The organism is Cyclobacterium sp. L-R, from assembly GCF_056859355.1.
On the sequence record NZ_JBSXOH010000097.1, the window covers coordinates 230,686 to 288,356 of the forward strand.

Consider the following 57,671-nt stretch of genomic DNA (forward strand, 5'->3'; position numbering starts at 1 on the left):
AGGGCATTCAGCACCTACCAGCTATCAGAACCTTATCACTTCTCCAAGGGACATGAGGAACAACCTGATAGAGTTTATTGATATAGAATCAGAAAATGCACGTAAAGGATTGCCTTCCGGTATATTTATAAAAATTAATTCTCTGGAAGATTCTGAATTTATTCATGCCCTTTATAGCGCCTCTCAAGCAGGAGTTCCTGTCAAATTGATCGTAAGAGGGATTTGTTGCTTGAGGCCTGGAAGAAAGGGGTTGAGTGAAAATATTGAAGTGATCTCTATTGTGGGTGACTTTTTGGAGCATTCTAGAATTTACCATTTTCACAACAATGGAGACCCAAGAATCTATGTAGGAAGTGCAGATGCTATGGTTCGAAGTTTTGATAAGCGCCTTGAGTCTTTGTTTAAAGTGGAGAATCAATTCCTTCAAAAACAACTAATGAATATCCTGAAGTACAACCTCATGGATAATGAAAATGCTTATGTAATGCAGGAAGATGGGAAGTACATTAGCAAAAAGCCAAATGAAGGTGAAGAGATATTTAATATACACCAAAGGTTTTTCGAACTAGAACCTACAATGATCGAAAATGTAAAGTTAATCGACTGAGCCTTTTAAATGATTAATGGTCCTTAAATGTCCCCACAACCTAATGGTTGTGGGGATTCTTACTTTTAGGCTGAAAAGATCATAGGCCTTCTTGTATTTAAACCCGAAATATGCAATAGACAATCTATTGCGTGCTGAAATCGCTTTAAAATCAGCCACTTCGTTGCTGTTTTTAATTTCACCATAGCGGTGCTATGCTAAAATCTCCAAACAGCCTGATTTTCTTGTGATTGCAACACTCATCACGAATTCTATTACATAATCCGGGTTAAATAGTAAAATCAGTAGTAATATGCTTTAAAGGGGTTAGGTTGGTAAATGCAAGCCTTACCTTTAATGCAATTACATTGTTCGAGTCAGTGTCATTATTTCTTTTTACCTGCCACCAGCAAAACAAATCCTGCAATAACTGCTATTCCTCCTGCATAGGGTGGCCAAGCAATGCTTTGTTCTTTATCGGCGCTTAGTTGAAGGGGACCAGCATCTATCAAAGTCTCTTCAGTTGTATAAGAGATGCCAGTTATTAAAAACATTATGATTCCTGCAATTATCAGAACGATACCTAAGGTTTTCATTATATCAAAGTTTGGTTTCAGAATCAGTCTACAAATAGCCTACCAATTTTAGAATTCTATTATTTCTGGGCTGAAGGTTTTTACATTTTCTCGTAATTTCCCTTAGATAGTTTTTTTTTAAGCTTAAAAAAATTAAAAAAACCTACTATCAATAAAACCACACTGATCAAAAATGAGAAGTAACCCAATTCTTTTACATTTTCTAGGTCATTGACCTTTATAAGAGCTGTTCCGCTTACGACGAAGTACAAACTGGTTCTTATATAGGCTAATAATGTTCTGTCATTGGCAAGTTTTGTTCGCTGTCTAGCTAAAAAATCTCTAACAATCAGTGTTTCTTCTGTTTGATTTTCCATAGATTTGCGCTTCGTTTTGATTTTCGAATTAATTTAAATTTATTTTGCCTTCAATTAGGAAAGGATCTACTTAAAATTAATAGTTAAATCTGGAAAAATTTTAGAAAAAATCACACAAAAATTAATTTAATAAAACACATCTCATGAAAAATTTTCTATTGACCTTATTGGTATTTGTGGTGGCATTGAATGTTGTCACGGCCCAAGTGGTTTCAGATTCTCAGGAGCAAGCACAAACACCTGTTGATACCTCCTATTGGCAATCTGAATTTAGTGCTGGTTTAAATTTTAATCAGGCTGGATTTAGTGGCAATTGGAAATCAGGAGGGGTAAACTCTGTAGCTTTCGGTAGCATCATTGCCGGGAAAGCACTTTACCAAAAGGATAAAATCTCTTGGGACAATGAATTGGAGCTTCTCTTTGGTATTGTTCGCAATGAAGGTGAAGGTACAAGGAAATCCAATGATAGAATATTCCTGGATTCAAAATTAGGTTACCAATTGAGTGAAAAATGGTCCAGTTACTTTTCTGTAAATTACCTTTCCCAATTTGCCGAAGGTTACAAATACAATGAGGATGGTACACAATCCTTGATTTCCAAATTTATGGCTCCTGGCTATTTGACATCTTCTCTTGGCTTTGAATTTAAACCAAGTAAGGAGTTCTTCTTAAGGATTGGCCCTTTCTCTCCAAGGTTTACCTTTGTAAGTGATAATCAGATTATAAACAATGTTCCTTCCAATTATGGCGTATTGCCAGGTGAGACTGTAAGAATAGAATGGTTGGCAATGCAGGTTTTTGCTAGTTTGGATAAAGATCTTTCCGAAAACTTAAACCTTAAATCTAGGTATACAATGTTTTCAAACTATGAGACCCTTTCAATGAAAAATATTGATCATAGACTGGACCTAACACTTACTGCCAAAATTTCAAACATTATCAACGTGACCCTTACAGGAATTTCCCTTTATGATATCGATCAGGATCCGGGAATACAATATAGCCAGGGATTGGCATTAGGCATATTGTATAAAGTAGGTAACAAAAAATAGATAATTGATTAGATTTTACCTTGTAAATTTGGTTTTTAATCAGTTATTGTTAATTTTGTTTGTATTATGGTAGTTAAATAATAGTTGGTTTAGTTTTCAAAATAAAAAGCAGGAGATCTTCTCCTGCTTTTTTATTTTATAAGTATATTTTTTTATGAAAAGCCCAAATGAGCTATTGAATTCTGAGGCTTAAATTGGTTGGAAGGCCTATTTAAACAAAAAAAGCTATGAAACAAAATTTCATAGCTTTAGTCAATTAACAATAAACCCAAAATAACCTGCTGTAGGAGAAGGAGTCGAACCTCCACGGAGCAGTTAGGAAAAATACGAGCTCGCTATTTTCTTTATTCTGTGATCTCCACCCTCGAGACAGGAGGGCATGTCTGCCAGTTTCATCATCCTACAGTATATATCATCAATAAAATACTTGACTTTTATTGACCAAAGACCTTTTGTCTTTATTTGATATTTCAAAGGTAGTATTTATCCTTTAATTTTAAAAATATGGTAATAAATATTTCTTAAATTTACATTAAAATTAATTTTATTAGTATAAAATTATTAAAAAGGTAATTTGGATTATTGTTTTTAAGGTTATATTGTCGATTTTGAAAGGTTGATTTTATTATTTTGATTAACTTGGATGTTTAATAGAAGGATTGACATGCAAGAACCCATCAAAACGTATGAAATGCCCGAAATAACCAATAAGAGGGCATTCCAGATATATGAGGTACAAGGGAAAACCATCCAAAACAGAACTTATCCTCATGAAACGGATAGGCCGCATAGGCATAAATATTACGAAATTTGTGTGTTTGTAAATGGGGCTGGAAAGCATGAGATTGATTTTAATGCCCATCCTATTCATTCTCAAAGTGTACATTTCCTTTCTCCGGGTCAGGTGCATAAAATTAGTAGGGAAAATGATTACCATGGTTATCTAATGGTCTTTTCCAGAGAATTTTATGCCTTAGATACCAAGAATGAAGAGTTTCTATTTCAACTTCCTTATTTTAATAATCCAACATTAGTACCCATTCTCAATTTAAATTCAGTGGACTTCAAAGACCTGATTGATTTAATTGAAGTCATTAGTAAGGAGTACAGAAAATGGAATAGTTTTACTACTGCCATTCTGAACAATTACCTCCAGATATTTCTGATAAAATGCAAACAGTATTACCTTAGGTACTTTGCTGATAAAAACAATACTTTAGATCCGGATTTTTCCCTTGTTCAACAATTTAATGCATTGGTTGAGCACAAGTTTAGACAAGTGCATCAGGTTCAGGACTATGCAGAAATGATGAAACTTGCACCGAGCATTTTAAATAAACATGTGAAGAAAATAACGGGTATGACCGCAGGAGAGGTGATTTTGGAGCGTTTGATGCTTCAGGCCAAGAGATATCTTATCTATACAGACCTGTCAAATAAGGAAATTGCCTACCAATTGAATTACCAAGACCCTTCCTATTTTAGCAGAATTTTCAAAAAGAAAACAGGCGTTTCCCCATCAACGTTTAGATGCTTAGAAAACGAAAAGTACCAGCAATAGATAGAATAATACCTTTATATTTGGTAAAATTTGAGATATCTTTATCATCTTAAACAAAAAGTGCATGGTTTGACCATCTGAGATTCAGTTAATACTTCTGAATATTAAGGGTGGAAATCTCAATTCCAAAATAAACTTAAACCCATAAAATTTATGATTGCAATTGATTCTGAAATTCAAGCTAAAGATCTAAAATCGGCTTTGGATAAATTTTGGCAACTTTCTGCTGAGAAAATCTCCGCAATTGAAAAGGAATATCCCCAAAATCAAGGTTCACCAGTTTTTACTGTTGATGGAAAGTATGCAACCCGCGGATGGACCGAATGGACACAGGGCTTTCAATTTGGGTCTTCCATTTTACAATTTGATGCTACTGATGAGAAAAGTTTCCTGGAAAAAGGGAAATTAAAAACACATCAGTACATGGCACCTCATATTAGTCATACTGGGGTTCACGATCATGGTTTCAATAATGTCAGCACCTATGGCAACCTGTTGAGATTAATGGTTGAAGAAAAAATTCCTTATGTGGAATGGGAAAAGAATTATTATGAATTGGCATTAAAGATTTCCGGTGCTGTTCAAGCCAGTAGGTGGTCCCCTATCAAAGACGGCGGATTTATGTATTCCTTTAATGGACCACATTCACTTTTTGTTGACACAATCCGTACGGTGAGAATCCTTATGCTAAGTCATAGCCTAGGACACGTTCTTCAGGAAGAAAATGACAAAAAAGTAAATCTATTGGTAAGAGGATTGCAGCATGCCAAAGCTACTGCGGATTATTCTGTATACTATGGAGAGGGAAGAGATAGGTATGACCTTTGGGGTAGAACTGCACATGAAAGTGTTTTCAACACCAACGATGGTAACTATCGTTGCCCTAATTCACAACAAGGTTATACTGGCTTTTCTACCTGGACTCGCGGTCTAGCTTGGGCCATGTGTGGTTTTGCAGAGGAGTTAGAATACATTGAAACGCTTTCCGATGCGTCTCTTAAAGCTTTTGGAGACCCAGCGGAAATCAAAGCCTTTTTGTTAAAAGCGGCTACTGCCTCTTGCGATTTCTATATCGAACACACACCAACAGATGGAATCCCTTACTGGGATACAGGAGCACCTAATCTTCACAAACTAGGGGATTACTTGTCTCGCCCAGCGGATCCTTATAATGACTTTGAACCAGTGGATAGTTCTGCAGCAGCAATTGGTGCACAGGGCTTATTGAGACTAGGTCATTATTTGAAGAAAAGTGGTGACGCCGTCAAAGGTGAAAAATATTGGCAGGCAGGCCTTACTGTGTTGAAAACATTATTGGACGAGCCTTACTTAAGTACAGATAAAAACCATCAGGGATTGATTCTTCATTCCATTTATCATGAACCAAATGGGTGGGACAATGTGCCTGAAGGTCAAAAAATAGCTTGCAATGAATCCAGTATGTGGGGAGACTACCACGCACGAGAACTGGCATTGTATGTACAACGAATCATCGATAAGGATACTTATTATACTTTCTTTAATTGCCTGTCATGAGTGTAAAACCTATAAAAGACCTTAGTAAACTCTGTATTCACACCATTACTACCAAGCCATGGAGTTTGGAAGAAGCCGCTGAAAACTACGAAAGGGTAGGAGTAAAAGGCATCTCAGTATGGCGTCAATACCTTGGAGGTAGAGATATAGTAGCTTCTGGAGAGAGACTAAGAAGCCATGGATTGGAAATTGTATCGCTGGTAAGGGGAGGGTTTTTTCCTTCAGTGTCTTCAAAGACCCGAGATCAAGCTATTCAAGATAATTATAAGGCCATAGAGGAAGCCGCTGCTTTAGGTGCGCCAATGATTGTATTGGTATGTGGAGCTGATCCTGGTCAGTCTTTAGTGAAATCACGGGAGCAAATAAAAGAGGGGATTGAAAAAGTATTGCCTTTTGCAATTGAACATGGAGTAAAACTGGCAATCGAACCTTTGCATCCTATGTATGCTGATACCAGATCTGCGGTCAATACCATGCGACAGGCCAATGAAATGGCCGAAGCTATAGGATCTGACCACGTTGGTGTAGCGGCAGATGTTTATCATTTATGGTGGGATCCTGATTTAAGAGAGGAGCTGCTAAGGTGTGGTCGCAAGGGAAACCTTTATGCTTTTCATATTTGTGACTGGATGTGCCCTACAGTAGATTTCCTCAATGACAGGGGACTTATGGGAGAAGGCTGTATAGACATCCCTACTATCCGAGGATGGGCTGAGGAAGCTGGATTTTCTGGGTTTAATGAAGTGGAAATTTTCTCTGACAGACATTGGGCTGGAGATCAGAAGGAGTTTTTGGATAAGATTGTTGATAGTTATTATAAGAGTTAAAAAAATATAGAAATGGAACACAAAGTAGGAATTATCATGAACGGTGTCACCGGAAGGATGGGTACCAATCAACATTTGATGCGCAGCATCGCAGAAATTATCAAACAAGGTGGTGTAAAGCTTGACAATGGTGATATCATCATGCCTGACCCAATTTTGGTAGGTAGAAATGAGGCAAAATTGAAGGCTTTGTGCAAGCGTTCTGGCGTGACCAAGTACACTACTGATTTGGACAGTGTCATGAATGATGACCAGTACAGTGTTTACTTTGATGCTCAAACCACTGGCAGAAGAGCCGATGCAGTAAAGCAAGCCGTAAAAGCCGGTAAACATATTTATTGTGAAAAACCTGTTGCTGTAGATACAGAAACAGCATTAGAATTGCACGATATCTGTCAAAAAGCAGGTGTGAAAAATGGTGTAGTACAGGATAAATTGTGGTTGCCAGGTTTAAGAAAGCTACAAAGGCTAATTGAAAATGGTTTCTTTGGAGAAATTCTTTCTGTAAGAGGAGAATTTGGTTATTGGGTATTTGAAGGACATTCAGTACCTGGTCAAAGGCCATCTTGGAACTACCGTAAAGAAGATGATGGGGGTATCATTGTAGATATGCTTTGCCACTGGAGATATGTTCTTGACAATATCTTTGGTAAAGTGAAAGCGGTTTCTTGCTTAGGAGCTACCCATATTAAGGAGCGTGTAGATGAGCAAGGCAAGCCTTACAAGTGTACTGCAGATGATGCTGCCTATGCTACCTTTGAATTAGAAGGAGGGGTAATTGCCCAGTTCAATTCATCATGGACTGTAAGGGTGAGAAGAGATGATCTACTTACTATCCAGGTGGATGGTACCAAAGGTTCAGCAGTAGCCGGGCTTAGAGAGTGCTATATTCAGCATTATGGCAATACGCCAAAACCTGTTTGGAATCCTGATATCGCTCAACCGATAGAGTTTTATGAAGGATGGGCCAAAGTTCCTGAACAAGAACCAATGGACAATGCCTTTAAGGTACAGTGGGAGATGTTCCTAAAACACATTGTAACCGATTCACCTTTCCCTTGGGACATGAAAGAAGGAGCCAAAGGTGTTCAATTGGCTGAAAAAGGATTGGAAAGCTGGGAGAAAAGAACCTGGTTGGACATCCCTGAACTATAAATTGATAAACCCATGAAAAGAGTAGCCTTAGTAACTGGGGGATCCCGAGGAATAGGATTAGGAATAGCCAAGTGCCTGGCAAAGCAAAACTTTGACCTTGCCATCAACGGCATGCGAAAGGAAGAGGATGTGCTATCCAGTCTTGAAGAATTGAAGGCTCTGGGAGCTGATGTTGTCTATTGCAGGGGAGATGTAGGAAGTGCTGAAGAGAGACAAGGTATCATGGATAAAATCAAGGCCTATTATGGTCGCTTGAATGTCTTGGTAAACAATGCAGGCGTAGCGCCCAAGGAAAGAAAAGACATATTGGAAGCAACCGAAGAGAGTTTTGACTATGTATTGAAAACCAACCTGAATTCAGCCTATTTTCTCTCTCAATTGGCGGCCAATTGGATGATTGAGCAGAAAGGTAAAGCAGACGATTTTACAGGATCTATTATCAATGTTTCCTCAATTTCTGCAACAGTAGCTTCCGTAAATCGGGGGGAATATTGTGTTGCTAAAGCGGGGATGAGTATGGCTACACAGCTATTTGCAGTTAGACTCGGTGAATTCAATATTCCCGTATTTGAAGTCAGACCAGGAGTGATTGCAACAGACATGACCTCAGGAGTGAAAGAAAAATACGACAAATTGATCGGTGAAGGCCTTATGGTCCAACCTCGGTGGGGTTTGCCAGAAGATGTAGGTTTAGCAGTTACAGCTTTAGCTAAAGGCGATTTTCCTTATTCCACAGGTCAGGTGATCATGGTGGATGGTGGTTTGACGCTTCCTAGACTTTAAAATTATACCAAATGGTCGGAATTTCTCCGGCCATTTGGCCTTTTAAATAAATAATTGCGCAGAATCAACCAACAATTGTATATTGTCAATTAAAGAGATTAAACCCAATTCAAATGGAAAAAAAGAAACTATACTGGAGAATATGTTGCTTCGCGGCCATTTTCTTATGCATCATTACCTATACCCCTTTGATTATTCCACAAGGGGTGTCCAAGCCAATGCTAGGGGGGATTCCTTATAGCTTATGGACAAGTTTTATAATTACTGTACTCTTGGTTGTTCTTACTTTTATAGGGACTAGGGTACATCCAGGCTTGCAAAATGAGGAGGAAGACTTATGATTTTCTGGGTATGGGTTTTCGGTCTGATTTACGCAGGCCTTCTGGTTTTTGCTTCTCTCAAATCTTATAAAAAAGGGAGATCTTCTGAGGAGTTTATGATGGCAGGGGGTAATATTGGCCTGTCATTGGGAGTGCTGACTTTTGCAGCAGCACTATTTAGTACATTTACATTTCTGGGAATGCCTGACTTTTTTAGGATTAACGGAATTGGTGCATGGATTTTCCTGGCTGTTTCGGATGGGGCCATGGTGTTTGTATTACTCTGGTTTGGCTATGAAATCCGTAAAAAAGTCAGAGGAATGGAGTTTAGAGGAGTATCAGGTCTAATCTCCCGATGTTATGAAAATAAATTGGCGGGATATACCTTCTTCCTAAGTGCCTTTTTGTTTTTGATTCCTTATGTAGGGATTCAAATCCAAGGAATTGCCATTTTCCTAGATGCAGCATTTCCGCAATCTTTACCAGCATGGGGTTGGTCTTTAGGGATTGTGCTTATCATGTTGACCTATAGTGAAATTGGAGGATTAAAGGCAATTATCTTTAGTGATGCCATTCAAGGAGTGCTTTTGCTAGCCGTGATTTGGATCATCGGATGGGCTTGTTTAGATCACTTTGGTGGTATTGGACCAATGTTCGAAAAAGTAGGTTCCGTGAAAGAAGAGTTGCTTTCAACTCCAGGACCAAAAGGATTGCTTACCCCGCAATTTCTACTTGCTTCGCTTATTGCAATATTAATGATACCTGTCACTCAACCTCAATTCACAACCAGGATTGTGGTGATGAAAAGTATGAATACGATGAAATTGATGGCAGTGTCTTTGGGAGCATTTGCCATATTGGTAATTCTTCCAACTGTTTTTATCGGACTTTATGGAGCAGATCTTTATGGAGAGTATAGCAGTGAAGAATTCTTTGCCAATGCATTCTTGAAAGATCAGCATGAAGCGGTTGCTGCTTTGGCTATTATTGGTTTGATAGCGGCGGGTCTTTCTACTACCAATGCAATGATTTTTGCTATGGGATCAGAATTAAGAGGGCTTCTTACAGGAGCTGAGAATGTGATTATGAAGCGAACAAAAATTGGGATATTCATTTTCTCAACCATTGCTTTTATCTTCTCAATCATCGTTTTCGATCAATTGGTATTGCTTGCAAGGGTAAGTTTTGCAGGTACAGGTATTATGGGACCAATGATTTTATTAGGCATTTTGAGTGATAGAAAAATTTCCCCAGTGATGATCTACTTGTCTTTAGGTGGATTGGCCATATTCCTAATGTCTTTGGGAGGAATAATCCCTAACATGTATTTTGGAATTCGTCTAGACTTGTTGCTGTTTATTGTTCTTGGACTTTCCGCCGTGGGTATTTACTTGACCAGTGAAAAGCGCATAGTTACTGACCCTAAAGTCAATTAATAATTAAAAATTACATATGAAACCATCTGTTGATTGTTTAACAATCAAAGGTGTCCAATCAAATTTTTATTACGCCTCTGTTTTTTTACAAAACAGGGGCGTAATTATTTCTTTAAGTTTTCACTTTTTGGGAAGCTTTTTCTAACTTTAGTTCAACCCGAAATATGCAATAGACATTCTATTACGTGCTGAAATCGCTTTAAAATCAGCCACTTCGTTACTGTTTTCAATTTCACCATAGCGGTGCAATGCTAAAATCTCCAAACAGCCTGATTTTCTTGCGATTGCAACACTTCCCGTAAACACGGGACAGGCATCCCCCCTGACTATCGTCAGGGCCAGGAAATTCTATTACATAATCCGGGTTCAATTCATTCAGTGGTTACGAAGATCAAATCGGAATTTCCAGTAGAATCCGAATTAATCAATTTTGAGGCGATTCCCTCTGTAAATAGAATACTTTAGCCTAAAATCAAAAAAAGCCACAAAAAGTAGATTGGTTAAGGTAATGACCAGTCTATTTTTTGTAGCCCATTTAGCTATAGGAAGGGTTTTAGTATGGATTATAATCAATTAATATTTACCCATTTTTCGCTGCTATCAGATTCAAATATGGCTTGTAAAATCTTGGTGTTGGCCTTGGTGTTTTCCAAGGTGACAGGCACCTCGGTATCTTCTAAAATTGCCTTGGAGAAATCAATGGCTTGTTCTGTATATTGATTACTCACCGGAAGAACAATTTTTTCTGCGTTGTCTTTAGAAAAATCCCCCTCATGAATATAAATTTCATTGGGTTGATCCAATGGCGCATTGAAAGGAATTCTTACCTCCAATATTTTTTTCTCACCAAAAAACAGCATACGCTGATAAGCAGTCAATTGTGTACTTATCGTAAATGTCATTTGGATTTCATGGAAATCTAATAGAACTGAGCCTACTTTATCGGTTCCAAACTGAGGATCATATTCTAGCATTGAAACCAATCTTCCCGGTTCTTTTTCTAAGACAAACCTAGAGGTAAAAACAGGATAGCAACCAATGTCCCAGACGCCTCCGCCTCCCATTTCCTCGATATTCCTGATATTTTTTATGTCATCATTAAAATAACTAAAAAATCCTTGAACAGCTTTTATTTTACCCAAATAACCGCTTTTTACCAATTCTCTGGCTTTTATCCACTGAGGATTTGATGCCACCATAAAAGCCTCACCAACTTTTACATTGTATTTATCTCTTGCAGCGATAAGACCGTCGATCTCCTCATGATTCAATGCAAAGGGCTTTTCACAAAGGACATGTTTTCCTGCTTCAATACACTTTAGCGTTAGCGGTACATGCATGTCATTTGGGAGTGGGTTGTAAATGACATCTATTTCCGGATCATTGATAAGGTCTTCATAAGAACCATAAGCCTTAGGGATTCCTAGACTTTTTGCTGTTTCTTGTGCCCTTTCCAAGTTTCTGGATGCAATGCCGTAAACTTCATACAAATCACTATTTGCCATTGCAGGAATGACCTTTTCTCTGGCGATTTTGGCAGTACTAAGTACGCCCCACTTCAATTTTTTTTTCATTGATGTTTGAGTTTAAAGACAGTTAAAAGTAATTGAACCCTAATCCTAGGGAAAGATTGTTGAAGCAATTTAATATTATTGTCCTCTAAAGCCAAAGGTAGGAGCATCTTCTTTTTACCCGGATTCGAAGACTTGTAAAAATACAGGGCAGGGTAGATGTCTTTGATTAAGTCAAACCTTTTTTAGTTTTTACAGGTTTATCCTTCATAAAAGATGGATCTGAAACCAGCTATTACCAAAAAGGAGAGGATATAGAAGGAAAGCACTGATTTTAAAATGTTTATAAAATTTTTATTGTTTTGTTAATAATGTATTACTTGAATTAGGGTTTTGAAAAGAAAGAGTTGAACCATTAACTTTATCTGCTTATTTTTCTGCTTGAAAAATAAGCTTTCAAGTATTTAATTCCGATATTTCTTTATATTTGTTCTAACTTAAAATATTGATTTAAAAATCGGATACATATCCGCCTAATTATATATAGTATTAGACCTGATCATTAAAGATTATTTTTATTTTTCCCCTCCATAAAGGTTTCACGATCCATGGAGGGGTTTTTTGTGTATAAGCACAATTAGTAGTTAACGATTCAATTAATAAAAAATAAAGACGCATGAAAATTGAACACATTGCTCTGAATGTAAAACATCCATTGGCTGTTTCGGATTGGTACGAAGCGCATTTGGGAATGACAGTGGTAAAGAAAATGACTTCATCACCTTACATGACTTTTTTGGCAGATGAAAGCGGTAAGGTAATGATAGAGTTGTACAATAATCCTGATGCTGAAATTTTAGATTATGCCAATTTACATCCATTAATGGTGCACTTGGCTTTTGTATCTGAAAATCCAGAAGAGGAAAAGGAAAGAATGCAAAAGGCAGGAGCTGTTCTAATAAGTGACGACACTTTAGAAGATGGTACCCGATTATTAATGATGAGAGACCCATGGGGACTTGCTATTCAGTTCTGCAAAAGAGCACACCCTATGCTCAAGTAAATTTCATGAATGTCTAGTTGGACTTCAATTGGAAATTACGGGTGATATTAAAGCCGAAATGAATATCTCCATTGAATAAATCTCCAGTAGTGGAAGGAATAAATCCAGTTTCTGTCATTTCCTGGGCATTTGTAAGATGTAGCTGAAATACATGGCCCCCTGTCTCTATGTCAACACCTATAGATAGAGGGTTTGTATACCCTTTGTTTTGGTTAGCTAAGAGATGATAATATTCCATAGTGAGGTGAACGCTTTTAGTGATTTTATAACTTAAACCTGCTCCTAAAGTAAATAAGTCATTGTTTTCTACTCTTTCGGTTACTAAGTTTCTATGGATATAGGTTGGCATCAGTTGAAATGCTGCCTTGTGATTCATTTTGCGGGCCAATAATATTTGATGAGCGAAACTTAATCTTCGTTGGATATTCATGGGTAATTCAGGCCGTTTTAACGTTTTGATAGCTGTGTTTGAGACCCAGACTACAGTTATTGGCATTCCAGAATTATGCTGGTTTTGTTGGAAAATACGGATTTTAGCAAATCCATCATAGATTTTATTGAAGGAACTTCTTCCTACCCCGATTGTTAACCAATCCTTAACGGAATAATCCAAACCTAACCTCATGTTTGCCTCATCCATGCCGAAAAATTCATAAGCACCAGTATTGATCCTTCCGAAACGATGGGAAATCAAAAACTCCAGATTTCCCTTTTTTCGGGTTTCTACTGTGTGCCCATTGATCAACCTAACCGCTTTAAAAATGGTTGATGGGGGTGCCCATTCGGTATTGTTCTCTTTCTTGAGTTGATCCAATAGATTTTCCTGGCCGTGTAAGGTTAGAAGTAGCGGGAAAAAGAGGCTAAATAGGAGTAGGGATTTCTTCATTTTTCTTCTAATTTCTTTAAAACAAAATTGACAGTTACTTCCATTTCTTCTGCAATATTATAAAAGAGGACTTTGGGTATCTGAATGGCGTGATCAACCAATTTTATGGGGAAAATTGCCTTCATATGAACTTCATCTTCCCGAAATTCTATGTTACCAGAGATGTTTGCATTCACTGTTACACCATGAATAGTTAAATTTCCTTTGGCTTGGACTACTTGTGTCCCTGCCTTGGAAATGTTAAACCCGAAAAGTTCCCCTTCAAATGTGGCTGTAGAAAATTTATGAGATTCCATGAATTTCTCATTAAAATGTTCTTGCATCAATGATTTTGGAAAACGAAAACCATTGATAGGTACCAAAAATGCAAGACTACCAGTTTGAGCATCAAATAGGCCTGTAACAACTTTGTTTTCAGCCTTGATGTCTTCTACAGGAGCGCTACTGAAAAAGGTGACTTTTCCTTTTGTGGTTTTATAGCCTTGCGCATATAGGTGGGCAAGGGATAGCATACAAATGCTAATTAGTAGAAATTTTTTCATGTCATTTTAATTGTCCAAAGCACCTTGGTCCACCCAGCAGTAAATGAGTTCTTTTTCAGTATCACTAAGTTGTTTACCAGATGCTTTGGGTGGCATAATATTATTTTGTGTGAAATTTTTAATTTGATTCGCACGGGAGATTATATTTTCTGTAATGGAAAAATCAACCCGGTTTGTACCTGAAACATGACAACCTGATACGGCACAGTTTTGATTTATAATAGGAATTATATCACCAGATAGGGTAGCTGCCTGCTCTTCGCATCGTTCTTTAGGTAATAAATCATCTTCGTTTTCACTTGAACAGGAGAAAGAAGTAATAGATAGGAATACCAATATTGCTGCAGATAAATAATTTTTAATAGTCATAGTTGTATTTGATTTAGGGTTAAATGGGTTGTTTTTCTCTTGATTGCTATCAATATTTTTCGTGCAATCGATGTTACCAAATAGGGAGTACTAAAATGGATTAAGTAATTCTCCTTAGTTTATGGGAATGGCATTGTTTATTTGGGTTACAGGCGTATCATTTATTACTGTTTCTTAATTTAAGTCTATCTTATCGCCTCGGGCATCGATGGTTTGATTGACATGTTAATGATTTAGATTAAAATCTCCTTTTACTGTTTCTTCTAATTCAACTTCAATAAGGGTATTTGTTTCACTTTCTTTGGTGAAAGCGATGGGATTGATAGTCAGAGGTTCTGGCCTAGCATTCAGGTCATGGTTATGTTGTATTTCTGGGGAACTTCCACTTTCCTTTTCACAGGCACCTGTGAAAAGGCCCAACAACAAAAAGATTTTAATTGTTGATTTGATCGTTTTCATGAATTCTAAAATTTGTTAGTGTGGTTTGATGGATAATATTTAATACCAAAGAAAATCCCCATACTTTTTAAGTCGAGGTCCCCTTGTCCAATCCCCACCAAAGGGAGCCGAAAATAAGGTTCGGCTTGAATAGCGAATTTTTTTCCTACTTTTTGCTCATACCCAAACCCGAAATTCCATATTCCAAAAACGTGCTGGTTATTTCCGTTAATCACAATATCTTCTGAATAGGCTTTCCCATTTTTATATTCATAAAACAATGAATATTTTTCTTTTAACATAAAATAGGAAGACAAACCTGAACTGATAAACCAATTGTTTTTCAATTTTTTTATTGGATAGTACTTAAAGTTTAAGGGGACTTCTATAATCCAGCAGTCTCCTACCAAAGACTTATGTGCTTTATTATATCCTTCCCAATATCCTTCACCCTGACGATAAGTTTTTAGGTCATGGATCACTCCTAAGGAAACGCTCCAACTTTCGTCAAAGAAATATTCCAAACTGGCACCGAAATTCCTACCTGAAGATGGAATATGATTAAACTGAACAGCACTAAAATCAGGTGATGCCATAAGGAAGAGAGCGATTTTGTTTTTGCGAATTAGCTTGGTTTCATTCTGAACATGAATCAAGGATTTGCCAACCATTTTAAGATTTTTACCCCATTCCATTTGTCGATTTAATGCATCAAAAACTTTCCATTTAGAATCAGAATTCCAGTTTAGAAGAGGTATTTGATGTTTTTTAACTTCTTCTGATGTCCTTCTTAATGCTAAGTTTAATTTGGTTTGATTATATTTTGTGGAGCTGTCAACTCCAACCTGAACCTTATTTTTCTTAGATATCTCAATTGAAGCAATAGGTAAATCACGGGGCTTTACCTTATTTTTAATATCATCCGCTTCCGTTTTAAAGGAAGAAGCTTCCATTTGGATATCACTTCCAATCGTTGGCTGAATTTGGCTATTGGTTACCGTCATCCAAACCGCTAAAAGAAACCCTACCAAGACAAGCGATCCAAATAGGGTCCATCTAGCCCCATTTAAAAGATGGCCCCCCTTATTATCGGTCAATTTTTTTTCGAAATTGACCCAATCTTGAGGAACATAATGGATATCTGGTTCGGAGGATAATTTTTTAAAGAAATCATCCAGCTCTTTATCAGTCATTTTTGATACTTGCTTCTTCATGATTTCTAACTTTTAACATGGTTCTCAATTTGAGCCTTGCTCTATGGAGGTTTGACTTTGAGGTTCCTACAGATATGCCCAGTAAATCGGAAATTTCCTGATGGTCGTAGCCTTCAATGGCATAAAGGTTAAAAACCGTCCTGTATCCTATGGGTAGCGCTTGTATGAGAAGTATTATTTCACTGTATTTTAAGTCGTTTGAGGCGTTATTTCCATGATCTGGGATTTCCGAAATATTTTCTAAGCCAATATTTTGGGAGTGATTCAGGTTTTTTTTGTAATAATTAATGGCACCATTGATCAATATTCTTCTAAACCAAAGTGTAAAAGGTCGATGGGGATCGTAACGATCAATGTGTTGAAATACATTTAGGTAAGCATCATGGAGAATTTCCAGACTTTCTTGCCTATTAGCAGTATATCGGAGGCAAATACTCATTCCATAACTGTAAAATTGTTTGTACAACTCCTCCTGACTTCTCCGGTCACCACTGGAAATTCCGTTTAAAAGTTTTTTTGACAGGTGTTTTTCCACATTTGCTGGGTTTGTATCCATCTATACAACATTGGTTAATCAATGGTTGCGTGGAGTAAATAATTTACAATATATTAATTGCTGATTTAGAATATTTTGCCGAATTATATTCTAAAAATTTATACAAGTCGATTAATGTTCAAAATACTGTCGTTTTAAAAAAAGCGGGATCTCTTCTTTAGATGTCATTAAGGAATTTCTTTCTCTGTAAGAGGAGAGCGCCATGCTTGCATTTACTGAGAATTTCTATGAGCGCCCTCATTATTTTTACTGACTACAATTTTATATGGAATTTGGTCGAAATCAGTTAATAGGGCAAAGCCAGAATAAAAAGTATAAATTTTGTCGAATTTTCAGGACAAAAAGTAATGCAGCGCCGTAAGGTCTAAGAACCCACTATTTAATTATCAACATGAAAAGTAAATTGTTGTTTCTCCCAGATATTTTATTGTTGCTATTCATATGCATTGCTTGCGAGCGCCATGAGTTTCGTCACAAAGAATTTGGCACTACTGGCGAAACGGTATTGTCAACCCTGATTACTGATAGGAGGATTCTTGAAAAAGAAAAAGAGTACAATGAACAAATATGGGATATCGTGAAAGACAACGTAAATGAGCATTTAATTGGCTTTATACCAAAGATGATTGAAGACTAGTTGGTGATTTTTTAATTCTTTTTTTTGGTAAAGGTAAGTGTTCGGCGCTTACCTTTTTTTTGAAACCCACTTTGTATTAACCAATCATATAATCATATATTTGAATTAAGCAGGTTTTTAATTACTTTGTTTCGTGATTGGTCTGAATAGTGAAATTTGAATATGGTTGACAATAAAAAAGCATTGATATACATTCTATCATGCACTTTCATTTTAGGGTTATTATGGTGGATAGTTCGGGTAATTCCCTTAGAGAATAAACATAAGTTTTTGCCAGAACTTGTACTGGGAGAGCGGGTCGACTTTAATAATGATATTAGGCCTATAATAAACAATAAATGCATCGCTTGTCACGGTGGAGTGAAGCGTTCGGGAGGCTTTAGCTTATTGTTTGAGGAAGAAGCCCTAGAAGCCAATGAGTCCGGAAAAAGGGCCATCGTACCCGGGAATGTGAACAAAAGCGAGTTGATCCAAAGGATTACCCATAATAATCCGGAATACCGCATGCCTTTGGAATCTACCCCACTTTCAGAAGAAGAAATTGACTTGTTTTCACGATGGATCAACCAAGGAGCGCAGTGGGATGACCACTGGGCATACAAAGCCCCTGAGAAACCAGCAGTTCCTGAAATAGATTCCAAATGGATCAGCAATGATATAGATCGTTTTGTCCAGGCCAAATTAGAAGAAAAGCAGCTTAGCCCAAACCCTACTTCAGACAAGCAATCCCTACTACGAAGACTTAGTTTTGACATTACAGGGTTACCTCCGACAATTACGGAAATGCAGCAATTTGTCAATGATAATTCTGATAGTGCTTATGAAAAAGTAGTGGACAGCTTATTGGCTTCACCTGCCTATGGTGAGCGATGGGCTGCCATGTGGATGGACTTGGCCAGGTACGCGGATTCAAAAGGATATGAGGCAGATAGAATAAGAGAAATATGGAAATATAGAGACTGGTTGGTTAATGCATTTAACGAAAACCTTCCTTACGACCAGTTTGTGATTACCCAACTAGCGGGAGATCTTAAGCCATCTGCCTCGGATCAGGATTTTATTGCTACAGCTTTTCATCGCAACACCATGAACAACGATGAAGGGGGGACTGACAATGAGGAGTTTAGAGTGGCAGCAGTATTGGACCGGGTCAATACCACTTGGACGGTCTTACAAGGGACTACCATGGAATGCGTTCAGTGTCATAGTCATCCATATGATCCTATTCGACACGAAGATTATTTCCGAAGCTTGGCTTTTTTTAATCAAACTGCTGATGCGGATGTGCCTAGCGAAGCACCCGTGCTGCTCACCTACAAAGAGGATGAGGACCTGGAAAAGTTGGAGTTAATAAAAAACTGGGCCAATGAGCATGGAACAGCTTCAAGAAAAGGGCACTATTATGATCGCTTGCTGAGGTTGGGCGTTCCCAAAATGTATGCACACTATTTTTACCAAATGGACAAAGGCCTACCTATTCAAGGAACAGCTACATTTAAGGTAGATCAGGAAGTTTATTCATTCACGGAGGATTTACCGTTTGATGGAGAGGATAAATTGGTGTTTAAGGCGAGAACAAATGGAAATGAAGGTAAGATTTCTTTTCATTTGGACAGTATCAATGGACAGCAAATTGGAGAATGGAAGGTAAAAGCCAAGTTTAAGAAAGAGTATGATGAGGAGGAAAAAAAGGAAAAAACCTATTATCTCAATGAGGTCATCTCTTTGCCGATAAAAGCAGTGAACGGAGTTCATGACCTCTATATAGTTTGGGAAGGGAAAGAAGGAGTAGAACAAACTAGTACCTTTGAATGGTTGATGCTTCATCATACTTTGCCGGGAGTAGGGAATGAAAAATACCCGGAAGTAGAAAAAGCCATGTATGCGCTATTCAATTCCGAAAATGAAAAAGAAGCTACCCCCGTAATGGTTGATCTGCCAGAGAATTACCATAGGGAGTCAAGGGTATTTGAGAAGGGAAGTTGGATGGTGCCAGGAGAAGAAGTAGAGGTAGGAGTACCCGCAATTTGGAACCCATTTGATGAGTATGAAGGAAACCGAATGGGGCTGGCCAAATGGTTGTTTGATAAGGAGAACCCGCTTACTGCCCGTGTGATGGTCAACAGGATTTGGGAACAGTTTTTCGGTAGAGGGATAGTATCCTCACTTGAAGATTTTGGTTCGCAAGGTTTTGCACCTACTCATCCCGAACTTTTGGATTGGTTGGCGATAAAGTTCCGCGATGATTTTGATTGGGATATTAAAAAATTGATAAAAGAGATAGTAATGTCTGGAACATACAGACAATCCTCCCACTTTACCGAGGAAAGTAGAGAAAAAGATCCTTTAAATGAATGGCTGGCAAGAGGTCCTAGGATTAGGCTAAATGCAGAGCAGGTGAGAGACCAATCATTGGCAATTTCTGGTTTACTAAGCGGAAAGATGTTTGGTAAAAGTGTGATGCCTGAACAGCCTGATGGTATTTGGCAAGTAGTCTATAATGGTACAAAATGGGAGACAAGTAAGGGAAGTGAAAAATACAGAAGGGCTTTGTATACTTTTTGGCGAAGAACCAGCCCGTATCCATCTATTATTTCCTTTGATGCACCTAGCAGGGAGTTTTGCCTCCCAAAAAGAATAGCAACCAATACTCCTCTACAAGCTTTGGTTACCTTAAATGATCCCGTTTACCTAGATGCCGCCATTGCATTGGGTAGGAGAGTGCTACTTTCTTCACATACTGATGAGAGCGAGAGGCTCTCACTAATGTACAGTTTGGCAATGGTAAGAGGGATAAGTGAAGAAAAGCTGGAGGCATTACAAAGTATTTACCAGCAAACCACTACCTATTTTGAAAATAGCCCTGAGGAGATTTGTAAATTAACGGGGGAAGAGGATAAAGCACTTGCCGTTTATACTGTAATGGCGAATGTTGTAATGAATTTGGACGAATTTCTGATGAAATCATGAGTAAAAGAATAGATCTTACCAGTGAATATCAATTTCGGGAAATGCAAAGCCGGACCCGAAGACATTTTATCAAGCAATGTACAACTGGTTTAGGCAGCATTGCTTTGGGAAGCTTATTGGGCTGTGGGAGAAGCAATTCTACGAATACTCCAGCAGATATAGAGGCTTTTGTTCGAAAACAAGTCCCCCATTTTGCTCCCAGTGCCAAGCGGATCATTTACCTGCACATGGCTGGTGCACCCTCCCAATTGGAGCTTTTTGACTACAAACCGGAATTAGCAAAGTTGGATGGGAAAGATTGCCCTCAGTCACTTTTGGAAGGAAAGAAATTTGCTTTCATCCAAGGGGTTCCAAAAATGTTGGGACCGCAGGCAGAATTTTCTCCTAGAGGGAATTCAGGCATGATGGTATCAGGAAATTTGCCTCATTTTTCAACCATAGTAGATGATGTGACATTGATTAATACCATGCATACGGATCAGTTTAACCATGCACCAGCACAATTGCTTTTGCAGACAGGCTCACCACGGCTCGGACGTCCAAGTATGGGGAGTTGGGTGACCTATGGTTTAGGTTCTGAAAATGAAGATTTACCCGGGTTTATGGTTTTAGTATCTGGAGGTAATACTCCTGATGCAGGGAAATCTGTATGGGGAAGTGGGTTTTTACCTTCTGTTTATCAAGGTGTACAATGTCGATCTGAAGGTGACCCTGTACTTTACGTTTCCAATCCATCAGGAATAGATGGGGGGCTGCGTAAAAAAACCATAGATGCCATCAACCAGATCAATGAAAAAGAATACAAAGAGTTTGGAGATCCGGAGACCCTGACCAGAATCTCTCAGTATGAAATGGCATACCGCATGCAAACTTCTGTGCCGGACGTAATGGATATTAATGATGAGCCTGAGTATATCCATGAAATGTATGGAACTGAGCCGGGAAAGACTTCCTTTGCTAATAATTGTTTACTTGCAAGAAGACTTGTGGAAAAGGGAGTTCGTTTTGTTCAGTTGTTCGATTGGGGTTGGGACATGCATGGTGTAGCAGAAAGGGAAGCACTAGACACTGGCCTCCCAATAAAATGCAAGCCCATAGACAAAGCCATGACTGCATTGGTTAAAGACTTGAAACAAAGAGGTTTGTTGGATGATACACTCGTTGTTTGGGGAGGAGAGTTTGGGCGTACTCCGATGCAGGAGAATAGGGGAGGCAAAGAATGGCCATTTAAAGGCAGAGATCACCATACTGAAGCTTTCCCAGTGTGGATGGCTGGCGGTGGTGTAAAAGGTGGCTTTACCCTTGGAGAAACCGATGAAATAGGTTATTATGGCATCAAGGATAAAGTACATGTCCATGATTTGCAAGCAACAATTATGCATTTAATGGGTATGGATCATGAAAAATTCACCTATTTTGCACAAGGAAGAGATTTTAGATTGACGGACGTGTCCGGTAAAGTAGTTAGTAAAGTTATCGCATAAGTTAGATGGAGCAAGGATCAGATATTGTTATTTTCTTTGGCAGGTTTCACCCCCTGTTTTTACACTTACCCATAGGTTTTCTAGCCTTGGGGTTTCTAATGGAGATTTTATCCCGGAGGGATCAGTTTTCCTATCTTAAACCTGCTGTAGGTTTTGTGTTGGCACTAGGTGCCTTGTCCGCATTATTAACAGCCATTTTAGGATTGATGTTGGCCCAGGCTGGAGATTATGGGGAAGATCTGCTGTTTATTCATAAATGGGCAGGAATATTATTGGTGCTTTTTGCTTTCGGTAGCTGGTGGCTGCATTTCCAAAGAGAAAAAAAACCTACCCTACAAATCAAAAGGGCTTATTTGGGCTCTCTTTCTATAATGATGTTGTTTTTGGCTGGAGCTGGTCACTATGGAGGATCACTTACACATGGTTCTACCTACCTTACTCAGTATATGCCTGATACCATGAAAAAACTGGCTGGTATACCTGTAGAATCTAAAGGACCAAAACTAATTGAAAACCTGGATGAGGCGGTAGTGTATGTAGACATCATCCATCCCATCATGGAGCAGCGGTGCAATTCCTGCCACAATGCCAGCAAGAAGAAAGGGGACCTACAAATGCATACAAAGGAAGCGCTTTTGAAAGGTGGGGAAAATGGTGCCATATTAGAACCCGGAAGTGCAGCAGAAAGTGAGATGATCAAAAGGATTCACCTGGAAGAAAACCATGATGACCATATGCCTCCTAAAGGAAAGTCTCAGTTGACTGATGATCAAGTGCTTTTGCTCGAGTGGTGGATCAATGAAGGAGCTCCTTTTGATAAGAAGGTAGCTGAACTTAAGGCAGATGAGGAAGTAAAAAATGTATTGCTTACCTTATCTGACCCCAATGCAAACAAATCCGCTGTAGAGGTACTACTGGCAGAAGGTACTACTGCCATTGACGAAGAAAAATTAAATGCTTATGTGAATGAAGGCATTGCTATTAAGCGGCTTTCTAATGAAGACAATTGGCTACAGGTGACTTTGTATAGAAAGGATTCAGTAGATGCCATACTTGGGAGATTGGCTACAGACTTTCCTGACCAAATTACCTGGTTGGATGTTAAAGATACCCAATTGTCTGATGAAGGATTGGAGGCTGTAGGGAAATTAAAAAACCTTACCCGATTGAGAGCTGAAAAAACAACTGTCACTGATGCAGGCTTGGTCCATTTGGCAGGATTGGATTATTTAGAATCACTTAACCTTTATGGAACAAAAATTACGGACACTGGACTTGATCACCTGTCTAAATTACCTAACCTGAGACGCTTGTATGCCTGGGATACACAGGTGAGTAAAGAAGGCGCTAATAAATTTATGGAGGAAGCAAGCTTAATAGAGGTCAATTTGGGTTATGAAGTCAATGTAGTTGATTCCCTTACAGTAGAGGTAAAACCGATTGCGGTTAGCAATTGATTTCACAACTCTTTATTTTCTAAACAACAATAACCGTGGAAACCTACGGAAAACTAAAAATACCAAGCCCCCAATTCTTTCTAGAGTTGGGGGCTTGGTATTTAGTGCTGCTGTCAGTGAGCAATGGGGTATTTATTGCCTATTTAGGGTTTAAATGGATTGGCTTCAATATAATTCAATAATATACTTTTTACATTTTCTACTGTTCCTGATTTCATGCCTCCATCAGTGGCTCCGGTTATCCAATATAGGACCATGCCTGCATCCGAACAATCCCATTTACCTTTTTGAAATTTGACTACATCATCTACTTCTGCTATTTTTCCAAGCATCCATACCCACTGAATTCTTGGATCAGCGTGATTTTTGGCCCAATCCCATTGTGCTAAATCCACCTTCAAGTTTATGTTTTGATCAGGAATGCGAACTTCTTCAACTCCAAAATCCAATACCTGTTTCCAGGTATAAAAATCTCCTGCATTGTCATTCGCCGGATGATGGGTAATTACCCTTACAAATTGGTGTTTACCGTAATCGGCAGCCTCCAAAGCAAGTCCTATAATGTCAGGCTCACCTGCTTCAATGATCCACAATGGGTTTTCGGCCGAAGATTCATTTATGGCTTTAGCTAGATCATTGACGGTTTCCTCTTGTTGCCAAAGGGCGTCGAAAAACACCAGAGAATCATATCCTCCCCATCTGCGGGCCGTAACATCGCAGGCTACTTGCATCAAATAGTGCCGCTCCCTTTCAGCCCTTTCAGAAATTCTTGCCCCTCTAACCAAATCACAACTGTGGGAATAATGCACCAATCTGTCTGTTAATCCTGCTGCCCGCAACAAAGCTAAAGAAACAGCTGTTCCACCTAAGTCATCCGGATCGGGGGAATTGCCATCCGCCACAATGGCCATTCTTCCCGGTGGAGGAGAAATTACTATACCTAATTCAGTATCGAAATTTTGCAATGACTCTCCTTTAGCTCTTGATGAAAGCACGATTCCAGCCCTATCTCTGTCTTTTGAACTTCCATTAATCGCATTATTTGGTTTTACCCCTATATGACCAGCCTCCCTTACTGAATTTTGTGCTTCTGCATTTATGCTTAAGCAGGCCAAAAAAATTGCGGAAAGAAAAATTACTCGCATAGTGATTGTCTTATTGAGATTATTGGATGATGTATTTCACATCGCTAGCGGTTCCAAAATTCATCGATTGGATCTTATCCGACTTTTTGGATGTGATTTGTAAAAATATCATTTAAAATCAAAAAATCTGTTTATAACCAGTGCTAGCAACCTGATTTCGAGTTAAAATAGGCCTAAATTTATTATATCGTCACTAAGTACCCTTTTTGGGGTTATTAATTCTCTAGCTATTTCCAGCAATTACTTCTACTGCGGCACCAATGCTACCTGATAGATGGTATAGAATTCAGGCTCCTGATCCAAAAGCTCAACATGCTGTCGCGCCCACAACCGATTTTTACCATCTACATGTGTAGGGGTAAAATTGGTGGGACAGAGGCCGACTTCGCTGTATACCCCTTCAGCTTCTCTTACCAGAAATTTTAAGGGGTTCAATCGGGCGTTAATTTTTTTGGCATCCTCCTGGGTGGCCGTTTTGTTGGCAATGATAACATCAAGAGACAATCCGGACCGATAAAGGATCAGGTCTTTCTCATCCACCTTAAAATAGCTTTCTACTTCACCTTTCCTAGGCTTAGGAGTGTCGTAATCTTCACTTCCCCCAAACGGGTATCCCGGATTAAGGATAAAATCATCAAATGGGATACCTTCCACGGTTAATCCATTTTCCGCTTTGCTCAGGTCATGGGTATGAAATAAGGTGTCTGTGGCAAAAACAAAATGAATCTTGTCTTCATTCACCTGAAACATTGGCCTGATAAAATTAAAAGCCTTACCCTGTTTGTACCTGCTTTTAGGATGCAGGGGAGTAATGGGTACGTAGCCCCCTGAATCAAGGCTGATAAGGTCAAAGGTGTTGAAATGGTTGTAATAGTCCTCCTGATTTGTTGCGACTGGATGTTGGGCTCCTCCGGTAAAGGCAACTAGGTTGGTTTCATCGCCTATATTGACCTTATGCAAATGATCAAAGCCGGAGTAAGTCATACCTTGACCTGCATAGGGTTTCTGATGACTTTTAATATAGTCAAAATCAAGGTTATATATCACCAGCTTTTGTCTCCCCATGACAACAATACTGTCTCCTACAAAAGTAGCGGAACAAGCGGTATTGCCATAGGAGCTGGGCGCATCGCCCGGTTGATTGAAGGTGGAAAGAACCTCCCCGTTTTTATCCGTGAGGATGAATTGATTTTGCTGGAATTCATGGAAAAGAAATAAATCTTTAGTGGAGTGAACGGCATAAAGTTGCAGGTTTCCTAGAAAATCCACCTGTACTGAATCCACTATTTCTAAAGCGTAGGAAGTGTCTGAGAGGTTGTCATTATCTTTGGATCCACATGAGAAAAAGCAATTGATCAAACAGATTTGTAGTAGGATTGTCTTTTTCATAGTAAAATGATTGAACTATTAAGTTAATTAAAATTTAGCGATATTCCATTTCAAATAAGGTTTTATTCATTTTAAAGGGAATGATCAAATGCTAAGGGAGGATTGGCCTAGAACGCTTGTATAGAAGTGATTACCGTCCTCGTTTTTCTAAGGTTAATCCTCGGCATTCCAGTAGGCCATCCTTTCGCAACTGCTTACTTCTATGCTGTAAAAGTCAAACTCCTCAGTTACCTTTCCTTTGATAAGGTAGATGCCCCGCCCTTTTAGAGGTGTTTTTTTTACCACCGGAGGGAAATGGACCGTGTCTATCCAGTGCCCATCTTTGTCTATAAAAGTGCCGAAATTCATTATATCTCCCTTAACGGTACGCGTGTACTTGACCGTGACCAAGTAGCCAATAAGCTGTACACGCTTGCCCAGGAATTGCTTCATTTCCAATGCAGCAATTCCCGAAGTTTTCTGATCTTTCACCAAGTGGAAAGGGCTGATTAACGGGAATTCCAGAATCTCCAGTTGATCGATAATCTCCTGTCTCAGGTCCAAATCTTCCAGCACGGGCGCCTTTAGCTCACGGAAGCCCGCATTGGCAAATAAACGATGACTTCCACCAACAGGACTTTTTTTGCGGTGCATGATAAAATGGGCTTCCCATAAACTCTCTTGTTTGCTCTTCCCTGTAAAACGAAAGCAACCGATTCGGATCAGAATCAGCACTTGCTCCAGACTGATATCTACCCTAGAGATAAAATCAGTCAGTCCAGCATAGGGGCCAGCCTTTTGCCTTTCAGCCAATAGCCTTTTGGAGGTTTCTTGTTGCAGGTATTTCATGTGTACAAAGCCCAAGTAAACTGTTTTTCCCTTGATATTGGTGAAATAGTCGCTTTCATTCAGGTGTGGGGCCTGTACATCTGCGCCATTCATTCGCAGCTCGTGTATGTAAAATTCTGTATGGTAAAAACCACCAAAATTATTGATAACGGCCACCATAAATTCCAGAGGATAATGGGCCTTCAGGTACAGGCTTTGATAGCTTTCCACAGCAAAAGAGGCCGAATGCCCCTTGGCAAAGGAGTATCCGGCAAAACTCTCGATCTGATGCCAAACTTCTCCGGTGACTGTTGCATCCCTGCCCATTTCTTGACAATTGGAAAAAAAACGATCTTTGACTCTTTGTAAGGCTCCTTTTGAGCGGGATTTGCCACTCATTCCCCTTCGGAGGACATCCGCTTCACTCAGTGTGAGCCCAGCAAAATGGTGAGCCACTTTGATCACATCTTCCTGATAGACCATGATGCCGTAAGTTTCAGGCATGATGTCATTCAATACAGGATGAGCCCTTTCCCTACGGGCGGGATTTACATGTCTCAGAATGTATTCCCGCATCATACCCGAACGAGCCACACCAGGACGAATGATGGAACTGGCAGCTACCAACTCCAGGTATTCATCGGCTTTCATTTTGGCCAGCAACATACGCATGGCGGGAGATTCTACATAGAATGCCCCGATGGTACGGCCTTCACGAAGATGTGCTTTGATGGCAGGGTCTTTCTTAAATGCAGCTACCTGACGGATATCCACTGTTTTTCCCTGATTTGTATGAATCAGCTCCAGTGCACTTTTAATGTGGCCAAGACCCCTTTGGCTGAGAATGTCGAATTTATGCAAGCCTATGTCTTCAGCCACATGCATGTCAAACTGGGAAGTAGCAAAGCCCTTCGGTGGCAACTCAGTAGCGGTGTAATAGTGAATGGGCTTGTGGGAAATCAGTATTCCTCCGGCATGTATGCTCAAATGAGAGGGCATATTGCGGATCACTTTGGCATATTGATAAATCAGTTTGCCGTATTGGTCGGGAATGTAATTGCTACTGTCTAGCTTGTCACCATAGTAGATCAGGGATTCTATTTCCGATTTGGGTAGGCCAAAGACCTTTCCCAGTTCTCTCAGTACGGAATTGTATTGGAAGGTGTTAAATGTAGCCAGTAGACAGACATGGTCCTGTTTGGGTTGGTTATAGGTGTCGAATATATAGTGGGTGATTTCATCCCGGTCTTTCCAGGAAAAATCAAGGTCAAAATCAGGTGGGTTTTCCCGGTAAAGGTTGATAAAACGTTCGAAATACAGGTCCAGCTCAATGGGGTCCACATCTGTAATGGCCAGGCAATAAGCCACGATGCTATTGGCCCCACTGCCCCGGCCTACATAGAAGAAGTTTTTGTGCTGTGCAAAATTGACAATGTCATAATTGATAAGAAAGTAAGAAACAAAGCCTTTTTGTTGGATAATCTCCAGTTCTTTAATGATGCGTTTTTCTTTGGTTTCATCCAGACTACCATAGCGGCGAAGGGCGCCTTTGTAGGTTTCCTGTCGCAGGTAATCAAAGTCTTCCCAGTCAGATCCCAGAATGTCTCTACGGTTTTTTACAGCTTGAAAATAAAAGGAAAATTGGCACTGCTCCAGAAGCTTTTGAGAATTGTAAATCAGGTAACTGTGTCCTTCGCAACGCCCAACCATATCAGCATAGCCATAAAACCGATCTGTAGGATCTCCCTGTTCGTTGAGAGGGAGTTTGCTGAGCAGGGTATTGCCATCCATGGCCCGCAATAGGCGGTGGGCATTAAAGGCTGTTTTGCTGGCGAAGGAAACCGGTTGTAAAAGCACCAGCCGCTCTTTGTGTTTGGCCCATGGACTGTAGGGAAGCCGATTGAGTTGCGAAGGATGTATGCCAAGGTATTCATTCTCCTTCAGGGCAAAGAAAGTTTCAGTAAAAGGGTAGATTACCACACTGTGATCGAATACCGGTGCCCTTTCGGGAAAAGGCAATTTGTTCATCAGGTGGTGGGAGAGGTACTTGTTCAGTTCATAAAAACCTTCCTGGTTTTTAGCCAAACCGATAAATTGCTGCTTGCTGCCATTGCGAAAATCTATTCCTATGACCGGGTGAATGCCATTTTTTTGGGCCTCTCGGATAAAAGGAAACACCCCTGAACAGCTATTGATATCTGTCAGGGCCAGGGCATCAAGTTTTTTCTTTTTTGCTTCCAATACGAGCTCCTCAACAGAGAGAGTGCCATACTTGAAGCTGTAGTAACTGTGGCAGTTAAGGTGCATTTTGTTTATATAATTAACATTTACTGGTTAATAATATAAACAAAATGAATTGATTCCAGGGGGTTAGTAGGGAAATTTTTAACTCAGTAAAGACAATACTGGGTATTTCCAACACAGGATTTATCTATTAAAATAGCCATTAAGCTGCTTTTTTATCTTTATTCTATTGGTGATTTATTCCCTAAATTTTCTTATTTTAATTGATGCAATCAGTGATCCTTTCTAATGTTCAAGAAAAAGACCCAAAAAACACCGAAAAAAGAAATAGACAAAGCAAGTAGGTTAATGCATCAGTATTTTGATAAAGAAATAATGAAAGATTATAATAATATAAATACATTTGATGAGCTAATCGAACTTGAACATGGTAAGATTGGTACCGAAAATCGAAATAAATACGAGGAAGGTGCACAAATGTTTATCGTGAGCGAAATGTCAAAAACTGGTCGCATCTCCTGCGTCGGCTTTCCCAGGGCTACAAATATTGCACCCCACTGAGGTGCGACATTGGGTATTGTCGTTGGATTGCTGCATTTCGAAAATGTTAGGTCTCGGAATGACGATTCTCCTATGATATTGGGTGTAAGCTTAAGTCAAGAATTACCTTATCACCGGTCGACCATGAACTTCTATCCAGTCCAGTCTTGAGCAGGCTTTGGATTGTCCTCCAGGCATTAAATCGGTAAAGCCTATTTCTTCCACATTCGATAAGTCTGGATCAGTTGCCGGACCTATGGCTACTATGCCTGTAGGGTCCAGGTGGTGCCAGTTGATGTCCTGTATATTGAATTCCCAGATGCGCCAGTCTTTAGAAGCGCCGGCAGATTGGTCACTTACCAGCCACTTTCCATCAGCCAGTTTCAGGGAAATTCTAAGTTCTCTTAGACCTACTTGTTTGGAGCGAAATTTCACTTTGGCAAAACCTGTAAGGTCTACGTTTTGTTGGCGGTGTTTAAGGCTTAGCATCCAGTTGCCCTCGCATAAACCTGACCAGATGTAAAAAGGATCGTCTACGGGTTTTTCATGGTTGCTTTTTTTGATTACATCTTTTCCCGGTCCATATAATTGTACGGTTAAATTCTCATTTTGCACATGGTTTTGGTTGACAGGTATTTCTGCGGGTGTTTCTTTCCAATCTTCCCTAAAAAAGAGATCAGGGCGGTAGCTGCTTTGTGCTATGATAATTCCGGTAAATACCAGGTAAAAGCTGAAGCTTAGGATGGTTTTTTTCATGATGGGTAGTTATTTTAGGAAGGAATTTAAGGTAAACCTTCCCAAATAAGGAAAATACACGTTAAAATGCAAGGCGATTTCTGTTAGAGTATTTTTAATTACCAAATCGGTTTTTGTATTATCTGGATTATGTGATAGAGCTCTTATTGACGGCCCTAAACTTTCTTAAGAAGGGGGTAACCCCAAGAAAATCAATCTATTTTGAGACTGAGGTATAGGGTTGCTATAGCGATATGGAAATAGCATCAAAGTGGCTGATTTGAAAAGGTAATATTATGTAATAGAGGATCAATTCCATATTTTTGGTTTAACCAGATTTCTTTAACAAACTGATTTATTATAATTATGTGAGGAATTAGTGATTTTTCCCCACTTTGCAGTAACGATATTTTATAAGTAGTTTTAATTGATCCGAATACTTTACATTAAATAAGATAAAAAGAACTAGTTCAATTAGGAGAATAGTTATTAATTTGGTGATAAATATAATAATAAACGCTATCAGATAGTGACTAGATACTACATGTAGGTGGGTTGGTTTTAAAACTACTAGGTTAGAATATTATTCCTAGCGAAATTTTTGGTAAACCCATGATTACATTAATGCTGTAGATGAGTTAGTTAAAAGTTTTAAAATTATTAATTATAGCAATCTTTAGGAAGTTTATTTAAATTGAAACCAAATTTAAATATTTTTAATTTTAAAAATTTGGAGAACTATTTTAAGTAGTCTTATAGCCAACTCCATTACTAAATATTAGAAAGTATAAAGAACTTAATTTTTAGAAAAGAGCCATTAAAATATGATGTGTGGTTGGTAAATTTGGGAAATTGTTCTTTGTAAGAATCATTTCAGTACAAGTAAATTATTCAGATATAAAATATATAGAAAATGAAGTTTTTAAATCATTTGATCGGATTATTTATCATTGTTATAATGACAACAGGTTGTGAGAATAATAGCAATATGGATAATTTTGATTATGGAAACGTAGAAAGTGGAGTCTATCAAAATGATTATTTTGATTTTAAAATTAAATTGCCCGAAGGTTGGGTAGTGCAATCAAAAGAACAAACTGAACTTATTTCAGATGCAGGGAGAAATCTAATAGCGGGGGATGATGATAATATGAAAGCCATATTACAAGCATCTGAGATTAACGTAGCTAATTTGTTAGTAGCATTTCAATATGAAATGGGCACTCCAGTTGATTATAATTCAAATATTATGGTTGTTGCTGAAAATATTAAAAATTCACCAGGAGTTAAAAATGGAGGCGATTACCTTTTTCTCTCGAGAAAAATTATAGAGCAAGGCCAACTAAAATATGATTACTTATCTAAAGAGTTTGAGAGTGAGACAATTAATAATGTAGAGTTTCATAAAATGGAAGCTCAATTAAATTATAGTGGTATTGAAATAAAGCAAATTTATTATTCAACTATTTTGAAGGAATTTAGTTTTAATGTAATCATATCATATGCGACTGACGAACAAAAAGAAATACTTTTAAGTGCTTTAAATTCCATGGATTTTGATAAATAATTTAAAGTCTATAGGGTTTAAACTAAAATGGAATGCCATGGAAACAGCTACTTCCTTTGCTCATTATTTCAAGTTATTAACTTAAAAAACCTTTATTAGTAGTATTATTAAACCATGACGGAATTTTGGGAGGAGAGCTTCAAGGACAAGCAGTCCATGTGGGGATTTGCTCCAGCTGATGCTGTATTTGATGCCATTAAGTTGTTTCAAAAGCATGGTTTGCACAAAATCTTGATTCCCGGCTTTGGCTATGGGAGAAATGCGAAGGCTTTTATGGATAAAGGCTTTTATGTAACCGGAATAGAAATCTCAGAAACAGCAATTGCAATTGCTAAAAAGACTTATGGGAGCGAAGTCAATGTGCACCATGGCTCAGTAAGTGAAATGCCTTTTGACAATGAAGTTTTTGATGGGATCTTTTGCTATGCTTTGATTCATTTGCTTGATGAAAAGGAAAGGGCCAAACTAATTGTCGATTGTTACAATCAGCTTAGAGAAAATGGTATTATGATTTTTGTAGCCATTTCTACCGATGATCATGCTTTTGGGAAAGGGGCGATGATTGACAAGAACCGATTTTTGACACCTCATGGTGTTGAATTGTTTTTTTATAACTTAGACGCTGTAAAGGATGAATTTGGAGACTTTGGCTTACAAGATTCAGAGAAAATAATGGAACCTTCGAAAAGTATAAAAGGTAAGCCGGGGCAAATATTTTGGAAGATTGTATGCAAGAAAATCGCTAATAGTTAAAAGAATGAATTAAAACCATGACCAAGGTAGTAATCGAGGATTTCTGTCCAACAAACAAAGAAGAATGGAGCGATTGGCTAGAACGCCATCATATAATAAAAGAGGCGGTATGGCTCATTGTTTATAAGAAAAAATCACCCACTCCAAACCTTACCTGGAGCGAATCTGTAGACGAAGCTTTGCGGTTTGGCTGGATAGATAGTCTGAAAAAGCCTATAGATGATGAAAAATATAGACAATACTTCAGCAAAAGAAAGGCAAACAGTATCTGGTCTAAAACGAATAAAGACAAAATTGAAGCTTTAGTAGAAAAAGGCTTGATGTCGGAGGCAGGCTTAAGAGCCGTGGAAATTGCCAAAAGAAATGGCTCATGGTCTATCTTGGATGCTGCTGAAACACTGGAAGTCCCTTCGGATTTAGCAAGTAAATTCAATGAATTCTCAGGATCAAGAGACTTCTTCAATAGTTTAAGTAAATCTGGCAGGAAAAGCTTACTACAATGGATTGCGATGGCTAAAAGACCAGAAACCAGAGAAAAAAGAGTATTGGAGATTGCTGAAAGTGCAGGCCAAAAGCTAAAGCCAAAAGCATTTAGTTAGGTTTGGGTCCCAAGTCTTTTTAAGGATTGCCAAAAGCACACTATTGTCGACAGCTTCAATACCAAAATAGTTATCAAAGAACATAAAATCCCAAAATTCTATGAAAGATACAAGTCACCACGATGAGCGGATTGCTAAAATGACATTCGCTACGGTATACCCACATTATGTAACAAAGGTGGAGCGGAAGGGCAGAACAAAAGAAGAATTGCATCAGGTAATTGAATGGCTCACAGGGTTTAATGAGGAGAGAATTCAGGAGCTTATTGAAACAAAGGCAACTTTTAAGGAATTTTTCCGGCAGGCCACTATAAATCCCAACGTAGACAAAATTAAAGGTGTTATCTGTGGTTATCGGGTGGAGGAAATCACAAATCCGTTGACGCAGCAGGTAAGGTGGCTAGACAAGCTGGTGGATGAACTGGCCAAAGGTAAGAAGATGGAAAAGATTTTGCGGGATTGATAAAAGTAAAAGTTTTAAATTTTATGTCAGAAGCTGGCAACCACTACCAGCTTCTGACTTAATGTAAATTACTATAAAAATCTTAATTTGGAGGGAAAACATCTTGGAGTGGATGCGTAAAAGGTACACCTTCACGAGCATCCCACCAAACGGTAGTCATAAGCTCATCGCCTCCTATTCTATCTGCTGCTGCTTTGACATTCGCCTCATTTTTCAGGTATTCGTCGTTAGGGTAGGTCAATCTTCTTGGAACCTGCCCATTTGTAACACCCGCATCACTTCCAATCCATACGGTTGGGTATCCGGTTCTCCTAAACTCAGCCCATCCCTGATAGTGTTGAAAAAAGGTGGAAATGTATTTTTGAGTGACTATTTTTTCAAATTGCTCCTCTTCAGTGCCCACTAAACTTCCTGTATCTTCATTTAGAAAATCTTGAATGTCTGTGTCTGGAATAGCATACTGTTCCATAGAAGCTTGTATACCCATTAGGTATTGCTCATTGGCATCTTCTGTAGTAATGCCTGCAAAAGCAGCTTCTGCCTTTAGGAAGAGCACTTCGGCAGCATTCATCACAATTATATCATAGGTTTCCTCTTTTAATAAAGGGCCTACACTGGCTACCATTTCCTGTCCATAAGGTTCTTTTTCCTCCTGGAGCAATTGTATAGGTCGTCCACGGAAAGAACCAGAGCCGTCTAGTGCAGGACTGGCCAATACTGGCAATCTCGGATCGGCGGTAGGAATCATTACATCCATTATGGGAAATCCCACAAACATAGGAGTAGTTGCAGTTAATTCTCTGGTCCAGATATAATTGACATTGTTCGTGTTTTCTGATGAACTTGGTGGAAGGGTGCGCAATGAGGCGTTTTCCGAATTTTCATCAATTAAAGGACTATTAATTACATCAGAAATATGTTCGGAAGCCAAAGTTGGACTAGCGAACCTCGCTCTGATGGCTAGTCTTAAACGCAAGGAATTGGCAAACTTCTTCCAATTTTCTACATCTCCCTGATAAAGAATATCCGCATTACCAAAAGACAATTGATCTCCCTGGGCTCCCAATTGCGCTGCTGCTTCCTTCAACTCTTTGAGCATATCGGTATAAATCTCTTCCTGGGTATCGTACTTTGGTTGGTTAATAACATTCTCTACGCCTTGTGCAGCTTCAAAGTAAGGGATGTCTCCATAGGCATCCGTAACCCAATGATACAACCACACTTTCCAGATCCTGGCCATTGCATTTTGATCATTTTTCTGTGGATCGTCAGCAGTGAGGCGCATGACTTCACCAATATTAATGATATAATCCCTGTAATAATTGAAAGGGGAGGTGTAATCCGCATTCGAGAAAATATTGCCACTTGCCTGATTGGCAAAGTATCCTGAAAATTCACCAATGGTCCCACTGTTATAGGATTCAAAGATAGAGCTCTTTAACACATTGGTAAAAATGGTCTCAGGCTGAACCTTCTCCTCTGTCAACAATGTTGGATCCGTATTTATGGCGTCAAAATCGGCTGTACAGGCAAGGCCTAGCATAAATAGCACCAATAGTGATGTAAGGCTTTTTATATTTATGTTTAATTTTATTATTTGCATAACTCAGTTGATTAGAAAGTCAAAAATAAGTTAAAACCCATGCTTCTGGTAGTAGGGAGGCCACGTGCTTCTACTCCTTGGGCCGCCGTGGAACTGTTAAAGGCTGTTTCGGGGCTGATGCCCATCAACTTGAATTCAGGGTCACGGTACAAGTACAACAAGTTCCTTCCTACAATGGATAAGCGGGCATTGACAAAGGGGGTCTTGCTTAAAAATCCTTTGCTAAAATTATAGCCAAAAGTAACTTCCCTTAAAGCCATATAATCAGCATCGATGACCATGGTCTCGGCTATTCCTCCCCAAGGGCCCTGCTCAGCATAATATTGATGAGACAATAAGGAAATGTTATTTTCTGTAAATGTTCCATCAGCATTTTCTATCAGGCCATCTACAATAAGATCTTCTGTATCCCTTGCTTCTGTGAATTTCCCAGTGCCTTTGGCCATCTGATCATATTTACTATAAGAATAAACCTGACCTCCTAATCTAAAATCGAGCATTCCACTTAAAACAAATCCTTTATAGGAAAAAGTATTGGTAATGCCACCTAGAAAATCTGGTTGAATATTTCCCAAAACGGTCATTTCATCTGCTCTTTGCCATTTGCCTAGCTCAGATACCAAAATCCTTCCGTCCTCATTTCTCTTTTTAGCAAATCCTACAATATTACCATAGGGTTGGCCTACTCTGGCCTCAATTGTTCCTGTACCGCTCAATAAGGTGTGGCTGTTTATGCCCGGTGCTAGAGATACCACTTCAGACCTGTTTCTAGATCCATTGATGCCCAAGTCCCAGGTAAAATCGCCTGCCTTTACCAGTTTGGCATTGATCATTAATTCCAAACCTTGATTTCGGATTTCGCCTGCATTGATCAAACGCGTATTGAAACCAGTAGCTGCTGAGATTTCTACAGGAAGAATTTGGTTTGTGGTGGATTGGGTATAATAAGTGAAATCAATTCCCAGCCTGTTGTCGAAAAACCTTAAATCCATTCCCAGCTCGAAAGAGGTAGTCAGCTCATTTTTCAAGTCCTCTAAGGGAACATTGCTTCGGATGGATGCCAGGCGAAGGCCGTCGAAAGTTTGGGTACTCAATGAATAGCCTGCTCTGGTCAAATAGGGATCCGCATCATTTCCCGCTTCTGCATAGGATGCCCTAAATTTGCCAAATGTAAAGATCGGGGAATCCATTTCCAAGAAATCCGTAAAAGCGAAACTTGTACTAACGGAGGGGTAAAAGAAAGATTGATTTTCCACTCCTAAAGTGGAGGACCAATCGTTTCTTCCCGTAATATCAAGAAATAGATAATTTCTGAAAGCCAGTTGACTTTGGAAATAGACGGAATTCATTTGCTTTTGAATGCGATAATTCCGGGGGAAAACCAAGGAGGCATTAGTGATGTGGTACAAATCGGGGATGTCAAGGTTTTCCCCGCTAACTTGTACGACCTCTTGGTCTCGGTTCAAATGATTGGCGCCTATAGAAAACGTGCCGTTGAAATCGCTGCTTAAATCCCCTGTAGCGGTCAGCAATACATCATTGTTTTCTTCCTTGACACGCCACATGGTATTTCTTACCTGCCCATTAAGATTGGTTCCCCCCGGAGTTCCCTGAGGAACCATTGCAAACCTGTTGTCGGTATAGAAATCTGTCCCGGTTCTACCTTGTATGCTCAGCCAATCTGTAAAATCATATTTTACCCTAGCCATGCCTATTACCCGGTCTCTGGTATCATTGTTCTTGAATTTTTCCGTAATCCAATAGGGGTTATAAGGTGAGCCAGGCTTAAAACTTGACATAAGCCCATCAGCTTTGGTATGGTCCCTGAGCCAATCCAGGTCTATGCTTCTTGGCATCACTTCCAAGCTGGATTGTAAACTGCTGAAGCTGATTCCATTTTGAATTCGATTATTGCCTTCTTGTCTGGTGTAGTTGATCTTTGCATCTACGAGCAGCTTTTCAGAAACCTGATGAGACCCTCTTAAGGTGATGGTTTGCCGATCAAGGGTGTTGTTAGGTACAATACTCTTGTTGTTCATGTTTGAGAATGAAAGCCTTAAGGTACTGGTTTCATTTCCTCCAAACACAGAGACTGTATTGGTGCTTGTTGTTCCTGTCCTGTAAAAATTCTCAATATTGTCGGTAGGCTGAGCGGTGTATGGTTTTACTCCCCAATCTCTGGCATAATCATAAATAATAGGTCTTCCGTCCATAGCGCCTCCCCATTGGTCCAATAACCAGCCGGGCCAAACCAAGGTTTCTTGCCCATCGATTTCCTCTGTGCCAAAGGCACTGTAATTGTCATCATATCCACCGCCCCAGGTGTTTTGAAAGGTAGGGTTTACACTTGGTGTTTCGAAGGTGTAATTGGAATTGATTTCCACACCTATTCCTTGTCCTTTTTTTCCTGACTTAGTGGTGATCAAAATGACACCATTGGCTCCTCGAGCACCATACATAGAAGCCGCACTTGGTCCTTTCAATACAGAAATGTTTTCAATGTCGTCGGGATTGATATTGCCTATTCCATCTCCGTAGTCATAACCAGAGAAACTGGATGCAGGATCAAGGGTTTGATTGTCAATGGGGATACCATCCACTACGTATAAGGGTTGGTTATTTCCTGTTAATGAGCTGTTTCCACGGATGACTACATAGGATGAACCACCGGGACCACCAGAGGTAGGGTTGACATGAATGCCAGCTACTTTCCCTTTGAGGGAGTTGACCACATTGGGTTCTCTTGCTTGGGTCAATTCTTCGGTACTCACTTCCTGAACAGAATAACCTAAGGCCTTTTTCTCTCGCTTAATTCCAAAAGCAGTTACCACTACTTCTGATAGTTCACTAATATCAGGATCCAACTGGATATTGATTTCGGACCTGTTTCCCACTTTTATGGTTTGGGAGATGTATCCTATACTAGATATCACCAGTGTGGATTCAGGCCCCTGAACAGAAAGACTGTATTGACCGTTCACATCTGTGACCGTGCCCTGATTTGTAGCTTGACCACCCTGTAATAATAAGGTAGCACCAATAATTACCTGTCCATCTTCCGAGGACGTTACCGTTCCGCGAACAATTGGATCCTGGGCTTTTACCTCTTCCAGAAAGAGGAGTAAAATAAATATAAGGGAAACCATGCCCTTAAATCTTAAATCATTTCTCATAAGTAGTGTGGTTAAATTAATTGAATCTAAAAACAAAATATAATGTGGTTATTATGTATAAATAATTACTTTAAATATAATAAATACAAATAAATAATTATTTAATACTATTATATTTTTGTTTAGTTATTTTGACCTAAATAAAAAATGATAGAACCTAGGATTGGTGTTATTGTATAAAAGTGATGTATAATTATATCTGTATTTTGATGAATTTGAAGGGGAGGTATTCTAAGTTAATATGGAATTCAATGTTGATCATTCTTAAGACGCAGGCGGAATACTAGCATATTTGTAAGGGCTAGATGAAAGTCTATAAATTACTAAACCTCGAAATATGCAATCTATTACGTGGTGAAATCGCTTTAAAATCAGTCACTTCGTTGCTGTTTTAAATTGCACCATAGCGATGCAATGCTAAAAACTCAAAACAGCCTGATTTTCTTGCAATTGCACACTTCCAGTAAAGTCGGGGCATACTTCATCCTTGACCATTGTCAGGGCGGAGAAATTCCATTGAATAATCCGGGTTTAACGCGATGGAAAGAATGTAGGTAAGGAACTAAATGGTGTCAATAAGGATTTATGGTATGATTTAAGGAATTGTATATTAGCAATAAGGAATAGGTAAGAAACAATAAGGAAGATATGATTAATGATAAGGAAGTATTAAAGGTTATTTAGTAATGGATAAAAATTGATAAGGAGTCTAGGTGTTTAGTAAGGAAACATAAGTAACTTATAAGGAAACTAAATTCCTTGGTAAGGAATTAATAATCATCAATAAGGAAAAGGTAGGAATAGATAAGGAAATAAAGTAGTTATAAAAGGAATGCTTGAGGTGTAGGTTTTTACTGTTTGGAACCCGTAGGGATAATATTTGGCACTGTCTAAATAAACAAGTAAAATCAATCGGAGGCTCAATAAAACCGAATACTTTGGCCTAAACATTAAAATCCATTATTTTTGCCTCCTTAAATTGAATGTGATGAAAAAACCATTGTTGTTGTTGGCCTATCTGTTTGTAATCCTCGCTTGTACAGAAGAGGAAGGGCCTTCACTGCCTGTCGTCTATGAAGGGAACCTGGAAGTGCGATCACTTTCAGATCTTGAGGCCATTGCTGATAAAGATTATACGAAAATAAATGGCGTTTTGGCCATTCACTATACCAATGAAGTAGAGGATTTGTCCCTATTGAAAAATCTACAGGAAGTATCGGGACTTATCATTCGGTACAATGATGACCTGGAAAGCCTAAAAGGTTTGGAGAATGTACAAACAATTGACTTTCTGGAGATTGAAGATAACCTTCAGTTGAAGGAGTTGACAGGTTTGGAAAATTTACAATCTGTCTCAAAAATTTTGTCCATCAAAAACAACGATCGATTGATTTCCTTAGAAGGATTGAAATCCTTGACTTCCATGAACGAGCAATTTGTACTTTTTGACAACTTATCCCTGAGTAATCTGAATGGATTGGAAAAATTGCAGGAAGCCAATCAGATATTGATAACCAATAATATCAACCTTAAAAGCCTGGATGGCTTAGATAACTTAAGCAAATCTGCTGATATAAGGATTTATTCTAATGATTCACTTGTGGATTTATGTGCCTTGGTGAATTTTGTTGCACAAAAGGGTGAAGGGGATATTTTTACCGCCCAAATGAATGCTTATAATCCTACGGTGGAGGATTTTGCGAATAATAAATGTGCCATAGAGCAATAGGTACCAATTATCACCATTGTTTCTCGGTTAAAAATCGATTACTTATTACTGGTTAAGCCTTTTGATGATTATATAATTATTGAAAAAATAATGGCCCGCCTTTGCTTTTTGAGGTATAGCTAGGTGTTACTTTACTAATAGATTAAAAAAATACATATGTACCTGAATACAAAAAGGATTTTAGCGCCATTTTTATTGTTTTTCTTATTCATCCAATTGGGACTGGCCCAAGTCGATGAAATTAAAGACAAGTTTCTTAATTCATATGATTTGATGGTGATTGCACATAGGGCTGCCAATCAAAATTTCCCGGAAAATAGTATTATCGCTATCGAAGAAGCCATCCGCATGGGAGTGGATATTATAGAACTTGATATCAGAGTGACTGCAGATGGGGTAGTGGTGTTGATGCATGATCAGACTGTAGATAGAACCACTACTGGTACTGGAGATGTTGAAACATTGACTTACAGTTATTTGCAGTCTTTGCAGTTGTTGCATAAAGGTAAGCCTACCAATGAATAAATCCCTACCTTGGAAGAAGCTTTAAAGGTGACAAAAGGCCGTATCATGGTGGACATGGATATGAAAACAGATAAGGTGGATGAGGTTCTTGAGGTGGTCAAAGCCATGGATGTTGTGGATGAATTGTTGTTTTTTGATTCTGACTGGGATGTATTGGCAGCTTTTCAAGAGAGTCTTCCAGATGCTTTTATAATGCCTAGAACGTATAAAGCAAAAGAGATAAAAAAAGCTGTAAAGAGATTTAATCCTCGGGCAGTGCATATAGACCCAAGTTTCTATACTCCTAAAACAGTGGCAATTGCCAAGAAATATGGGGTGAGACTTTGGATAAATGCACTAGGAAAGATAGATAGAAATATGCTAGCCAATCCCGATGAAGAATGGGCAAGAGAATGGCTCAATAAAGGGGCAACCATGATGCAAACTGATGTACCTAGCTTTTGGACAAAACTAAAGTAATCAGGTCTTCAAATAATAGGAAGTGCGGCGATATTTAAATCGCCGCACTTTTTTTTTGCTAAAATTAAGCCACCTAGCTACATCAATAATGTTTAGGCTTCATTTCTTATAGACTCAAGCTTAATCTTTTTTAACCCGGATTATGAAATAGGATTTCTCCGCCCTGACAATGGTCAGGGGTGAAGCCTGTCCCGTGTTTACGGGAAGTGTTGCAATCGCAAGAAAATCAGGTTGTTTGGAGATTTTAGCATAGCATCGCTATGGTGAAATTGAAAACAGCAACGAAGTGGCTGGTTTTAAAGCGATTTCAGCACGTAATAGAATGTCTATTGCATATTTCTGGTTTAATTTACAGAGGAATATAGGTGCTTAGAATTTTTGATTGCGGACTTTATCAAAAGCACGGTATAAAACAACAAGCGCCAGCGCCTCACTTACAGCCAGCAAGATCAAACCCAGCAAGGCCAAAACAACAGATATGAAAGCCAATCCGGTCAGTATGGCTAAAATTCCTGCTACCAAAGCCATGTTGCCAAATTCCTTTTGATACTTGACAAGTCCATAACCAAATACTAAGTAAATACTTCCAAAAACGATGGATTCACCGGCCATCACAGCCATGGCATTGGTGTCGTCCAAATAAAACAAGTAGAGATCTGCGGCAATACAAATTACAATTCCAGCGATACCTAGTAAGGAAGCAGGTAATATCCAGTTATTTTCCCAGAGTCGTCCTAACTGATAAAAACCGAGCATAAAACAAGAATAGAACAATAGTATGCCTAGTTTGACCGGCGTATATTCCCATGGAGAAATACCAGCATCCATAGAAATGGTCAGTTGATAGTCCATAAAACCTTCCCAAAAGGCCAACAAAAAATACAGCAATCCACTAAGGAAAGCCAAAAAAATCCATTGAGCAGCTTTTTTACTGCCTTTTGGAACAGTAGTTTTCTTCTGCCATTGCTCAATGTCTATATCTAGTGCTGCAAAAATAGAGCGAATTGTATGTCCTCTGGGGGTGACTTCTCCTGCCTCTATCCGTTGGATTGTTCGCACATTGATATTACAACGGGCGACCAGTTCTTCTTGAGTAAGACCGTTGGCTTTTCTAAGCTCAAGTATTTTCTTTCCTAATTCTGGTTGTTCCATAATTGTCGCTTGTTTTATTTCTGCTGCAATGTCTGATAAAAATCAACGATTCAGCCTGTATTTACAACGGATTTGACCCGACATTTGCCCGACATTAGGCTTAGAAAGCCAGAAACAATGCAAAATACCCTTAATTTGTTAGGATGATAAAATCAGCTAGTGCTTCGTTGGTACTCCAATCTTGGTCATCTTCCTTTGGATTAGCAAAGCAGGAAATGGTGACGAGATTTAATTTTCGTTTTCTCTTTTTCAATTCCGAGACAGTCCCGAGACGCTCATCGCTGTGGAACCTGCCCGTAAGGTGAAGGATTTTCGTGTTTCGGTTTTTTCGGTGTGCCTTCAGTATGCTTTCTGCCATGGTGGCATCTCTTAGGAGTTGGGCATGAAAAACTGTAGGCCCCATGCTATGGGCATGTGCGCCCATTGCTGCATTGAATTTCGCGAGGTAGGGATCGGCCTTTTCAGGGATTTTCACCTTAGCATACAGATGACGGGCTTTTCTGTCGAGTTGGTTTAGGGAGCCAAGGCCTTTTCGGCTGACCATGTTGGCATACCTTCCGGGAACATTGGCTGCGACTACCTTTTGATTACGATCTTTTGCCAGATTTACCATTGGCGCATAGGCTGAATAGTTATTCCAGGCTTTTCCGGCATGTAGAAGTTTGCTTTCTGTAATCAGTCCTGCTAAGTATTCATTCAACACCCTCTGCACATCTCTTTCAAACATCTCCATACTTAAGGTTACGGATTCATGACTTTCCAATAACCTTTTGTACAACTGATATTGGAGGACATGTCCAAGACTGTCATTATGTTCTTCCCCAAAAACAATAATGTCTGCACTGTTTAGCCTTTCTACCAGTGAATCTAGAGAGAGTAGGTTTCCAGTTGCAGTTTCATAAATGGTATAGTTCTGCTTATGGAGATCCTTTGATGGAAGTGCTGCTTGTTGTAACAAGAATAAAAATAGACTAGGGATGAATAGAAGCATTTATGGAAGGTTTTTAATGGAGAATTAAAAATACATCTTTAGAGTAGTTAAATTAGCACCCATTTGGGCAAGATTTGAAATAATGGCCAGGGAATTTTGCGTTTTAGACCTAATGTCCGCCGTGTTTTATTTCTTCAATACAACATTTTTTAATCCAATCTCGTCTAAGATTTATATTTATTTCAACCATATCTTACTCAAATTTATTCAAAGATGATCAAAAAAGGGATGATTGCACTCCTAATAATCGTTGGAGTTGCTCAGATAGAGGCTAAAGCCCAGCAGGAATTCAAGATTGTTACTGTTGTAGAATCTATTGTACCTATGGGGATTGGTAGGTCTCGAATTATTGACAGTCAGTCGGAAAATAATTATGAAAAATTCACCACTGATAGGACAGATGGAAAGAAAAGCAACCAAAAGGAAATCAAGAGGTCCGATATTAAAATTGATGAACTGGAAGAAACCAAGCTGCTAAACTTTTTTAGTGCAACTGGTATTAATTTTCAAAACATAGCCTCTAATGATGCAGTTATTGCTTCTAAAATTAATACCATGTTGGCTGATGGATGGAAACTTACCTATGTCACAAGTGGAGTAGAGAGCAATGCAGGAGCAGATGATGGAAAAGGCATTTATATTACCCGTTTGTTTTTCTCAAGGTAGTCCGTCCTAACTAAGCAAAAGGAATAAAAAAAGGGAGTTGTTCAACAATTCCCTTTTTTTATTCTCGTAAAAATGGTGGTAGCTGAAATTATACAGGAATAACTTTTCAGAATTCCTGCCATAATTGTACATTTCGGATAGATGTATGACAAGCCTTTTACCAAACAAATAGAGGAGCTGGATCCCAAGGAAGATTTTGAGAAAATTTGCTTTCTGCTTACTTATCATTGTTTCCCATGGGACATGGAGAAGGCTTTAGAATTTGCCTTGTTCAGGACATTTGCGGTTCCCTCAGTTTCTCGCTTGCTTGTGGCTACCGGCGAGTTTATCAAGCATACACGTAAACGCTACGATGATACGGAGTTATTACTGTACGAAATTCTGGAAAACGGAATAGACAGTGAGCGAGGCAGTACAGCTATTGACCGAATCAATAATATGCATGGCAGGTACAAAATTCCCAACAGAGATTACCTCTATGTGCTATCTACTTTTGTTTTCGAACCGATTCGTTGGATGGATCAATGGGGTTGGCGTCCTTTTACTACTGGGGAAAAAGAAGCCATTTTTAACAATTACCTGAAATTGGGAGGGAGGATGCACATTACCGATATTCCTCAAACACTTGCTGATTTTGAAGCATTTAATCTGGCTTATGAACGTGATCACTTTGAATTTCATGCTTCCAATGCTGCTGTAGGCAATAAGACGCTTGACCTTTTATTGGGTTTTTATATGCCCAAATGGTTGTTTCCGGTAGGCAAACCTGTAGCACTTTGCTTGATGGATGCGCCTTTAAGGAAGGCGATGGGCTACCAAAAGCCTCCTAACTGGTTAATAAAAACCATAAAGAAATCCATGATTTTACGCGGCAGGTTATTGCGATGGTTGCCAGAAAGGAAAAAGCCAATGTTAGGAACGCTTCGCAAACGGAAAACCTATCCACAAGGATATAAAGTTGAGGAATTAGGGACTTTTAGATAATCTACGATTATTGTTTTAAATCTTTTGATGGGTAAGGGCAATGTCTACAACCGTTGCCGCAGCATTTTCCACGAAGTAAATGATAGGCTTTGGTAAAAACCATTAAGCCATCTTCAAAATAGTAGTGCTGTCCTTCTTTGAGTAGCTGGGGTGGAGGTAGCTTGTTTTCTTTTGGCATTTATTTGATGCTGTAATCCAGCTTCATGGTTATTGAAGCAGTTTTGGCTTTAGCGGAGGTATTAAACGTTCCTCCCCAAGAGTAATCTTCTCCTGAATTTTGACCTGTTATCTGGAATATTCCCATATTGGCGGATATCAAATTACTAAGCGATGCCCCTGAATTTTTAGCGATCATTTCGGCCCTTAGCTTTGCATCTTCCGTAGCTTTAGATATCAATTCAATTTTCAAATCAGCCAATTGGGTGAAGTAATAACGAGGTGCCTGGGAATAAAATTGAATTTCCTTATTGAGTAACTCTGTGATTTCTCTGGCCGTTTTTTCTACCTTTTCCACTTCTCTGGATTCGATGGTAATGGTTTGGCTAAGAATATAGCCTAAAAAGGTATTGCCCATAAATCTCCCTTCATTGTTGTATTCGGCGCGTGTGTTTTGTCTGGTTTGAACAGCACTGAAGACAATTTCTTCCTGTGCGATTCCCTTGGAGTTGAGGTAGACAGTAACGGCCTGTCTGTCTTTTTCAAGCCCAGAGTAAGCGTCTCCAAGGCTAAGAGCTTCTTTTTCAAATAACCCTTCCCAAACGATGAGGTCTGATATAAAATCAGTTTCTCCAAGGCCTGTTACTGTGATTTTAGCAGGTGCCTGATTTCGTTTCCAATAGGCATTGCCAAGTACAATAGCAGAAACAATGATTGCGATGGCAAAAATGACTGCTGTAAGATGCTGTTTCATAGGGAAGACCTTTTGATTTATCTTGAGATATACGAGAAAGTGCAACAAATTTACGTAATAATTGGTGTTTTTTTGAAACTTCTTTGACGGGCCATAAAAAAAGTGGTGCGCGTTCTCAGGTTTCAGTTTTACTGAATTACTTGTACGCGCACCACTTTTATTCTACAGAGATAAATTTAGCTATAGTGGCTAAAGCTATTTCTTATTTGCATATAGACTTAGTAACCTGGGTTCTGAACCAGTTGAGGAGCTCTGTTTAGCTCGTCTTGCTCAATTGGCACCCAGTATAGTTTTTCTGAAAAGTTTCTTTTAGGTGCGGCAGATATTTTTTTCCAAGTGGTAGTTGTAACACCATCTTCTGTGACTTCTTTAATATCTACACCATACAGGTCAGGAGCAAAATTCTCCTCCAATAATTTCCACCTTCTGGTATCGTACCAACCTACATTTTCAGAGAAGAACTCTATCTTACGTTCATACCTTAGGGCTTCCATAATATCCCCCGTAAAATCCGGTAAAGCAACCCGATTTCTAATCATGTTAATATAAGTAGTGGCCGTTTCGGTATCTCCCAATTCCAGAGATGCTTCCGCGTAATTCAAAAGAATTTCAGCATAACGAATCCAAACAAAGATATTTTCATTGGCCATGTCTCTTCCAATAATCTCATCGTCCATGAATTTTTTCATCACGTAACCTGTGTAATTCCCATTGGAAGGGGAAATTGGGCCTTGTCTGGTATCCAAACCAAATCGCTCGCTTACGACAATACCGTTTTCTATCACTGTTCTTGTTCTTCTTTCGTAGATTCCAAGTGGATCGATTTGTGCTAAATCCTCGAATCTTGGCTGGAAAACAGCACTGTCATATAAGATACTGCCATAGAACCTAGGCTCTCTATGCTTGTAAGGGTTTTCGTTTGTAAACTTTGTTGATACATTGATGTATTCATCATTGGCATTAAAATTAAAATGGTCAAAGAAATCTGTACCATCAGCCATTTGGTAGCTGTCTACAAAGTTGCCATAAGGAGCATTGTTTCCATGACAAGATAATCCGTTTAAGCCATTTCTTAAATTGGTGTTTATCCTAGGTCCATCATCAGCTCTGTGCATTTTTCCCCAAATAACTTCAGGGCTTGACAAATCTCTGGCTTTGAAGAAAGCAAAATAATTATAAGCAGCAGTTTCTTGATCGGTGGCACCAAAATCTTCTAAAGACACAGTTCCCAGGTCTATCAAATCTTTTGCAGCATCTCGGGCAGCGGCCCAGAGTTCTTGCCTGTTAGGGTTTGCATAACCTACATATTCATTTACGGCAGTTCCGTCTGCTGTTAAATCGCTGGCTGCAAATAACAAGATTCTGGATTTAAGCGCCATTGCGGTTTCTTTGGTAGCCCTACCCATTTCCATGTCGCTTTTGAGTAACAATAAATCGGCAGCAGTATCCAGATCCTTTACTATAAAGTCAATGGTTTCTTCAAAAGTGCTACGCAAGTATCCGGAAAAGTCTTCACCCAATTTAGCAGGAGTGTCCAATAAGGGAACACCACCATAAGACCTGCAAATATCACTGTAAAATACAGCCCTAAGGAAAGTGGCTTCGCCTTTTAAGACGTTCACCTCAGCTTGAATATTAGCTCTTTCTGATTGAGGGTAAGCTTCTGGTAGGGCATCAATTTGGGATAGAAACAAATTTAGCTTGTGGATATTGGAATAATGTTGCCAGGTTAAATGACCTCTGTCTGTGCCTGGATTTCCGGCACTGATGGTTCCTCTTCCATAATCCGTCAGTTCAGCACCTTTTGTCATTGTGGTTTCTCCCACAAAAAGGCCTGTTTGGTAACCATGACTACGCTGGTTCCAACCATATTCTACACTGTTATATAGGTCGTTTAGGTAGTACCTTACCAGGTTTATATCAGACCAAACGACAGGGTCAGAATAGCTATCAAGGGGTGACCTGTCCAGTAATTCATCGTTGCAAGAGAAGCTTCCAAGCAACAAAGCAACTAATATTGTCAGTTTACTTATATTTCTTTTCATAACGTAATATTTTTTAGCCAATTAAAAGGAGATTTGAGCACCAACAGAAACAACCCGCATAATTGGGTAAGCTCCCATTCCACTTACTTCAGGATCCATGATATCATTTCCCGAATAAATCAACCAAAGATTTTGGCCTGATGCATAAACTTTGGCAGACTCAAGACCAATTAAATCAAGCACATTACGAGGTACTCTATAATTAATCTGTAAATTCTTTAACCTAGCATAAGATACATTGGCATAATTATAATCTGTATTATAATTGCTTCTCCAATATTCTTCTAACCATTGGTAAGCACGTGGTTTTGTAGCGTCAATATTCTCAGGGGTCCATCTGTCCTCAGCATCATATTGGAAGTAATTTCCAGCAGTTCCGGAACGTAAATCATCGTAAATTCCTCTAAGGGCATTACCATGTCCTTGAACAAGAGCAGTCAATTCCCAATTTTTATAAGAAAAATTAAGGTTCAGACCAAAGGTGATTTCAGGTGTTGTCGTTAAAGGAAACAACTGACGGTCATTTGTGGTGATTTCTCCATCTTTATCATAATCTTCAATGATGATGTCACCTGGTCTAGCGCCAGCAACGTGTGGCATTGAATTCACTTGTTCCTCATCTCTAAAGATGCCGATTGAATTGTACAGAAGTAGAGCACCTTGTGGGTGACCCGTTCTTACTTGCCATGGAACAGGACGTTCTGGTTCATCAGACTCAACGATTCTGTTTCTTGCAAAAGCAAAATTACCAGAAACACCGTAACCGATATCTCCTTTTTGATCATCATAGCTCATGATTACCTCAACACCATAATTGTCCACAATACCAAAGTTTTCGTCAGGTAAAGAAAGACCAACGAAACGAGGTATGGATACATCTCTTTGTACTAGAATATCACTTCTTCTTTCGTAAAAGAAGTCTGCATCAAAGCCTACTTTGGTGTCAAATAAAAGAGACTCCCAACCTAAATTGAAGATACTAGCCTTTTCCCAAGTGATGTTAGGGTTAGGTATTCCTTGTTGTCTCAGACCAGGTAGGTAAGTTTTGTTTTCACCCAAAGCCAATCCTTGTACAAATCCGTAGCTAGCCAAATACTGGAAAGGAGAAACCAAATCATTCCCCATTTGGCCCCAAGTGGCTTTTAATTTAAATTGATCGATTAAACCCAAGTTGTTTTTCCACCAGTCATATTCAGAAGGACGCCATCCTGCAAGTACAGAAGGGAAATTACCCCAGCGGCCTGCTTCTTTTGAGAAATTGACTGATCCATCTCTTCTAAAACTAAACTGGAACAAGTAAATTTCTTTGAAATTATAACTGATTCTACCAAAGTAATTTTGTCTGGCTCCAAAACTTACTGATCCTGAATTGTCTTTTTCTGCATCACCACCTGCAAATAAGTAGGGAAGTTGGTCAGATACAAAGTACCTTCTGTAAGCATTGAAGTTTTCCTGAAACCCTTCATTTTGCTCATAAGCCATAAAGGCATCAATATTATGAACATCATTAAGTGTTTTGGTATAATCAACTTTAAAATTGAAAGTACTGGTGTTAGAATAATTGGAATAATCCGTTAGTCTAGGTTCTGGTGGACCTTTTTGGCTTCCAATGATATAATCTGATCCATCTTCAACTCCAGTATTCCCAGCAGCCAAATAGGCTTCTTCATTCATACTGTATAAGGTGAAGGGCTTTTGGAATAATTTCCTTTTTTGGAAATATAGGTCATAAGCGAAATAACTGGAGGCTGACAATCCTTCAACCCATGGGATTCTAAGTTTTGCAGAGAAGATATTATTACTCCTGAATCGTTTGTCATCATCAAAACCAGTCTCATCTGAAGCCATCACCATAGGTTGGTAACCAAACTCGATATCCGGTCCTGGTAATCCATTTGGGTAAACAGCGTGATTGGTTGGGTACATTCTTCGAATAGTCTGAAACATACTTGATGTTGACATTCCAGAGTACATTCTGTTTTCCTGAATTCCCGATATGTCTACACCCAAATCTAAATATTCATTGATTTTGAAATCTACATTGGCTCTTAAGTTGTACCTTTTGTAGGAGGTGTTGGAATTGGTGTAAATACCATCATCCGCTTGAGTACCAAAGGAGGTGAAATAGCTTACTTTTTCACCACCACCAGTTACGGATAAGTTGTGGTGATTTGTGCTACTGAAGTCTCTTAAAGCTACTTCATTCCAATCTGTGTTGGGATGAGTCCAGGGATAGTCCCCTGACCTGTACTTCTCCACATCTTCTAGAGAAAAAAGCATGTTTGATTCATCCACTCCACGATAAGACTGGTTTTCTCGGATCATGGTAGCATAAGTTGCTGCATCTGCCATTTCCGGTAATTTGGTAGGAGATAGCCAACCTTTATAAAAACCATAAGTAATTCTTGTTGGGGTGTCTTTCTGTCCTCTTTTCGTGGTTACTAGGATAACGCCATTGGCAGCTCTTGCACCATAAATTCCTGCGGAAGCATCTTTAAGTACGGTGATGCTCTCAATGTCATTGGGATGAAGGGAGTTTAGGTCTCTGCCTATAATTCCATCAATAACCACCAAAGGTGAATTATTTCCCAATGTAGCATTCCCTCTAATTCGAATACTGGCCTGATCTTTACCAGGTTCTCCACTACTTTGCATAAAGATACCACCTGGAAGACGGCCTGCAAGGGCATTGGAAACAGCACCTACGGGAGCCGAAGATATCTCATCTGCACTAACTGTGGTAACGGACCCGATAACGTTCACTTTTTTCTGAGTACCGTACCCGACCACGACCACTTCATCTAATGAAGAGACGTTTTCAGATAACTGAACATTGATGATACTTTGATCACCTACTGAAATTGATTTGGAATTGTAGCCTATAAAGGAAAAAATCAAAGTTGATCCTTCAGGTACTGAAAGAGAGTAATTTCCATCAAGGTCTGTAGCAGTACCATTACTAGTTCCCGGTATTGAAACAGTTACACCTGGAATAGGTTCTCCATTTTCGTCAGTAACTTTACCTTTAATGATTACATCTGCCATGGCCTTTACCGAGGTGAAAGGAAGCTCATTTGTGGCCTTTGCCGGATTCAAGAATACCAATTGTGACACCAAAAGGAGCACACAATACAGGGGTATCCTGCGAAATTTAAAATGTTGTCTTTTTCTCATTCTGTTGATTGGGTAAATTTAGTTTTAAGAATTATTGATTTGGTTTATACAATTGGACTAAAAAAATAATATTAGGCACTAGAAGAACTTAATCGAAAAAATATAACGGTGTTTATTTTTTCTGGGGGTTTTTATAGGTTAATTGATTTGTATTAGCAATATAATATTTTTAGGAAAAGTAAACATATTATTATTAATAATATATAAATAAAAAAAATTATTTTCTTTAAATTATTATATTAATATATCATAATTATTTGCTTCAAGTTTCTTTAATTATTTGATTGTTAGATAATTATGTAAAAATTTAGTTGGTTACCTTAATTTTAAGGTGTGTATGCTTTCCGCTTGTTTATTGTTGGCGCTTACAGTCCAAGTTTTATTCGAATTGTCAAAACGGGATAATTTATCAATCTAGGAATAATGACAGAAGGGGAGTAATTATTGAAATTAGCATTAAGAATAAGCTGATCTGATCTAGTCTTATTATGAAAAAGAATGCTATAAGCTCTTTCATTTTAAAAAGAGATGTTAATCTCTCTATGTTTTAACCCGAAATATGCAATAGACATTCTATTACGAGCTGAAATCGCTTTAAAATCAGCCACTTCGTTGTTGTTTTCAATTTCACCATAGCGGTGCTATGTAAAATATCCAAAAGCTTGATTTTCTTGCGATTGCAACACTTATCACGAATTCTATTACATAATCCGGGTTTAATAAGTAGCTTTTAAAGCTGCACTACGATTTATAAAAACGCCATTGAAAAGCAATTGTGAATATTTCGAATATGAAAACATGACATTAATCATGTTAACACCTACTTATTGTCAATTCAGCTCTGGGTTGGTTGGTATAGCTTTGTGGAAAATAAAAGGTATATGCAAACCAAGCTAGATACACAATTTACTTTTCCCAGTCAACTGATCAATGCCCACCACGAAGTCCTATTAGCAGAGGGCTTTGGTTTGGAACTAGGTCAGCCACTCGATAAGAAACAATTTACCATAGGTAATCAACCTGTGCTATATACCGCACATCTTCCAAAAGTTTTGGATTGGCTTCATGGATTGGATCAGCCTAGTCTTTTGGAAAAAGAACCATGTGATATACCGGTTTTACTTTACGACAGATCACTAACTTTTGATCGCTTACTTTTTCACTATGATGGTAGTCCTGCCTCTGCCAAGATCATCAAACAATTCTTGCACTTATTTTCTAACAATATTAAAAATAGTAAAGCCACTATAATATCACCTGCATTTATACCAAAGTCTAAATTAAAAGAAGAGCAAGAGCTTATTCAAGAAGTTACCAATTCTACTTCCGAAACCTCATTTATTAAATTTAACTTTAATAGAATCGGTGATTTCTGGTCTTATGCAGTCAAACACCAAAAAACGGTGCTGGTTACGACTAAGAATAATCAGGCGGATTTGGCCAAAGTGCTGTTTCATTTCTATAAAGGGGGACTTTGGTACGAAAAATTATCATTTTACCTGGCTTTATAAATTATTATTTTTAATGACATTCATCATGTTTTTTTTTATATTAAAAGATTAACTTGTCTGAAAATGCAGGAAATGCCAAGCAAAACAGAAAAAACCAAAACAATCTGCTGTTATCACTGCGGGGAAAGCTGTGATGATGAGCTCCTTATGCGTGACGAGAGAAGTTTTTGTTGCACAGGTTGTCTTACTGTTTATGAGGTATTGAATGAGAATAATTTATGTGATTATTACGATATTGAAGCTGCACCAGGGACAAATCAGAAAAATCAAATTGTAAGAGAAAATCGGTTTGATTATTTGGATGATGTGGATGTGTTTAATAGGTTAATAGACTTTAAGGATGAAGAACAGGTTTATGTTACTTTTTACCTTCCTATGATACATTGTGCGTCCTGTATATGGCTTTTGGAAAACCTTTACAAGCTTAACCCTGCTATTACTTATGCTCGGGTGGATTTTATTAAAAAGAAGGTCCAAATTAAATACCAGAGAAAAGAAACAAATTTGAAGTCAGTGGTAAGCTTGCTATCCAATATTGGCTATGAACCGAGTATTAATCTATCAGATATTGAAGAAAAGATAAGCAAAAAGTACAACAAGAAACTTATCTACCAATTAGCGGTGGCAGGATTTTGCTTTGGCAATATGATGTTTTTCAGTCTCCCGGAATATTTTTCGGAGGCAGAGCTTCTTGGAACTGGTTTTAAAAACCTGTTTAATTACTTGAATATTCTTTTGGCTTTGCCTGTAGTTTTTTACTCTGCCACAGATTATTTCCGTTCTGCATGGATTGCTATAAAGAATCGCTCAGTAAATATGGATGTGCCCATAGCCTTGGGGATTATAAGTTTGTTTACTTATAGCTTGTTTGAAATCTTTATTTCTGGGCAAGAGGGTTATTTAGATACTTTAGGCGGCTTGCTGTTTTTCCTTTTAATTGGTAAATATTACCAGCAGAAAACTTTTGATACGCTCTCTTTTGATAGAGATTATAAGTCCTATTTTCCAATAGCCATTACCAAAATGGTAAAGGACCTAGAGGAAGTTATACCGCTAATAAAACTTAATGTTGGTGATATTATTAAAGTACGGAATGAGGAATTGGTACCAGCAGACAGCTTGCTTTTAGCTCCGGAAGCATCTATCGATTATAGTTTTGTGACGGGGGAGGAAATTCCTGTCCCTGTAAAAAAAGGAGACCTGGTATACGCTGGGGGTAGACAAAAAGGGGCTGCCATTACCTTAGCGGTTCAGAAATCGCCCTCTCAAGGTTATCTAACTGATCTCTGGAATCATGAAACCTTTTCTAAGAGTATACAAGAAGACTCATTGGCTTCCTTGTCCAATCGAATAAGTGGAAAATTTACATTCACTGTTCTTTTAATAGCATTTGGAGCATTGATATATTGGAGTTTTAATGACTTTTCAATGGGAATCAAGGCCTTTACCTCGGTATTGATCATTACCTGTCCTTGTGCTTTGGCAATGTCTACTCCTTTTACTTTGGGGAATGTGATGAGGATCTTTGGGAAGGGAGGCTTTTATTTGAAAAATACGCAGGTAATTGAAAAATTGGCTAAAATTGATACACTTGTATTTGACAAGACAGGTACACTCACAGCTCCTTCTAAGGCCACTGTTTCTTACCATGGTGAAAGTCTAACAGATGAATCGAAGGGTATGATTAAGGCTTTGGTAAATTTCTCTAATCATCCACTGAGTAAGAGAATCAATCAATGGCTAGACAAAGTCAAACCTGTGGTATTGGAAAATGTAGAGGAGATTTCCGGGAAAGGACTAACCGCTAAATACAAATCCAAGACCATAAGCATGGGTTCGGCGCTTTTCTTAGGCTTAGGAGACGAAAGCAAAGTAGTTAATAAAGGTAACGAGGTACATTTGGTAATTGATGGAATGCATTGGGGTGTTTTCAGTATTGCAAGTGGGGTACGTGAAGGCATAGAAAAGATGATTCCAGATTTGACAGAAACTTATGATGTGGAATTGCTATCCGGAGACAATAACCATGAGGAGAAATATTTAAAGGAAGTATTGGGTAGCAAGGTAGCCATGCATTTTCATCAGTCGCCGAAAAGCAAATTGACCCACATTCGAGCCATACAAGAGCAAGGAAAACATGTTTTAATGGTAGGAGATGGGCTTAATGATGCAGGTGCTCTCAAGGCAGGTGAAGTGGGTATTGCTGTTACAGACAATATATCCCATTTTAGCCCGGCTAGTGATGCGGTGTTGGATGGAGAAAAACTTAACTTACTTCCACAGTATTTGAATTTTGCAAAAACAGGTAGGAGAATAATAAAGGCCAGTTTTGGTTTGAGTTTCACCTACAATGCCGTAGGGATCTTTTTTGCTGTTCAAGGATTAGTAAGCCCGGTCTTGTGTGCAGTTTTAATGCCTGCAAGTAGTATTTCAGTGGTTTTGTTTACAACGATTGCCACCAATTACAAAGCATATAGAATGGGATTAAATGATAATGAGATGATAAAATGGAAGTAATCTTTATTCTGATAGGAGTGAGTTTATTAATGGCTGGAGGGTTTTTATGGCTTTTTTTTAAAGCGATGAAAGGTGGTCAGTTTGATGATCAACACACCCCTGCGATCAGAATACTATTTGACCAAAAAACAAAAAATAAAGCGAACAAAAAACCACCTAAAAAAAAGAAGTGATATGTCAGGAACGACACTTGAAAAGTTTAGTTACGATAATAAGATCGTAAAATTCTTCGGGGCAGCCACCATGATATGGGGATTGGCCGGAATGCTGATAGGCTTGCTTGCTGCCACCCAGCTATTCTTACCCGAAGCAAATTTGGGCAATCCTTATACGACCTTTGGCCGGATAAGGCCGCTTCATACGAATGCGGTAATATTTGCCTTCGTAGGAAATGCCATTTTTGCTGGCGTGTATTATTCTATGCCACGACTCCTAAAGGCTCCAATGTGGAATAAAACCCTAAGTTGGATCCATTTTTGGGGATGGCAGGCCATTATACTTTCTGCGGTCATTACCCTTCCATTGGGTTTGACTTCCTCTAAGGAGTATGCGGAACTTGAATGGCCAATTGACATTGCTATTACCATAATATGGGTAGCATTTGGAGCCAATATGATTGGAACGCTGATTAAGCGCCGTGAAAAGCACATGTATGTGGCCATTTGGTTTTACTTGGCCTCCTTCGTAACGGTAGCGGTTTTGCACATTTTCAATTCCCTCGCTTTACCAGTGTCTTTATTTAAAAGTTATTCTGCTTACGCTGGTGTACAGGATGCATTGGTGCAATGGTGGTATGGTCACAATGCTGTTGCATTTTTCCTCACCACACCTTTTCTAGGTTTGATGTACTATTATTTGCCGAAAGCAGCAAATAGACCTGTATTCTCCTATAAGCTTTCGATCGTACACTTCTGGTCTTTGATATTCTTATATATTTGGGCAGGACCACACCATTTGCTTTATACAGCATTGCCTGAATGGGCTCAGGTTTTAGGCGTTGCTTTTTCCATAATGTTGCTTGCCCCAAGTTGGGGTGGAATGGTTAATGGACTGCTTACGCTTAGAGGAGCTTGGGATAAAGTAAGGGTAGACCCTGTTTTGAAATTCATGGTGGTAGCTGTAACGGCATACGGTATGGCCACCTTTGAAGGACCGCTACTTTCTATTAAAAGTGTAAATGCCATTGCTCACTATACTGATTGGATAGTTGCCCACGTGCATATTGGCGGATTAGGTTGGAACGGATTCTTGACTTTCTCTATGTTGTATTGGTTATGGCCAAGAATGTGGAGAACAAAATTATTCTCAGTAAAATTGGCCAATACTCACTTTTGGTTGGGTACATTAGGTATACTATTTTATGCCTTACCAATGTATGTGGCTGCGCTGACTCAAAGTTTGATGTGGAAAGAATTTGCAGACACAGGACGTTTGGCTTACCCTAACTTCCTTGAGACTGTTATTCAAATTGTACCAATGTACATGCTTCGTGCATTTGGCGGATTACTTTACCTAAGTGGTGCGATATTGATGGTTTATAACTTGGTTAAAACAGCTGCCGCAGGGTCCTTCCTTGAAGAAGAAGAGGATGAAGCACCAGCTTTGGCCAAACATGTTCCAGAAAAGCAAGAGTTTTGGCACCGGGCATGGGAGAGAAAGCCTGTCTTTTTCACCATATTGGCCACAATAGCCATTTTGATAGGTGGTTTAGTAGAAATCATCCCTACCATTCTAGTGAAGTCCAATGTACCAACAATTAGTAGTGTGCAGCCTTATACTCCTTTGGAGTTGCAGGGTAGGGACTTATACATTTCCAATGGTTGCGTTGGTTGTCACTCTCAAATGATCCGTCCTTTTAGGTTTGAGACAGAACGCTATGGAGAATATTCTAAGGCAGGAGAATTTGTTTATGATAGACCATTTTTGTGGGGATCTAAGCGAACTGGTCCAGATTTACATAGAGTAGGGGGGAAATATCCAGATAGCTGGCATTACCACCACATGGTGAATCCTAGAGACATGTCTCCAGGTTCCTTGATGCCTCCTTATCCATGGATGACTACCAATATCATGGATCATAGCAATATTGGAGCTAAAATTCGAACCATGCAAAAGTTAGGAGTACCGTATGCAGAAGGCTATGATGTAAAAGCAATAGAAGATCTTCAAAGTCAGGCACAGGAGATAGCAAATGGCTTGAAGGAATCTGGTATTGAAGTATTGCCAGATACTGAGATTATTGCTTTGATAGCTTACCTACAGCGACTAGGTACAGATATTAAAAATGGTTCTTCTGGAAACCAATAAATTAAAAAGAGATGAAAAAAGATATTTTAAGCTCAATGGAAAATATAGAGATCTACCCCATCATTTCCTTATTGATATTTGTAATTTTCTTTATTGGAATGTTTTGGTGGGTCCTACAGGTAGATAGAAGCTATGTGGACCACATGAAAGAAATGCCACTCAATGATGAACCTCAAAACGATAAGTCTAATGAAAACGTTTAAACTGATTGGAGCCACCCTGATGTGTTTGTTGATGGCAGTTCCTGGCTTTGCTCAGGAAACGGAAACAAGCTTTTTAGCACAAATGCAACAAATGGACAGTAATACATTGCTGTTACTTGCCATTATAATAGTCGTTTTACTAGTT

At 38.8% G+C, this 57,671-nt stretch carries 51 protein-coding genes (2 of these 51 only partly in view); 30 read left to right on the forward strand and 21 right to left on the reverse strand.

Annotation, left to right across the window (positions count from 1 at the left end; translation table 11 throughout):
* Positions 1–607: the 3' end of a polyphosphate kinase 1 gene (gene ppk1, locus AC13EX_RS22590; protein ID WP_048644143.1), read on the forward strand. It extends 1,517 nt beyond the left edge of the window; the window shows 607 of its 2,124 coding nt (coding positions 1,518–2,124); its start codon lies beyond the left edge, outside the window; the stop codon is at positions 605–607.
* Between the two features lie 365 nt (positions 608–972).
* Here ppk1 and AC13EX_RS22595 read toward each other — a convergent pair whose 3' ends face one another.
* Entirely contained in the window at positions 973–1,182 is a 210-nt protein-coding gene (locus AC13EX_RS22595) for a hypothetical protein (protein ID WP_048644142.1), read from the reverse strand.
* 80 nt (positions 1,183–1,262) lie between these two features.
* Positions 1,263–1,538, reverse strand: a complete 276-nt coding sequence (locus AC13EX_RS22600; protein ID WP_482894445.1) for a DUF202 domain-containing protein — start codon at positions 1,536–1,538, stop codon at positions 1,263–1,265.
* 143 nt (positions 1,539–1,681) lie between these two features.
* Here AC13EX_RS22600 and AC13EX_RS22605 point away from each other — a divergent pair, with 143 nt between their 5' ends.
* The 8 genes from AC13EX_RS22605 (at position 1,682) to AC13EX_RS22640 (ending at position 10,208) form a co-directional block, all read left to right on the forward strand.
* The gene (locus tag AC13EX_RS22605) at positions 1,682–2,590 is read left to right on the forward strand and encodes a DUF3078 domain-containing protein (protein ID WP_482894446.1); all 909 of its coding nucleotides are present in this window, start codon (positions 1,682–1,684) and stop codon (positions 2,588–2,590) included.
* A 643-nt stretch (positions 2,591–3,233) separates the two neighbouring features.
* The gene (locus AC13EX_RS22610; RefSeq protein WP_482894447.1) at positions 3,234–4,151 is read left to right on the forward strand and encodes an AraC family transcriptional regulator; all 918 of its coding nucleotides are present in this window, start codon (positions 3,234–3,236) and stop codon (positions 4,149–4,151) included.
* A gap of 153 nt (positions 4,152–4,304) precedes the next feature.
* A complete protein-coding gene (locus AC13EX_RS22615) occupies positions 4,305–5,687 on the forward strand; it encodes a glycosyl hydrolase (protein ID WP_482894448.1) in 1,383 nt (460 codons plus the stop codon).
* Positions 5,684–6,514, forward strand: coding sequence for a sugar phosphate isomerase/epimerase family protein (locus AC13EX_RS22620; RefSeq protein WP_482894449.1), 831 nt, complete (start codon positions 5,684–5,686; stop codon positions 6,512–6,514). The genes AC13EX_RS22615 and AC13EX_RS22620 overlap by 4 nt, the downstream gene beginning before the upstream one ends.
* Before the next feature lie 12 nt (positions 6,515–6,526).
* Positions 6,527–7,669 carry a Gfo/Idh/MocA family protein gene (locus AC13EX_RS22625; protein ID WP_048644138.1) on the forward strand — a complete coding sequence of 381 codons (1,143 nt, stop codon included), beginning with the start codon at positions 6,527–6,529 and terminating at the stop codon, positions 7,667–7,669.
* A gap of 12 nt (positions 7,670–7,681) precedes the next feature.
* Positions 7,682–8,452: a 3-ketoacyl-ACP reductase gene (locus AC13EX_RS22630; RefSeq protein WP_482894450.1), complete on the forward strand. Its 771-nt coding sequence runs from the start codon at positions 7,682–7,684 to the stop codon at positions 8,450–8,452.
* 113 nt (positions 8,453–8,565) lie between these two features.
* A complete protein-coding gene (locus tag AC13EX_RS22635; RefSeq protein WP_048644136.1) occupies positions 8,566–8,793 on the forward strand; it encodes a hypothetical protein in 228 nt (75 codons plus the stop codon).
* Complete coding sequence (locus AC13EX_RS22640; protein ID WP_482894451.1) at positions 8,790–10,208, forward strand: sodium:solute symporter family protein; 1,419 nt, start codon at positions 8,790–8,792, stop codon at positions 10,206–10,208. The genes AC13EX_RS22635 and AC13EX_RS22640 overlap by 4 nt, the downstream gene beginning before the upstream one ends.
* A gap of 569 nt (positions 10,209–10,777) precedes the next feature.
* Here AC13EX_RS22640 and AC13EX_RS22645 read toward each other — a convergent pair.
* Positions 10,778–11,782 carry a Gfo/Idh/MocA family protein gene (locus tag AC13EX_RS22645; protein ID WP_048644134.1) on the reverse strand — a complete coding sequence of 335 codons (1,005 nt, stop codon included), beginning with the start codon at positions 11,780–11,782 and terminating at the stop codon, positions 10,778–10,780.
* Positions 11,783–12,395: 613 nt separating this feature from the next.
* Here AC13EX_RS22645 and AC13EX_RS22650 point away from each other — a divergent pair.
* Complete coding sequence (locus AC13EX_RS22650; RefSeq protein ID WP_339716384.1) at positions 12,396–12,782, forward strand: VOC family protein; 387 nt, start codon at positions 12,396–12,398, stop codon at positions 12,780–12,782.
* 13 nt (positions 12,783–12,795) lie between these two features.
* Here AC13EX_RS22650 and AC13EX_RS22655 read toward each other — a convergent pair whose 3' ends face one another.
* From AC13EX_RS22655 to AC13EX_RS22680, 6 genes are all read right to left on the reverse strand, one after another.
* Positions 12,796–13,668: a DUF5777 family beta-barrel protein gene (locus AC13EX_RS22655; protein ID WP_482894452.1), complete on the reverse strand. Its 873-nt coding sequence runs from the start codon at positions 13,666–13,668 to the stop codon at positions 12,796–12,798.
* Complete coding sequence (locus tag AC13EX_RS22660) at positions 13,665–14,210, reverse strand: YceI family protein (RefSeq protein ID WP_482894453.1); 546 nt, start codon at positions 14,208–14,210, stop codon at positions 13,665–13,667. Before AC13EX_RS22660 ends, AC13EX_RS22655 begins: the two co-directional genes overlap by 4 nt.
* A gap of 6 nt (positions 14,211–14,216) precedes the next feature.
* Positions 14,217–14,579, reverse strand: coding sequence for a hypothetical protein (locus AC13EX_RS22665; protein ID WP_048644129.1), 363 nt, complete (start codon positions 14,577–14,579; stop codon positions 14,217–14,219).
* Between the two features lie 225 nt (positions 14,580–14,804).
* Positions 14,805–15,038, reverse strand: a complete 234-nt coding sequence (locus tag AC13EX_RS22670; RefSeq protein ID WP_048644128.1) for a hypothetical protein — start codon at positions 15,036–15,038, stop codon at positions 14,805–14,807.
* A 5-nt stretch (positions 15,039–15,043) separates the two neighbouring features.
* The gene (locus tag AC13EX_RS22675) at positions 15,044–16,231 is read right to left on the reverse strand and encodes a porin family protein (RefSeq protein ID WP_482894454.1); all 1,188 of its coding nucleotides are present in this window, start codon (positions 16,229–16,231) and stop codon (positions 15,044–15,046) included.
* On the reverse strand, positions 16,203–16,787 hold the full coding sequence (locus AC13EX_RS22680; RefSeq protein ID WP_339716377.1) for an RNA polymerase sigma factor: 585 nt from the start codon (positions 16,785–16,787) through the stop codon (positions 16,203–16,205). The genes AC13EX_RS22675 and AC13EX_RS22680 overlap by 29 nt, the downstream gene beginning before the upstream one ends.
* A 391-nt stretch (positions 16,788–17,178) precedes the next feature.
* Here AC13EX_RS22680 and AC13EX_RS22685 point away from each other — a divergent pair, with 391 nt between their 5' ends.
* The 4 genes from AC13EX_RS22685 (at position 17,179) to AC13EX_RS22700 (ending at position 23,335) form a co-directional block, all read left to right on the forward strand.
* Entirely contained in the window at positions 17,179–17,424 is a 246-nt protein-coding gene (locus tag AC13EX_RS22685) for a hypothetical protein (protein WP_482894455.1), read from the forward strand.
* Between the two features lie 270 nt (positions 17,425–17,694).
* Positions 17,695–20,394 carry a DUF1553 domain-containing protein gene (locus AC13EX_RS22690; RefSeq protein ID WP_482894456.1) on the forward strand — a complete coding sequence of 900 codons (2,700 nt, stop codon included), beginning with the start codon at positions 17,695–17,697 and terminating at the stop codon, positions 20,392–20,394.
* Positions 20,391–21,878 carry a DUF1501 domain-containing protein gene (locus AC13EX_RS22695; RefSeq protein WP_482894457.1) on the forward strand — a complete coding sequence of 496 codons (1,488 nt, stop codon included), beginning with the start codon at positions 20,391–20,393 and terminating at the stop codon, positions 21,876–21,878. The genes AC13EX_RS22690 and AC13EX_RS22695 overlap by 4 nt, the downstream gene beginning before the upstream one ends.
* Positions 21,879–21,883: 5 nt before the next feature.
* Positions 21,884–23,335 (forward strand): c-type cytochrome domain-containing protein, encoded by a 1,452-nt coding sequence (locus tag AC13EX_RS22700; protein ID WP_048644122.1) that lies wholly within the window; start codon positions 21,884–21,886, stop codon positions 23,333–23,335.
* 143 nt (positions 23,336–23,478) lie between these two features.
* On the opposite strand, the gene AC13EX_RS22705 is transcribed toward AC13EX_RS22700, so the two are convergent.
* The 3 genes from AC13EX_RS22705 to AC13EX_RS22715 all read right to left on the reverse strand — a co-directional run bounded on the left by AC13EX_RS22705 (position 23,479) and on the right by AC13EX_RS22715 (position 28,983).
* Positions 23,479–24,480, reverse strand: a complete 1,002-nt coding sequence (locus AC13EX_RS22705; RefSeq protein ID WP_482894458.1) for a hypothetical protein — start codon at positions 24,478–24,480, stop codon at positions 23,479–23,481.
* A 246-nt stretch (positions 24,481–24,726) separates the two neighbouring features.
* Complete coding sequence (locus AC13EX_RS22710) at positions 24,727–25,869, reverse strand: hypothetical protein (protein ID WP_482894459.1); 1,143 nt, start codon at positions 25,867–25,869, stop codon at positions 24,727–24,729.
* A gap of 153 nt (positions 25,870–26,022) precedes the next feature.
* Entirely contained in the window at positions 26,023–28,983 is a 2,961-nt protein-coding gene (locus AC13EX_RS22715; protein ID WP_482894460.1) for a DNA polymerase III subunit alpha, read from the reverse strand.
* Positions 28,984–29,208: 225 nt separating this feature from the next.
* On the opposite strand from AC13EX_RS22715, the gene AC13EX_RS22720 reads away from it, so the two are divergent.
* Positions 29,209–29,481 (forward strand): hypothetical protein, encoded by a 273-nt coding sequence (locus tag AC13EX_RS22720; protein ID WP_482894461.1) that lies wholly within the window; start codon positions 29,209–29,211, stop codon positions 29,479–29,481.
* A 102-nt stretch (positions 29,482–29,583) separates the two neighbouring features.
* On the opposite strand, the gene AC13EX_RS22725 is transcribed toward AC13EX_RS22720, so the two are convergent.
* On the reverse strand, positions 29,584–30,216 hold the full coding sequence (locus AC13EX_RS22725; protein ID WP_482894462.1) for a hypothetical protein: 633 nt from the start codon (positions 30,214–30,216) through the stop codon (positions 29,584–29,586).
* An 892-nt stretch (positions 30,217–31,108) separates the two neighbouring features.
* On the opposite strand from AC13EX_RS22725, the gene AC13EX_RS22730 reads away from it, so the two are divergent.
* From AC13EX_RS22730 to AC13EX_RS22745, 4 genes are all read left to right on the forward strand, one after another.
* Complete coding sequence (locus AC13EX_RS22730; RefSeq protein WP_482894463.1) at positions 31,109–31,762, forward strand: hypothetical protein; 654 nt, start codon at positions 31,109–31,111, stop codon at positions 31,760–31,762.
* A gap of 114 nt (positions 31,763–31,876) precedes the next feature.
* Positions 31,877–32,515 carry a class I SAM-dependent methyltransferase gene (locus AC13EX_RS22735; protein WP_482894464.1) on the forward strand — a complete coding sequence of 213 codons (639 nt, stop codon included), beginning with the start codon at positions 31,877–31,879 and terminating at the stop codon, positions 32,513–32,515.
* A gap of 17 nt (positions 32,516–32,532) precedes the next feature.
* The gene (locus AC13EX_RS22740; RefSeq protein WP_482894465.1) at positions 32,533–33,114 is read left to right on the forward strand and encodes a YdeI/OmpD-associated family protein; all 582 of its coding nucleotides are present in this window, start codon (positions 32,533–32,535) and stop codon (positions 33,112–33,114) included.
* A 100-nt stretch (positions 33,115–33,214) separates the two neighbouring features.
* Positions 33,215–33,577 carry a DUF2200 domain-containing protein gene (locus tag AC13EX_RS22745; protein ID WP_482894466.1) on the forward strand — a complete coding sequence of 121 codons (363 nt, stop codon included), beginning with the start codon at positions 33,215–33,217 and terminating at the stop codon, positions 33,575–33,577.
* An 82-nt stretch (positions 33,578–33,659) separates the two neighbouring features.
* Here the strand turns inward: AC13EX_RS22745 and AC13EX_RS22750 are convergent, their stop codons facing one another.
* The gene (locus tag AC13EX_RS22750; RefSeq protein WP_482894467.1) at positions 33,660–35,180 is read right to left on the reverse strand and encodes a SusD/RagB family nutrient-binding outer membrane lipoprotein; all 1,521 of its coding nucleotides are present in this window, start codon (positions 35,178–35,180) and stop codon (positions 33,660–33,662) included.
* A gap of 11 nt (positions 35,181–35,191) precedes the next feature.
* Complete coding sequence (locus AC13EX_RS22755; RefSeq protein ID WP_482894468.1) at positions 35,192–38,353, reverse strand: SusC/RagA family TonB-linked outer membrane protein; 3,162 nt, start codon at positions 38,351–38,353, stop codon at positions 35,192–35,194.
* A gap of 988 nt (positions 38,354–39,341) precedes the next feature.
* Between AC13EX_RS22755 and AC13EX_RS22760 the strand changes: the two genes are divergently transcribed.
* From AC13EX_RS22760 to AC13EX_RS22770, 3 genes are all read left to right on the forward strand, one after another.
* Positions 39,342–40,082, forward strand: a complete 741-nt coding sequence (locus AC13EX_RS22760; protein WP_482894469.1) for a hypothetical protein — start codon at positions 39,342–39,344, stop codon at positions 40,080–40,082.
* 156 nt (positions 40,083–40,238) lie between these two features.
* Entirely contained in the window at positions 40,239–40,607 is a 369-nt protein-coding gene (locus AC13EX_RS22765; RefSeq protein WP_482894470.1) for a glycerophosphodiester phosphodiesterase family protein, read from the forward strand.
* 9 nt (positions 40,608–40,616) lie between these two features.
* The gene (locus AC13EX_RS22770) at positions 40,617–41,066 is read left to right on the forward strand and encodes a glycerophosphodiester phosphodiesterase (RefSeq protein WP_482894471.1); all 450 of its coding nucleotides are present in this window, start codon (positions 40,617–40,619) and stop codon (positions 41,064–41,066) included.
* Positions 41,067–41,435: 369 nt separating this feature from the next.
* On the opposite strand, the gene AC13EX_RS22775 is transcribed toward AC13EX_RS22770, so the two are convergent.
* Both AC13EX_RS22775 and AC13EX_RS22780 read right to left on the reverse strand, forming a co-directional pair.
* Positions 41,436–42,218, reverse strand: coding sequence for a helix-turn-helix domain-containing protein (locus AC13EX_RS22775; protein ID WP_482894472.1), 783 nt, complete (start codon positions 42,216–42,218; stop codon positions 41,436–41,438).
* A gap of 130 nt (positions 42,219–42,348) precedes the next feature.
* A complete protein-coding gene (locus AC13EX_RS22780) occupies positions 42,349–43,209 on the reverse strand; it encodes a ChaN family lipoprotein (protein ID WP_482894473.1) in 861 nt (286 codons plus the stop codon).
* Between the two features lie 213 nt (positions 43,210–43,422).
* Here AC13EX_RS22780 and AC13EX_RS22785 point away from each other — a divergent pair, with 213 nt between their 5' ends.
* Together AC13EX_RS22785 and AC13EX_RS22790 are read left to right on the forward strand one after the other, a co-directional pair.
* Positions 43,423–43,875 carry a hypothetical protein gene (locus AC13EX_RS22785; RefSeq protein WP_482894474.1) on the forward strand — a complete coding sequence of 151 codons (453 nt, stop codon included), beginning with the start codon at positions 43,423–43,425 and terminating at the stop codon, positions 43,873–43,875.
* Positions 43,876–44,016: 141 nt separating this feature from the next.
* Positions 44,017–44,859 (forward strand): oxygenase MpaB family protein, encoded by an 843-nt coding sequence (locus AC13EX_RS22790; protein WP_482894475.1) that lies wholly within the window; start codon positions 44,017–44,019, stop codon positions 44,857–44,859.
* A 7-nt stretch (positions 44,860–44,866) separates the two neighbouring features.
* On the opposite strand, the gene AC13EX_RS22795 is transcribed toward AC13EX_RS22790, so the two are convergent.
* The 4 genes from AC13EX_RS22795 to AC13EX_RS22810 form a co-directional block, all read right to left on the reverse strand.
* A complete protein-coding gene (locus AC13EX_RS22795) occupies positions 44,867–45,037 on the reverse strand; it encodes a C1orf53 family protein (protein WP_482894476.1) in 171 nt (56 codons plus the stop codon).
* Entirely contained in the window at positions 45,038–45,769 is a 732-nt protein-coding gene (locus tag AC13EX_RS22800) for an SIMPL domain-containing protein (RefSeq protein WP_482894477.1), read from the reverse strand.
* 218 nt (positions 45,770–45,987) lie between these two features.
* Positions 45,988–47,814, reverse strand: coding sequence for a RagB/SusD family nutrient uptake outer membrane protein (locus tag AC13EX_RS22805; RefSeq protein WP_482894478.1), 1,827 nt, complete (start codon positions 47,812–47,814; stop codon positions 45,988–45,990).
* A gap of 21 nt (positions 47,815–47,835) precedes the next feature.
* The gene (locus tag AC13EX_RS22810; protein WP_482894479.1) at positions 47,836–50,988 is read right to left on the reverse strand and encodes a SusC/RagA family TonB-linked outer membrane protein; all 3,153 of its coding nucleotides are present in this window, start codon (positions 50,986–50,988) and stop codon (positions 47,836–47,838) included.
* An 881-nt stretch (positions 50,989–51,869) separates the two neighbouring features.
* Here AC13EX_RS22810 and AC13EX_RS22815 point away from each other — a divergent pair.
* The 6 genes from AC13EX_RS22815 to AC13EX_RS22840 form a co-directional block, all read left to right on the forward strand.
* Positions 51,870–52,499: a hypothetical protein gene (locus AC13EX_RS22815; RefSeq protein ID WP_482894480.1), complete on the forward strand. Its 630-nt coding sequence runs from the start codon at positions 51,870–51,872 to the stop codon at positions 52,497–52,499.
* A 63-nt stretch (positions 52,500–52,562) separates the two neighbouring features.
* On the forward strand, positions 52,563–55,016 hold the full coding sequence (locus AC13EX_RS22820) for a heavy metal translocating P-type ATPase (RefSeq protein WP_482894481.1): 2,454 nt from the start codon (positions 52,563–52,565) through the stop codon (positions 55,014–55,016).
* Positions 55,007–55,189: a cbb3-type cytochrome oxidase assembly protein CcoS gene (ccoS, locus tag AC13EX_RS22825; RefSeq protein ID WP_048644104.1), complete on the forward strand. Its 183-nt coding sequence runs from the start codon at positions 55,007–55,009 to the stop codon at positions 55,187–55,189. The genes AC13EX_RS22820 and ccoS overlap by 10 nt, the downstream gene beginning before the upstream one ends.
* A gap of 1 nt (position 55,190) precedes the next feature.
* On the forward strand, positions 55,191–57,323 hold the full coding sequence (gene ccoN / locus AC13EX_RS22830; protein WP_482894482.1) for a cytochrome-c oxidase, cbb3-type subunit I: 2,133 nt from the start codon (positions 55,191–55,193) through the stop codon (positions 57,321–57,323).
* An 11-nt stretch (positions 57,324–57,334) separates the two neighbouring features.
* Positions 57,335–57,526 (forward strand): Cbb3-type cytochrome oxidase component FixQ, encoded by a 192-nt coding sequence (locus AC13EX_RS22835; RefSeq protein WP_048644102.1) that lies wholly within the window; start codon positions 57,335–57,337, stop codon positions 57,524–57,526.
* A protein-coding gene (locus tag AC13EX_RS22840; protein ID WP_048644101.1) for a cbb3-type cytochrome c oxidase N-terminal domain-containing protein crosses the window boundary here: on the forward strand, positions 57,513–57,671 show its beginning. It continues 768 nt past the right edge of the window; only the first 159 of its 927 coding nucleotides appear in the window; it begins with the start codon at positions 57,513–57,515; the stop codon falls past the right edge of the window. Before AC13EX_RS22835 ends, AC13EX_RS22840 begins: the two co-directional genes overlap by 14 nt.

Bases quoted from the DNA above. Each gene is read 5' to 3' on its own strand.
- AC13EX_RS22605 (WP_482894446.1), top strand. From the start codon at position 1,682: ATGAAAAATTTTCTATTGACCTTATTGGTATTTGTGGTGGCATTGAAT.
- AC13EX_RS22650 (WP_339716384.1), top strand. From the start codon at position 12,396: ATGAAAATTGAACACATTGCTCTGAATGTAAAACATCCATTGGCTGTT.
- AC13EX_RS22740 (WP_482894465.1), top strand. From the start codon at position 32,533: ATGACCAAGGTAGTAATCGAGGATTTCTGTCCAACAAACAAAGAAGAA.
- AC13EX_RS22815 (WP_482894480.1), top strand. From the start codon at position 51,870: ATGCAAACCAAGCTAGATACACAATTTACTTTTCCCAGTCAACTGATC.
- ccoN (WP_482894482.1), top strand. From the start codon at position 55,191: ATGTCAGGAACGACACTTGAAAAGTTTAGTTACGATAATAAGATCGTA.
- AC13EX_RS22820 (WP_482894481.1), top strand. From the start codon at position 52,563: ATGCAGGAAATGCCAAGCAAAACAGAAAAAACCAAAACAATCTGCTGT.
- AC13EX_RS22670 (WP_048644128.1), bottom strand. From the start codon at position 15,038: ATGAAAACGATCAAATCAACAATTAAAATCTTTTTGTTGTTGGGCCTT.
- AC13EX_RS22805 (WP_482894478.1), bottom strand. From the start codon at position 47,814: ATGAAAAGAAATATAAGTAAACTGACAATATTAGTTGCTTTGTTGCTT.
- AC13EX_RS22790 (WP_482894475.1), top strand. From the start codon at position 44,017: ATGTATGACAAGCCTTTTACCAAACAAATAGAGGAGCTGGATCCCAAG.
- AC13EX_RS22640 (WP_482894451.1), top strand. From the start codon at position 8,790: ATGATTTTCTGGGTATGGGTTTTCGGTCTGATTTACGCAGGCCTTCTG.
- AC13EX_RS22730 (WP_482894463.1), top strand. From the start codon at position 31,109: ATGAAGTTTTTAAATCATTTGATCGGATTATTTATCATTGTTATAATG.
- AC13EX_RS22655 (WP_482894452.1), bottom strand. From the start codon at position 13,668: ATGAAGAAATCCCTACTCCTATTTAGCCTCTTTTTCCCGCTACTTCTA.
- AC13EX_RS22715 (WP_482894460.1), bottom strand. From the start codon at position 28,983: ATGCACCTTAACTGCCACAGTTACTACAGCTTCAAGTATGGCACTCTC.
- AC13EX_RS22630 (WP_482894450.1), top strand. From the start codon at position 7,682: ATGAAAAGAGTAGCCTTAGTAACTGGGGGATCCCGAGGAATAGGATTA.
- AC13EX_RS22750 (WP_482894467.1), bottom strand. From the start codon at position 35,180: ATGCAAATAATAAAATTAAACATAAATATAAAAAGCCTTACATCACTA.
- AC13EX_RS22635 (WP_048644136.1), top strand. From the start codon at position 8,566: ATGGAAAAAAAGAAACTATACTGGAGAATATGTTGCTTCGCGGCCATT.
- AC13EX_RS22675 (WP_482894454.1), bottom strand. From the start codon at position 16,231: ATGAAGAAGCAAGTATCAAAAATGACTGATAAAGAGCTGGATGATTTC.
- AC13EX_RS22680 (WP_339716377.1), bottom strand. From the start codon at position 16,787: ATGGATACAAACCCAGCAAATGTGGAAAAACACCTGTCAAAAAAACTT.
- ccoS (WP_048644104.1), top strand. From the start codon at position 55,007: ATGGAAGTAATCTTTATTCTGATAGGAGTGAGTTTATTAATGGCTGGA.
- AC13EX_RS22725 (WP_482894462.1), bottom strand. From the start codon at position 30,216: ATGAAAAAAACCATCCTAAGCTTCAGCTTTTACCTGGTATTTACCGGA.
- AC13EX_RS22615 (WP_482894448.1), top strand. From the start codon at position 4,305: ATGATTGCAATTGATTCTGAAATTCAAGCTAAAGATCTAAAATCGGCT.
- AC13EX_RS22835 (WP_048644102.1), top strand. From the start codon at position 57,335: ATGAAAAAAGATATTTTAAGCTCAATGGAAAATATAGAGATCTACCCC.
- AC13EX_RS22620 (WP_482894449.1), top strand. From the start codon at position 5,684: ATGAGTGTAAAACCTATAAAAGACCTTAGTAAACTCTGTATTCACACC.
- AC13EX_RS22625 (WP_048644138.1), top strand. From the start codon at position 6,527: ATGGAACACAAAGTAGGAATTATCATGAACGGTGTCACCGGAAGGATG.
- AC13EX_RS22645 (WP_048644134.1), bottom strand. From the start codon at position 11,782: ATGAAAAAAAAATTGAAGTGGGGCGTACTTAGTACTGCCAAAATCGCC.
- AC13EX_RS22735 (WP_482894464.1), top strand. From the start codon at position 31,877: ATGACGGAATTTTGGGAGGAGAGCTTCAAGGACAAGCAGTCCATGTGG.
- AC13EX_RS22765 (WP_482894470.1), top strand. From the start codon at position 40,239: ATGTACCTGAATACAAAAAGGATTTTAGCGCCATTTTTATTGTTTTTC.
- AC13EX_RS22775 (WP_482894472.1), bottom strand. From the start codon at position 42,218: ATGGAACAACCAGAATTAGGAAAGAAAATACTTGAGCTTAGAAAAGCC.
- AC13EX_RS22705 (WP_482894458.1), bottom strand. From the start codon at position 24,480: ATGCGAGTAATTTTTCTTTCCGCAATTTTTTTGGCCTGCTTAAGCATA.
- AC13EX_RS22600 (WP_482894445.1), bottom strand. From the start codon at position 1,538: ATGGAAAATCAAACAGAAGAAACACTGATTGTTAGAGATTTTTTAGCT.
- AC13EX_RS22760 (WP_482894469.1), top strand. From the start codon at position 39,342: ATGAAAAAACCATTGTTGTTGTTGGCCTATCTGTTTGTAATCCTCGCT.
- AC13EX_RS22710 (WP_482894459.1), bottom strand. From the start codon at position 25,869: ATGAAAAAGACAATCCTACTACAAATCTGTTTGATCAATTGCTTTTTC.
- AC13EX_RS22685 (WP_482894455.1), top strand. From the start codon at position 17,179: ATGAAAAGTAAATTGTTGTTTCTCCCAGATATTTTATTGTTGCTATTC.
- AC13EX_RS22745 (WP_482894466.1), top strand. From the start codon at position 33,215: ATGAAAGATACAAGTCACCACGATGAGCGGATTGCTAAAATGACATTC.
- AC13EX_RS22795 (WP_482894476.1), bottom strand. From the start codon at position 45,037: ATGCCAAAAGAAAACAAGCTACCTCCACCCCAGCTACTCAAAGAAGGA.
- AC13EX_RS22800 (WP_482894477.1), bottom strand. From the start codon at position 45,769: ATGAAACAGCATCTTACAGCAGTCATTTTTGCCATCGCAATCATTGTT.
- AC13EX_RS22720 (WP_482894461.1), top strand. From the start codon at position 29,209: ATGTTCAAGAAAAAGACCCAAAAAACACCGAAAAAAGAAATAGACAAA.
- AC13EX_RS22610 (WP_482894447.1), top strand. From the start codon at position 3,234: ATGTTTAATAGAAGGATTGACATGCAAGAACCCATCAAAACGTATGAA.
- AC13EX_RS22665 (WP_048644129.1), bottom strand. From the start codon at position 14,579: ATGACTATTAAAAATTATTTATCTGCAGCAATATTGGTATTCCTATCT.
- AC13EX_RS22810 (WP_482894479.1), bottom strand. From the start codon at position 50,988: ATGAGAAAAAGACAACATTTTAAATTTCGCAGGATACCCCTGTATTGT.
- AC13EX_RS22660 (WP_482894453.1), bottom strand. From the start codon at position 14,210: ATGAAAAAATTTCTACTAATTAGCATTTGTATGCTATCCCTTGCCCAC.
- AC13EX_RS22695 (WP_482894457.1), top strand. From the start codon at position 20,391: ATGAGTAAAAGAATAGATCTTACCAGTGAATATCAATTTCGGGAAATG.
- AC13EX_RS22700 (WP_048644122.1), top strand. From the start codon at position 21,884: ATGGAGCAAGGATCAGATATTGTTATTTTCTTTGGCAGGTTTCACCCC.
- AC13EX_RS22780 (WP_482894473.1), bottom strand. From the start codon at position 43,209: ATGCTTCTATTCATCCCTAGTCTATTTTTATTCTTGTTACAACAAGCA.
- AC13EX_RS22595 (WP_048644142.1), bottom strand. From the start codon at position 1,182: ATGAAAACCTTAGGTATCGTTCTGATAATTGCAGGAATCATAATGTTT.
- AC13EX_RS22755 (WP_482894468.1), bottom strand. From the start codon at position 38,353: ATGAGAAATGATTTAAGATTTAAGGGCATGGTTTCCCTTATATTTATT.
- AC13EX_RS22785 (WP_482894474.1), top strand. From the start codon at position 43,423: ATGATCAAAAAAGGGATGATTGCACTCCTAATAATCGTTGGAGTTGCT.